We start from the raw sequence: 43,825 nt of genomic DNA on the forward strand, positions 1-43,825 counted from the left end.
CTAGTACAGGCCCCCCGCGGGTGTCAAGGCAGGCGGGCGGCGGCGTATACTGTTTGATGCAAATTTGGCGTAACGGTCCCTGTGGAAGGAGGCATGAGGAGGGCGAGACAGGGGGCAAAGAAAAAGGTATCCTCTCCGATTCAATCGACCAAGAAAGAAAAGAGAGGATACCGTGCCACGCACAAGACACAGTGTGGTGGATTTCCGCCCCTGAGAAGCAAGATATTGGCGTTATGGGCGCGGCGCGGCCCGGAGGGGACGGCCCGGTCTATGCCGCGTTTTCATGAGGCCTCCGGGGGCTATAGGACCTGTGCTATGATTCCCGGCGGGAGGCGCAATGGGTGGGACGCTCAAGAAGGCGCTGCGGACGATCGCCGCGGATCTGATCCGCGAGGCCGTTTTCTACCGGATCCTGCTCGCGCACCCGCGCACGCCGTGGACGGCGAAGGCGCTCGTGGGCGCCGCGCTGGCGTACGCCTTCTCCCCGGTCGACCTCATCCCCGACGTCATACCCGTCATCGGATACCTCGACGACCTGCTCGTCGTCCCTGTGCTGGTCTGGGCGGCTATGCGGCTCGTTCCCCGGGAGGTCGTGGAGGAGTGCCGGCGGAAGGCCGCGGCGGCGCGCGCGGGGGATCGCGCGGATCCGTGAGCGCCGTGCGGGCGCCTGGACGCCCCCCCGGTTCCCGCTTCCCTCGCCCGGGGCTGTCGGCTATAATGAGGACGGCAGGAAAGGCGGCGCGCACCGGAGGGGAGATGGAACTGCACCAGTGCATCGTTCCCGCCGACATGCTGCTCGATATGAAGGCCCGGGACCGGTGGGAGGCGCTCCGCGAACTCCTGGACAGGGTCTTCCCCGACCGCGGCCCCGTCCACGCCTCGGTGTTGAGCGCCCTCTACGATGCGGAGCGGGCGCGCTGCAGCGCGATCGGGCGGTCGGTCATCATCGCGCACGCGGTGACCGACAAGATGCGGGGCTTGCGGGTCGTCTTCGGGAGAAGCTCCCGCCCGATACCGTGGGACGCCCCCGACGGTTCCACCGTGAGCATCCTCTGGCTCTTCGCCCACTCGCCTGCGGAGCACGACGACTACCTCGAGCTGCTCTCCCAGACAGTGCGCCTCTGCAGGTGCGACTTGCACAGAACCGGCCTCCTCCGCGCCCGCAGCACGGCGGAGGTGTTCGAGGTGCTCTCGAAAGCGGATTGTGCGCGCCCAGAGGGCAAAGACGCGTGCGACCGCTGACGACCCCCCGCACCGCCGTGAAACCCGAAACAAGAGACGCGATCTCCGCGAACGGTTCCCGCCGGCGCGTTACCACAAGCCGCAAAGGGGGTCGTGTACCTGCCGCGCGCGCATCGCACCCCGGTCGGGGAAAAGGCCCCGCCGACGGCAGGAAGGGGCGGACTGCCGAAAGCGCCGTGCCGCGACGCGCGCGGGCCGCCGGAAAGGCGGGGGACGCTCACCATGCGGTCGTCCGCGAGCGGGCGCAGCTCCTCTCCATCTTCGACGGCATCGACGAGGTGGTCTACATCAGCGATCCCCGCACGCACGAGATCCTCTACCTCAACGGGGCCGCGCGGGCGGTCTTCGGAGACGCCGTCGGGAAGAAGTGCTACCGGGCCTTCCAGCGCCGCCGCACGCCCTGCCCGTTCTGCACCAACCGGATCATCTTCCACAAACGGCCCGGGGAACCGCACATCTGGGAGTTCCAGAACCTGCGGAACCGGCGCTGGTACCGCTGCATCGACAAGGCGATCCCCTGGCCGGACGGGAGGCTCGTGCGCTATGAGATGGCGCTCGACGTCACCGATATGAAACAGGCCGAGGAGGCGCTGCGGTCCTCCGAGAAGAGATACCGCGCCACCATCGATTCCCTCGCCGAGGCGATCCACATGGTCGGTCCGGACCTGCGGATCATCCTCGCCAACAGGGCGTTCACGGTTTGGGCCGCCCGGATGGGGCTGCGGGGCGGGCTGGTCGGCAGGACGGTGCGCACGGCATTCCCGTTCCTCCCCGCCACCGTGGAGGAGGAGTACCGGAATGTCTTCCGCACGGGGAGGATGCTGCGCACCGAGGAGCGGTGCCTGATCCACGGGCGGGAGACGATCACCGAGACGCGCAAGATCCCGGTGCTCGAGGAGGGGAAGACGGTTCACGTCATCACCGCCATCAGCAACATCACCGCCAGGCGGAAGGCCGAGGAGGCGATCCGGCGCTCCGAGAAGAAATACCGATCTCTGATGGAGGGGGCGAACGACGCGATCTTCCTCGCCGATGAGAATGGTATGCTGCTTGAGGTAAACCGGCGGGCGATCGAGCTCGTCGGCCGCTCGAGACGGGAGCTTCTCGGCACGCACATCACCCGGCTTCACCCGCCGGAGGAGCGTGACCGCATCGTGGCGGCGTTCCGGGAGATCGCGGAACGCGGCGCCGGCTCCGCCGGCGACGTGACGATCCTTTGCGGAAACGGCAAGACCGTCCCGGTGGAGATCTCGGTGAGCGCGATACGGCACGGCGGCGCGACGCTGATGCACGCGATCATGCGGGACGTCTCGGAGCGCAAAAGGATCGAGGCGATGAGGGACCTCCTGCTCCGGGACGTCACCCACGAGCTCAAGACCCCGATCGCCATGATGAAGATGGCGCACGCGATGGCAAACGAGGCGCTCGCCGCGCGCGACCTCGAGGGGGTGCGGAGGGCGGAGGGGATCGCCGCGCGGAATCTCGCGTTCCTCGCGCGGGACGTCGGCAACATCCTCGGGATGTGCTGGCTGCGCGGAGGGACGCTGATATTGAAGCCGGCGCCCCTCTCGCTCGGGGGGATCGCCGGGGAGATCGCGGAGGAGATGCGGGACCGGCTGCGCCTGGGGGGCGTCGGCCTGGAGGTGCGCATCAAGCGGGGGGCGGACCGGATCACGGCGGAACGGAGGATGATCAGGACGCTCCTCTACAACCTCGTGGACAACGCCCTCAAGTTCACCCGGCGCGGCAAGGTTACGATCGGCGCATCGCGAACGGGCGGATGGGTGACGCTCACCGTCAGGGACACGGGCATCGGCATCGCCTCGGCCGCGCGGGAGGAGGTCTTCACACCGTTTTACAAGAAGAACCCCGCGATGCAGGGCACCGGCCTCGGGCTCCCGATCTGCCGGGAGATCGCGAAGCTGCACGGGGGGACGGTGCGGATCTCTTCGAACGGGCGGAGGAAGGGGACCACCGTCGCGGTGCGGCTCGCCGTGCGTCCCGCCGCGTCGCGGCGGGCGGGAAAGGGAGGGGTGCGGTGAAGCGCGTGCTGATCATCGACGACGACCCCGACATGCAGGCCCTCTATCGGTATTGGCTGAAGGGGACGCGCTATCGTCTCGACTTCGCGGGGGATGCGGCCCGCGCCCTCCGGATGCTGAAGGGGGAGCCCGCGGATCTGGTCATCACCGATGTGGTCATGGGGGGGATGGACGGGGAGACGTTCGTCCAGCGGCTGCGGGAGGAGGGGGCTGAGGTGCCGGTGCTCGTGGTCTCGGTACTCCCTCCGGACGCGCTTCCCCGCGCGTGTCGCGCGAAGCAGGTCCATTTCCTGCAGAAGCCGGTCACCGGCGAGACGCTCAGGGCGACGATGGAGAGAACGATGAAGAAGGGGAGGGAGCGATGAGGACGTTCCGCATCTCGTGCGCGCTGCTCCTTGCCGCGTGCGGTATGGCGCGCGCGGGGGACGCGGAGGAGACGAAGGCCCGGGAGGCGCTGCAGGCGCAGGTCGCGGCCTACCTCGCGACCACCCGCGCCGACCTGGCTTCGAACGCGAGGTACCCGAAGCTCAAGGTCGAACTCATCTCGGCGGAGATGGAGCCCAGCGAGTCGCTCGTCACGCCGTTCACCGCGGAGGTGCGGTACGTGCTCGAGTACGACGACACCTGGCACAAGGAAACGCGCCTCGTCCACCCGTTCGTGATGACCGCCAAGTGGTTCTCGGGCCGCTGGGACATCGACCCGCACGGCCACCGGGCGCGGAAGAACCTCACCGATCTCCATCCCGAGAAGTCGAAGATCCTGTTCCCGAACATCTGACCGCGTGGCGGGGCTGGACGCGCCGCGGGGGAGGGCCGCGCCGGCGCCCATTTAGCGCTTGCCTTCGCCGTTCCCGCGGCGCTACCATACGCCGGAGGAGGACGCGATGCTCGCCAGGGTCTGCTCCGGGGCCGTCCACGGGGTCGAGGCGTACCCGATCGAGGCCGAGGTCGATGTCTCGGGCGGCCTTCCGGCGGTGGTCATCGTCGGCCTCCCCGACGCGGCGGTGAAGGAGTCCCGTGACCGGGTCAGGACCGCCGTCCAGAACTCCGGCTTCCTCTTCCCCGAGGGGCGGCTCACCGTAAATCTGGCCCCCGCCGACGTCAAGAAGGAGGGGCCCAGTTTCGACCTCCCCATCGCGGTCGGGATGCTCGCCGCCGACGGCCAGCTGCGCAGCGAGCGCCTCGCCGATCTCCTCATCCTCGGCGAACTCGCGCTCGACGGTAGCGTCCGGCCGGTGCGGGGGGTGCTGCCGATCGCCCTCGCCGCCCGGCGCGCGGGGAAGCGGGGGATCGTCGTCCCCGCCGACAATGTCGCCGAGGCGGCGGTCGTCGAGGGGCTCGATGTCTACCCGGTCGGCACGCTCCTCTCGCTCGTGAAGTTCATCTGCGGCGAGGAGGCGATCGCGCCCGTCAGGCTCGACCTCGCCGAGATCTTCCGCGGCGCGCGCGGCTACCCGGTGGACTTCTCGGACGTGAAGGGGCAGGCGCACGCCAAGCGCGCCCTCGAGGTCGCCGCCGCCGGGGGGCACAACATCATCATGATCGGCCCCCCCGGCTCCGGGAAGACGATGCTCGCCCGGCGGCTCCCGACGATCATCCCCGAGATGACGCTCGACGAGGCGCTCGAGACGACGAAGATCCACTCGATCGCCGGGCTCCTCGGCCCCGGCACCGCGCTCGTCGCGACGCGCCCCTTCAGGAATCCCCACCACTCGATCTCCGACGCGGGGCTCATCGGCGGCGGCGCGCATCCGCGCCCCGGCGAGGTGAGCCTTGCGCACAACGGCACCCTCTTCCTCGACGAGCTCCCCGAGTTCAGGAGGAACGTGCTCGAGCTCCTCCGCCAACCGATCGAGGACGGCCGCGTGAACATCTCTCGCGCCCTCGGCACCGTCACCTATCCGTCCCGCTTCGTCCTCGCCGCCGCGATGAACCCATGCCCGTGCGGGTATTTCACCGATCCGCGTCGTGCGTGCCGGTGCTCGGCCACGCAGATCCAGCAGTACATGTCGCGCGTATCGGGGCCTCTGCTGGACCGGATCGACCTGCACGTGGAGGTGCCGGCGGTGAGGTACCGGGAGCTGTCGGGGGAGGGAGGGGGGGAGGGATCGGAGGCGATGCGTGGTCGCGTGGAGGCGGCGCGGCGGCGGCAGCTGGCGCGTCTCCGGGATGACGGGATCCACTGCAACGCCGAGATGGGGCACCGGCAGATACGGCGTCACTGCGTTCCGGATGCGGAGGGACAGGAGCTCCTGAGGAAGGCGATCACGGAGCTGGGGCTCTCGGCACGGGCCTACGACCGGGCGCTCAAGGTCTCCCGCACCATCGCGGACCTGGAGGGCGCGGAGGCCATCGCCCCCGACCACGTCTCCGAAGCGATCCAGTACCGCGTGCTGGACCGCCAGCTCTGGATGTGACAGTCCGCGCGCGGGATGTGGCGCACCGCCGGCCGCGCGTGCGTGCGACACGGTTCCCTCCGCCGCGGGACCGGCGCCTGCACTGCGCCCCGTAGGATCCGCGGACCCCGGGGAGCGCGGATCGACAGTATCCTGCGCAGGAAGCGGTAACGAAGCGCGGCAGATGAGGCGGAACGTGCGGGGGGGAGGAGCGATGCCCGGCGCCGCCGCCGCGCGGTCAAGCCAAAGGACATCCCGCATTCCCACCCCCGCCCCCGTTTCCGTGACAGCGCCGCATTTTGCGTGTATACTGTCCCCGGGAGGGGTCAATGAGACCGGCGAGGATCTTGTGCGCAGCGGCGGCGGTTCTGCTCTGCACCGCCCATTCCGCCTTCTGTCTCGTCGACATCAATACCGCCACGGCGGTCGAGCTCGAGACCCTTCCGGGCATAGGACCCGTGCTGGCCCGACGGATCATCGAGAGCAGGCCCTACGAGACCATCGAGGAGCTCACCCGCGTGAAGGGCATCGGCTCGAAGTCGTTCGCGCGATTGAAGAACCAGATCACCGTGGGCGCCCTCTTCCCCGCCGGGAATCAGCCGTCTGCCACGGAGGAGAAGGGGGGCGGGGCTTCGGTCCCGACCTACCGCGTCGACACCTACATGGAGCTCACCTGCTACCGCTGCAAAAACAAGTTCAAGGTCTCGGGCGAACTGAAGACCGGCTGGTGCCCCTACTGCGGGACGCGGCTGGCGGTGCGCTAGACGGGTCGCTGGGACGGAATTCGGCCGGTTTCCACCGGCGTTTCGCGGCACTGGAGGAGAGAGGATGAGAGATCGTTCATGCGTCTTTCTCGCGTGCGCCGCGTTCTGCGCGGGTGCGGCGTTCGGTCAGACGGAAGAACACGCGTCCCCCTCCGCGGTTTCCCCCGGGACGCAGGTGACCCCCGCGCCGCCGAGGGTCGTGCCGTTCGGCACCGCCCATCTCGAGTACCGCGAGGCGCTCCGCAGGGATCTTGTCGCGGCGATGGAGGAGAAGGCGGCCGCCATCCGCGAGGGGAGGACGGCGGCACTCGGCGACATCGACGCCCGTATCCAGGAACTCCGGCGGCGGCAAGAGGAGCTGCAGGAGAAGATGGCGCTCGGCCGGGTGCCGGACACGCCGTCGACCCCTCCGCCTCATTCCCGCGCCGCTTCGTCCACCAATCCCTGAGGAGGCGCGCCCTCCCGCACCGCGGTTGACCGGCGCGGGCCCCCGCACCCGCGGGGGAACCGGGGCGCGACAACGCCGCGTCGGGGGGTTGACGCGGCGGCGGGGTTTCGATATCATCAAACCCTGGCCGCGGCTGCCGCCGACGGGCTGCGTGACATTCGATCGGAGAGTGCCATGGCGCTGACCGAGCAGCAGAGAGACATCCTCAAGCTGATGCGGAGCACCGCCGAGAGCTACCAGACGCTGAGCATCGGCAGCGCGCACGGCCTCCAGCGCCTCGCGCGGGACTATTTCAAGACCGAGATCGATATCGAGCCGACCATCAAGGCGGTCTGGAGCCGCCGCGGCGACAAGATCTACGAGGAGCTCAAGCGGCTGCAGGCCATCATCGACGAGATGGAGAAGAGGGCGGGCGCGTAATGGCCCGCCCGCGGCCGGAGGGAGACCGCCCCCCCGGGGTTCACCGCGGGCCGTTGCCGGGACCGGGCCGCGCGTAGAGCGTCAGGTCGATGCCGCGGAGCGGAAACTTCTCTTTCGCCAGAAAACGCGCGTTGAGGAACGCCGCGATCTCCTGATCGCCGTGCCCGCGCGTCCCACCCCCGATGAGCGCCCAGATCCGCCGTCTCCCCCGCGCGTACCGCTCGAGCTGCTCCGCGAGGTCGTACCGTCCGCACTCCGCCAGCCCCACCTGCCGAAGGCCCCCGCGGTAGTAGTAGTTGAGCGGGATCATGTGCCCCGGGATGTTGACGAGGATCAGGTCCCCCCGTTCCTCCCGCGCGGAGATGATCGCCGCCGCGCCGCGGAAATCCTCCTTGGCGTGGTCCGAGGCGAGCGCGCCGGGATAGAAATGGTACGGGGCCGCCGCGAGCGAGAAGAGACATATCGCGGCGGCGAGGGCGGCGCGGACCCATTTGCGCCTGAACGTGGCAATCGCCCCCGCCGCGAGGAGGAGCAGGCCCGCCGACTCCCAGAGGTGATAGCGCGGCTTCATGTACCAGAGCGTCCAGCGCGCCGCGCCGAGCGCGAAAACCGCGGCGAGGGGGACGGCGGCGAGGAGGAGGGGGAACGCCGCCGCGCGCCGCGCCCCGGCGCGCCAGAGGCGTCCCGTCCCGCACGCCAGCAGGGCGGCCATCCCGATCCACACCGCCCGCTTCACCGGCACGGTGATGAATACGCGGCTGTGCATCGGGCCGAACAGGAGGGAGTCGAGGACGTAGCGCAGCCCGCGGAGGGAGGCGCGCAGGAACTCCGGAACGCCCGCCGGGCCGGGGCGGGAGTAGCTACTCGATACCATGAGCTGCATCCTGAAGCCCACGGCGAGCCAGGGCAGGTAGAGGATCCCGACCGCCGCCATCGAACAGAGCCACGGCCAAACGCCGCGGCGCCGGGCGGCGGCGAAGATGCCGTGGGCGACGAGCGCGAGACAGGCGAAGTAGAAGGTGTAGCAGAGGAGAAGGGCGGAGAGGGCGTAGGCGGCCCACGGCCCGAAACGCCTCCCCTCGTCGAGCGCCCGGAGGAAGAGCCAGGAGGAGAGGAGGACGAGGAGGTTCGCGGCGCTGTACGCCCGTGCCTCCTGCGAGAAGAAGATCGCCGCGGGCGACACCGCCAACAACAGGGCGGCGAGGAGGGCGGTGTCTTTGCGCCTGAAGATCCGAAGCCCCGCGAGATAGACGGCGGGCACCGCGAGGACTCCCGCCGCCGCGGAGAGGGCTCTGCAGGCGAACTCCCCGCCGCCGAACAGCCGGATCCAGAGGGCCAGCGCCGCGTAGTACGCGGGCGGCGTCCCCTCGTTGCGCAGGCACGCCTCCACGACCCGGCGCAACGTCGGGCGCGGATTGACGAAGCGGCGGTGCGTCGCGTCCACGAGGGAGGCGGACATGAAACGCATGTCCACGCCGCGGGCGGCGTAGACGGAGAACGCCTCGTCCCCCCAGAAACTCTGGTGGGTGAGGCCGCACAGGCGCAGCGCCGCGGCGAGCGCCGTGACGAGGATCAGGAGCGTGGTGGTCCTTTTCATGTCTGCAGGGTATGGTACCAGCGCCGTGTCGCGGAGACAAGGATCGTGTCGGCGTGGGGCGCAGGCACAGAAAGCGTGGGGTGTGGGGAGTGGGGGGTATCTTGTCCATGCCGTCCATGTGATCCACGGAGACTGCACGAGGCCGCCGGTACGTGGTAGAATGCCCGCATCAGGAGGGAGGGGATGAGACATGCCAGGCGCAGCGCCCTCGTCACGGCGGCGCTCGCGGTCCTCGTCGTCGCGTACGCCCTCGCCTGCGCGGGCCTCTGGCGCGCGCGGGGGGAGTGGATCCTGCGCGAGGATTGCGAGATCGACTTCGCGCACGACTATGCGTTCGACGCCCTCCGGATCGGGGAAGGGGTGCCGCCGGGCGACGAGTACCGCGGCCCGCTCTACCCGGCGCTCCTCGCCTTCCTCCACTCCCGGGGGGCGGGCTTAGTCCGGGCGGGGGCATGGATTACGGTCGGCTCCTCCCTCCTCGCCCTCGTGCTGACGTTCCTCATCTGCCGCCGGGCGACCGGGAGCGGTATTTTTGCCCTTGCCGCCGCGTCGGCGCTGGCGCTCTTCCCGCCGTTCCTGAAATGCTCCCTCCTCCTCGGCACGGACATGCTCTTCGCGGCGCTCCTCCTTTCATCGGTCTGCCTCATCCTCCCCCCGGGGGGGACGGCGCGGGCGGGGGCTGCCGGATTCTGCATGGGAATCGCCCTCGCCGTGCGCTGGAACGCACTCGGCGTCGCGCCGGTGACCGCGCTCCTCGTCCTCCTCCCCCTGTCCGGGGACCCGCCCCGCGCGCGCCTCGGGCGGTGCCTCGCGTTTCTGGCGGGGTTCGCGCTGGGGAGCGCCCCGGCGTGCCTGGTCAACGTGGGGCGCGGGCGCGGCCTCGTCGAGAACTCCAATTTCCGGAACATCGGTTGGACGTTCTACGGGGCGGAGCTCGGCCTCGACTACCACGCATACTTCGACGCCCTCCCGTTCAAGATGATGGGCGATCTCCTGCGCTTCAGGGGCGTCCCGTTCTTCCTCGGGAGGTGGGCGGTCTTCTTCGCGCGGTACATCGCGCGATACCTCGCGGAACTCATGCCGCCGCTCGGCATCCTCGCGGCGTGCTCCGTGGCGGGGGCGTTTATACGGAGGTTCCCCGGCCGTTTCCTCCCGCCGTTCATCGTCTGCTGCCTCTTCATCCAGAGCCTCGGCATGTACGGCGAGCGGTACATCCTCGCGCTCTTCGCGCTCGGGTTATGTGCAGCCGCCGCGACGGCCGCCGCCCTCGTTGCGCACGCGCGGGGAGCGCGGGCTCGCGCCACGGTTTCCGTCGCGACGGCGTCCGCATTCGCGGTCGCCTGCCTCCTCTACGCCGCCGCCGACGCGCCGATGCTCCGGGGGCTCTGCGCGGACCGGCACCGGCTCGGCGCGTATTCCCCCCCCTCGGTGCGGGCTTCGCGCGGGGCATCGCCGGCGGAGCTCGGGGGTTTCGAGACGCTCGCGTCGTTCGCCCCCGCGGATATCGCGCGCGACTGGCGCCCGAACCGCATGGCGAGGATTCTGTACGCGGCCCCGGGGGCGGTGCGGATACGGTGCGCGCCGCGCGATCCGATGCTGACGGGCCCGGAGATTCGCCTCGCCGGCGGCGAGATCTGGTTCATGGCGCGGATGCGGGCGATCGGGAACGAGCCGAGGACCGTGCGCGAGAGGGTGCGGGATGCGGTCGGTTTCGGCGACTGGGTCAAGATGAAGGTCTTCTGGGCGACGGAGCGGGAGCCGCAATTCGACGAGGCGCGGAGCAGCGTCTTCTTCATCCTCCCGTCGGAGGAGGAGCAGGTCCACGTCGTCAGGATCCTCGGCGACGGCTCATTTCCCGGCGGGCTCGTCCGGGTCAGGCTCGACCCCGGGGAGGAGCGACGACAGTACGAGATCGCGGAGATCGCCCTCCTGCGCAGGCGCTCCGGCGGGCAGGCCCTCCTGCGCGAGCGCTCCGGCGGGTGAAACCTCCTGCGCGGGAGGCGCGCCGGGCAGTGTCCATGGTGTGCCGCCTCCGGAATCCCCCCGCGGTATGCTAACAGGGGGCCCCGCGGCCGACAAGGGGGAACGACGGCACGCCGCGGGGGAGGAGGCGAATCTTCTGGCCAGCCGCCGGGATCCCGGCTACACTGAAACCAGGGAGGTGCCCATGAAACTGCGCGCGGTCGTATGCGGCCTCTCTGTCGCCGCGTCGCTCGGGACGGCGGCCCCGTCCGGCGCGGGGGTTTCGCTCGGGATCTTCCTCACGACCCTCCCCAAGGAGAGCATCGAAGCGCTGTTCGGCGCCACCCGACGGCACGCGATCCTGCAGTACGTCCTGGAGTGGTACAACTCGGCGGCGGCGGCGCACACGGCGGCGATGCAGGCGCGCGCCGAGGCCGGCGCCGTGCCGATGTGCGTCTGGGGGACGGGAGGCCACGATAAGGGGTACGGTTTCGACAGCATCATCAGCGGGACGCACGATGCGTATATCCGGGACGTCGCGGGCTCCGTGAGTGCATTCAACAAGCCGGTCATCATCGCGTTCTGCCCGGAGTTCAATCACCGGTCGAGTCCCTACTACTACCTGAACGATCCGAGCCGGAGCACGGCGAAATACGCCGAGATGTGGCGCCACGTCCACGGCATCTTCAGGGAGGCCGGCGCGACGAACGCGCAGTGGGCGTTCTGCCCCAACTACCAGGGCGATCCGGTCACCGACGCAAACCTGTACTACCATTACTACCCGGGCGATGCGTACGTGGACTGGGTCGGGGCGCTCGGCTTCGACACCGACTGGGCTTCCGGCGGCTCCGCGGGCCTTTCGTTCCACGACATCTTCGGCCGCATCCTCGGGGACCAGGCGTCCCGATACCCGAACAAGCCGCAGCTCGTGATGTGGTTCGGCACGGCGGGCGACACGGCGCGGAAGGAGGCGTGGATCGGGGCGAGTTACGGGGCCATGGGCCTCTATCCCAACCTCCGGGCGGTGGTCTGGTACAACAAGACGGACACGGCGGGGTTCGACTACCGGGTGTGGGACACCTCCGGCGTTCAGGCGTCGGTGACGGCCGCCTACAGGGAGGCGATCTCCGCCCCCCTCTTCCTCGACACGCTCCCCCCGTACGACGACCTCGTTCCCGCCGACGGGGGCGGCGGGGCGCTCGACCTCACGCCGATTCCCGCGACGGTACGGCGCGGGGCGCAGATCGCCCTCCACTACGCCTTCAGCGGCATCCTGCAGCGGGTGGACGCCTATCTCGGGGTTGAGATGACGGATGGCACCCTCCTGGTCATGGACTCCCGCCAGGTGTTCCAGCCGAGGATCATCCCGGTCGCATCGAACCTTGACGCGAGCGGGAACCCGTCCGGGGCGCTCTCCTTCACCGTGCCCGAAACGATTCCGACGGGCGTCTACACGTTCAAGGCGGTCTGGGTTCCGGCGGGAGCGCCCGTGACCGAAGCCGGCGTGATCGACAGGCCCGTGACGGTTGTCGAATGAGCCGGCACGCCGCGCCGCATTTCCGGGGGCGTTGCGGAAAGGTCGAGGATTGCGTCTCGGCCGATTTTCGGTGTACACTATTCACCCCGTACCCACCCGGCGCCGCTCGGGCATGAACAAAACGATTGTCCTCATCGGGACCTACAACGAGCAAGAGAACCTCGCCGCGCTCGTCGGGGAGATCCTCGCGCTCAACGCGGGCCTCGATATCCTCGTCATCGACGACAACTCCCCCGACGGCACCGGCCGCCTCGCCGACGAGCTCGCCGCGGCGCACCCGGAGGTCACCGTGCTGCATCGCCCCGGCAAGATGGGCCTCGGGACGGCGTACGTAGCGGGATTCCGGCGCGCCCTGGAGCATGGCTACGACCGAATCGTGACGATGGACGCCGACTTTTCGCACGAGCCGGGCCGCCTGCCGGGGTTCCTGGCCGCGTTCGCGACGCACGACGTCGTCGTGGGCACGCGGTACATGAAAGGCGGCGGAGTGGTGAACTGGCCCCCGCATCGCCTCATCCTGAGCCGGGGCGGGAGCATCTACACCCGCCTCGTCACCGGGATGCCGCTCCGCGACGCCACCGGCGGCTTCAACGCCTACCGCCGGGAGGTGCTCGAAACGATCAATCTCGATTCGATCCGTTCAGAGGGGTACGCGTTCCAGATCGAGATGAAGTTCCGCGCATGGAAGAGGGGCTTCCGCATCGCCGAGATGCCGATCGTCTTCGCGGATCGCACGCGCGGGAAGTCGAAGATGAGCAGGCGGATATTCCTCGAGGCGATCTTCACCGTCTGGAAGATGCGCTTCTCCTCCCGCTGAGCGCCCTCCCGTCACGCGGAGCGGTTGGACAGCGTACCGCCCGCATGCTACATTGAAGTGGTATGCGGCGAAAGGGGGGCGGATGAAGACAATGGCGAACGCAACGGCATGGTGCGGCGCCCTGCTCATGGCGGCGTGCGGGGCTGCGCGGGCGGCCGATCCGGGGATCATGCTCGGGGTGTACCTTTCGAGCCAGCAGTACGAAGATGCCCTCCAAGGGTTCGACGAGGCGGCCGGGAAGACGCACACGCACGTGATGTACTTCGTCCCGTTCGAGGGCTACCCAAACCTCGCGCAGTTTCTCAATACGCTCGGGAAGATGAAAAAGGTGCCGGTCATCTGCTGGCAGTCGGGAGACGACGGAAAGCCGGACAGGAGCTACTCCAACCAGAGCTTCATCGACGGGGAGCATGACGAGGACATCGAGAAGATGGCCGGGGTGGTGAAAAAGTTCCTGGACGACCACCGCTCCCTCCCCGTCTACATCCGCTGGGCGCACGAGGCCAACATACGATCCGCCCCCGCCTGGCCGGGGCACCCATGGAACAACAGGAGCGCCGCGCAGTATATCGGCATGTTCCAGCACGTCCACGACACGTTCTTCAAGAAGCTCGACGCCGGATCTGCGCGGGCGCGAGTCGTCTGGGTCTGGTCGCCCAACTACGAGAACGCGGCCGAGGGGCACGACAGCTACAGCGACTGGAAGAACCTGTATCCCGGGGACCGGTACGTGGATATGACCGGCCTGAGCGGCCTGAACTACGGGGATCACCCGACGGCGGGGCCCGGCTTCCCGGTCACGGTGCAGTGGCTCTATCTGCCGATACTGCGCGACATGATGGCGGGGGAGTACGGTGCCCGCGCCGGGGCGGCCGTCTCGCCCGCGGAGCTCGCGCAGGCGACCCGCGGAAAGCCGCAGGGGATATTCGAGTTCGGGAGCGTGGAGACGCGGCGCCGGGGCGGCGCGCGGGGGGTGATGCCGACGGCGTACTCCGACATACCGAAGGAGGACTGGATACGGCACGGCTACGACGCCATCGCGAACGCGGAGGAGTTCGGGTTCGTCCGGCTCGTGATGATCTACAACGATATCGCGACGAGCGGCGGCTACCGGTGCGACTTCAGGGTGTGGAACAAGGAGTCTGCCAAGCCCAACAGCCCCGTCCCCGCGAGCGTCACGCAGGCGTACAAGGAGGCGATCGAGGATCCGCGCTTCACCGACGACATTCTCACGCTCGAGGATATGCTCCCCGGCGGCTACCATCGGGCGGAATCTCTCCCCGTCCCCGCCGCGTATCCGCAGCACGAGTTCTGGCTGAGCCCGCCGCCCGGCGGGACGGTGTACCGCAACGAGACGCTGACCGCCGCCTTTTTCCTCCATCCCGCCGCGCACGGACCCGCGATGGCGGACGCCTACGTCGCGGCCCGCATCCCCGGGGGGGGATTCTACGCGTTCGTCCCCCCCGCCGGGTGGGTCAGATTCGACCCCGCCGGGGGGCAGCGGCCGCCGGCGGTCGCGCGCGGCGTACACGTCATACGCGAGGTGCGGGCGATCGCGTTTATCCAGCCGATGGGGGCGGGCCTTCCCGCGGGCGACTACCGCATCTACTCGATCCTCGTCCCGCCCGGCGCCGATCCGCTCCGGCTCGGGCCGGACCTCAAAGAGGCCCGTTTCACGCTCGCCGGCTGAGCCGTTGCGCGCACGGACCCGCGGGGGCGGCGCGCGGAGGAGAAGGGGATGAAGAGAGGGGCGATCGCGCTCATCGCCGCCGCCTGCGTTGTCGCCGGCGCCTCGTGCGTGCGGGTGACGACGGAGCGCGGGGCGGCGCCCGTTGGTCCCGCGCCGAAACCCGGAGAGAAGGGGAAGGTGCGCGTCCGGGCCTGGAACCCGTTCGACGAGATTCTCGACGTCGTCACCTTCCCGGTCAAGGCGGCGGGGAAGGGGCTCGGGAAGATATTCTGATGCCGCGCGCGGGGGCACACCCGTTCGATCGGTAGTTTCCCGCCTGTATCCCTGTCCTTCGGCGCCCCGCTCTGGTATACTGCTCGCGGAACGCGACACACACCACGGAGGAGAGGGGCGCAGATACGTGAAGAAGCTGAAGATAACCGTCCTCTACGACCGCACCCCGGATCAGTCCGACGAGAAGGAGTACCAGATCGCCATGTCCGGGGAGGGGGACGAGGCCAGCCACCACCTCGTCGAGTACCTCGGCAAGCTCGGCCACGAGATGCGCCTCTACGGGGTCTACGACGACGTGAAGGGGCTCATCGCCGAGCTCGAGCAGCACCCGCACGACATCGTCTTCAACCTGTGCGAGTCGTTCCGCCGGGATTCCGCGATGGAGTTCAGCGTCCCCGCGCTCCTCGACATGCTGAACGTGCCCTACACCGGCTCGGGCCCTTCGGCGCTGTTGCTCGCGCAGAACAAGGGGCTCACCAAGAAGCTCCTCGCCTTCCACGGCATCTGGTCGGCCGACTTCGCCGTCTACCCGCGCGGGCAGTTCGACATTCGGCCCTCGAAGCTCCGCTTCCCGCTCATCGTCAAGCCGCTCACCGAGGACGCCTCCATCGGCATCGCCGAGAGCTCCGTGGTGAAGAACGACGAGGCGCTCGCGAGCCGGATCGCCTACGTGCACGAGAAGATCGGGTGCGGGGCGCTCGTCGAGGAGTACATCGAGGGGCGGGAGCTGTTCGTCGGCGTGCTCGGCAACGAGAAGCCGGTCGTGCTCCCGCCGGTCGAGCTCGACTTCAGCAAGTCCACGAACGACAAGCTGCGGGTCTACTCGTTCAAGGCGAAGTTCGACTCCGGCTACCGGGACAAGTGGGGGATCCAGTCGGTATTCTCGAAGGATTTGAAAAAGGAGACGCTCGCGACCATCGAGGGGATCTGCACGACCGCCTACCAAGCGCTCGGGCTGCGCGACTACGGGCGGCTGGATCTGATGCTCGCCCCCGACGGGGCGCTCTACGTGATCGAGGTGAATCCGAACCCGAACATCGCCGAGAACGAGGACCTCCCCAACGCCGCGGAGCAGATCGGCCTCGCCTACACCGACTTCGCCGAGAAGATCATCCGCCTCGCCCTCGACAGGTACAGAGCCAAGCTGTGACCGGCGCGCGCCGCGCGCCTCAAGGCGCCGCTCCCGCGCCCCTCTCCCTCAGCCAGATCGCCCTCTGCAGCTGCACCGCCGCCTCCGCGTGCCGGTTGTAGCCGCCCTGGCGCGACAGGGCGTCGGCGAGCAGGGTGCGCGCGTCGGGGTCGTTCGGCATGAGCCGCGCCGCAGCCCGCGCCTGCGCCTCCGCGGCGGCGTAGTCCCCCGCCTGGAAGAGCAGCCGGGCCAGGAGGAGGCGGGCCGGCCCGAGATCCCGCCGCGCTTCCACGAGATCCGCAAGCAGGGCGCGCGCCTGGTTCTCCCTCCCCGCCCGCGCGAGACAGTCGGCGAGGCGGTAGCGCGCCTCGGCGCTTATCGGCCGCATCGCGAGCGCGCGGCGGAGCGTCCCCTCCGCGGCGGCGAAATCCCCCCGCGCGGTCTTCAGGATCCCCGATTCGAGGAGCGCCTCGAAGAACGACGGCTGGATCCGCGCGGCCCTGTCGAACGCCGCCTCTGCGAGCGAGGGGCGGTCGAGCGACGCCCAGAGCAGCCCCTCCCGGTAGGCGGGGGAGGCGAAGGACGGGTCGAGGTTCGTCGCCTCGGTGAAGAGCTGGAGGGCCGCGTACGGCTTCCGGCGGAGCGCCGCGGCGCGGCCGAGCAGGAAGCGGACGTCCGCGTTCCGGGGATGGGCGTCGGCGGGCAGCGCGCGCGCGGCGCGTTCCGGATCCGCCGCACGGAGCAGTCTCAACCCCCGCGAGAATACGGGGAGCAGGGCCGGCGGCATCGGCGGGGGGGTGCGGGCGGGGGCGGGGGCGATCTTGCCGGCGGCCCACTCGGCGAGCGCCGGGATGCAGCCGTCCTCCGCGATGTCCGCGCCGAACGCCTCCGGGCGGGAACCGTCCGCTCCCGCGAGGTAGAAGAAGACCGTCGAGGCGCCCGGGGCGCCGGAGGGCGCGGCGCGCCCGAGCAGGATCCGGTCGGCCCCGGCCTCGACTCGAAGGCGCGCCGCTTCGTTGAACTCCGGCATCCCCTCCGTATCGTAGAGACGCGCGACGACATCCTGGGGGGGGGCGTCCGGGAGGATGGCCTGGCAGCCGGAAACGTTGTTGAGGACGCGGGCGACGAGATAGGGGAGGCCGAGGGAGAGGGTGTCGCGTTCCGCGCGGAAATCGGCGACGAGCACGGTATCCGCGCCGGCGCCGCCGTGCGCGCAGAGCGTAACGAAAATGAAGACCGCGAATCTCTTCATCGGCGGCGCGCCCCCCTCGGGTAGTATACCGCACGGGGATCCGCACGGATCCCGTTTTTCGCGGCGCGGCGGGCCGCCCTTTCCGATTGAACCGGAAAGGTCCGTTCGTGTATCATCGTGTATCCTCTCGGCGGGTGGGAACGCAGGCGGCCCGGGCGGGCGTAGCTCAATGGTAGAGCCCCAGCCTTCCAAGCTGGTCACGTGGGTTCGATTCCCATCGCCCGCTCCACCGACCACGATCCCCGCGCCTGCAAGCCGCTGCACACGGCGAAGGACCGGTGCCTCGATGCGCCTCGGGCTCGTCTTCAACCCGTTTTCCTACAAGCTGCACGAGGAGAACCTCAGGGTCGTCCAGCGGTTCTTCGGCCTCTTCCCCCCGCTGAGTCTCGCCTGGGTCGCGAGCATCGCCGAGAAGGCCGGGCACGAGGTCGTCATCGTCGACGCCCGCACGCTCCGCCTCTCGAAGGAGGAGGTCCTCGCCCGCCTGAAGGAGTTTTCCCCGGACATCATCGGCTTCATGATGACGACGTACATGTTCAGGGAGACGCTCGAGTGGATACGCTTCCTCAAGGCGGGCCTCAAGGTCCCCGTGGTCGTCGGCGGCTACAACCTCCGCGTCTACCCGCGCGAGTCGGTCGCCCCGGAGGAGATTGACTTCGGCGTGGTCGAGCACGCCTACCATACCATCCCCGCGCTCCTCTCCGAGCTTTCGGGGGGGAGGCGCTTCGGGGACGTCCCCGGCCTCGTCTACAAGGAGAACGGCCGCCTGATCGTCACCCCGCACGATCTTCCGATCGACTTCGACCTGTTCCCCGCCCCCGCGCGTCACCTCCTCCCCAACGACCGGTACGCCGAGTTCCTGACCGAGCGGAGGAACTTCACCGTGATGGTCACGTCGCTCGGCTGTCCCCGGCGGTGCCTCTTCTGCGAGGCGGGGGGGACGCGCTACGCCCCGCGGACCCCCGCCACGGTGGTCGAGGAGATGGAGGAGTGCTACCTCCGGCACGGGGTCAGGGAGATCGACATCTTCGACTACGAGTTCCCCTGCCTCCGCTCGCGGGCGCTCGAGATCTGCGGGCGGCTGAAGGAGAAGCGGTTCGACCTCGAGTGGGCGTGCCGCGCCCGCGTCGACTCGGTGGACGAGACGCTCCTGCGCGAGATGCGGGATGCCGGGTGCCGCCGAATCTACTACGGGCTCGAATCCGGCTCGCAGGAGATACTGGACCGGATCCACAAGGGGATCACGCTCGCGCAGATCGAGGATACGGTCAGGATGACGCGCGAGATGGGGATACGGCCGCTCGGCTTCTTCCTGATCGGGGCGCCGGGTGAGACGCGGGAGACGATCCGGCAGACGCTCCGCTTCGCGAAGCGCCTCAACCTCGACTACGTGCAGTTCTCCAAGATGCTCGCCAAGCCGCTCACGCCGCTCTGGAAACGGCTCGTGGAGGAGACCGGGTACGATTACTGGCGCGAGTACATCCTCGGCCTCGCCGAGGAACGGGTCCTGCCGCGCCCGTGGACCTCCCTCACGAACGAGGAGATCGACCGGCTCGCCCGGAAGGCGTACCTGCGCTACCACGCGCGTCCCGGCTTCCTGCTGCGCTCGACGCTGAAGGTCAGGTCATGGAGCGAGTTCAAGCGGAAGGCGCGGGCGCTGCTCGAGATGCGGTTCAGCCAGGAAAAGATCTCCGCGCCGGCGCCCGCCTTCGCGGTCTACGACGACGACGCGGCGGCGCTGCCGCACTGACGGCCACGCGCCCGTCTCCGGGCGGGGTGTTGTTGAACGGATGAAGACCGACAGACTGCTCAAGGCCATCTCGGACTCCGCGGCCCCCCTGTTCCGCGACAGGAACCTCGACCGCGCCTGCCACGGCCTCATCCGCCGCCTCGGCGAGGCGGCGGGCGTGAGCCGGGTCTACTACTTCGAAAACGGCCGCGGTCCGCGCGGGGGGCTTTTTACCAGCCAGCGCCTTGAATGGGTCGCGCCCGGGATCTCCAGGCAGATCGACAACCCCCGGATGCTGCACCTTCCGCTCTCCCGCATCAGGTTCCTCGCGGACCGGATGCGCCGGGGGCCGTACCACGGCCTCGTGTGCCGTATGCCCCCCTCCATCCGGGCGATTTTGGGCGCGCAGAAGATCCTCTCCCTCGCCCTCGTGCCGGTCCGGGTCGAGTCGGAGTGGCACGGCTTCCTCGGCTTCGACGACTGCATGGCGCCGCGCCGCTGGTCGAAGAGCGAGCTGGGGATCCTCCAGGCCGCCGCCGGGATCCTCGGCGGGGCGATCGAGCGAAGGAGGATCGAGGAGCGGCTGCGCAGCGTCCTCGAGTGCGGGATCGACTCGCTCGACGCAGGGATCTTCATCCTGAATCCGGAATGCCGCGTGATCTGGATGAATCGCGCCATGGAGCGGTTCTTCGGCGTGGGCCGCGAGCGGGTGCTCGGCGGCGACTATCGGCGATTCGTGCGCCGCGGCCTCCGCGGCGTCGTGGCGAACCCGGCGCAGTTCAGGCGCTGCGTGGCGCAGGGCCGCGGCGGGGGCGGGCGCGTTCAAACGTTCCGCTGCGAGGTGCTCCCCGGCGCCGGCCGGCAGCCGCGGGTGCTCCAGTACCGCTGCATCCCGATCAGGCGCGGGGCGCTCGCCGGCGGCAGGATCGAGCAGTACACGGACGTCACCGCCGTCGAGCGCGCGCACGCGGCCCTGAAGGGCTCGGAGGAGAAGTACCGGGATCTCGTGGAGCGGATGAACGAGGGGGTGTGCCACTCCGACGAGCGCAGGGTCATCCGGTACGCCAACCGGTGCTTTTACCGGATGTTCGGCTACGCTTCGGGCGAACTGATCGGACGGACCGAGGAGAGTTTCCTGGACGCCGGGGGGATGCGGATCTACCGGCGCGAGCAGCGGCGGCGAAGGCGGGGAGAGGCGACACGCTACGAGGTGCGGATCCGCGCCCGGAGCGGGGAGATGGTGCCGGTCCTCGTCTCCGCGGTCCCCGCGGTGGACAAGGGCGGGCGCTTCCGGGGCTCGTACGCGGTCTTCACCGACCTGCGCGCACAGAAGCGGCTCGAGGTGCTGAAGGAGGAAATACTCCGCGACGCCTCGCACGAACTCAAGGCCCCCGCCGCCAAGATCAGGATGGGGCTGGACCTCGTGAAGCGGTGCCGCCCGGAGCCGCTGAACGACGAGGAGCGGCTGGGGATCTCGATGATCGAGAGCGGGGTGGCGCGCATACGGAAGAACGTCGACTCGCTCATCGATTTCTCGGCCTTCGATTCGGGCGTCGTCGTTCTTTCCCGCGCCGCGGTGGACCTCGGGTCCCTCCTCGCAAACCTCGCGGCCGAGTTCAGCGCCGTGGCGGCCCGGAAGGGCCTCGCCCTCGTCGTCGAGCCCTACGCGCCGGGGCTGCGGCTCTCGGGGGACCGCGACCGCCTCTACCACCTGTTCCGGAACCTGCTGGAGAACGCGGTCAACTGCTCGCAGGCGGGTTCCATACGGATCCTCGCGCGGCATTCGGGCCGGGAGGTCGTGGTCTCCGTCGCGGACGAGGGGCGCGGGATCGAGTCGGGATACCTCGAGAGGATCTTCGACCGGCACTTCCAGCGCTACCCGAGCGAGGCGGGGACCGGCATCGGGCTCACCCTCTGCCGGAAGATCGCGCAGCTCCACGGCGGGAGGATCTGGGCCGAGTCGGGCGGGCGAGGGAAGGGGATGACGGTGCACGTCGCCCTGCCTGTCCGGGCCTCGCGGCGCTGAGGGGGGGGGCGGGCCGGGGAGACGGCGCGCCCGAGCGGGCGGGCGCCGCCCGGTAGTAGCGCCTCCCGTCGAACGATGTCTCCTCGACCGCTCCGGCCGCGGCGAGCCGCGCGAGGGGCCCGGGCAGCTCCTCGACCCGCACCCCGAGCCCCTTCGCTAGATCGCGCATCGTGGCCGGCCGCCGCGCCAGATACGCGAGGATCGCCCGCCTGATCCCCCCCCGACGCCGCGCCCCGCCGGCCCCGCGGAAACCGGCGACGATCTCCACGGGGATATCCCCGAGCGCCTTGGCAAGGACGAGGCGCGCGGCGCGCAACCCCCCGGCGTCGAGCGGCTTCGCGTTCACGCGGGCGGGCGGGCGGACGGCGGTGTTGAGCTGGACTCGCTCGGGCCGTATCCGCGCGGCCAGGGCGGCGATCCTCGCCAGTTCCCGCGGCGAATCGTTCACCCCCTTCAGGAGGACCACCTCGAGCCAGAGACGGCCCGGGAAACGCCGCCTGAAACGGGCGATCCCCTCCGCCACGCGGGAGAGGCGAAGAGAGGGGTGGGGCCGGTTGATTTGTCTGAAGACGCGGGCGGAGCCGGCGTCGAGGCTGGGGACGACCAGGTCGGCGTCGCGCAGGGCGCGCCGGACGCGCGGGTCGGAGAGGAGGGTGCCGCTGGTGAGCACCGCCACGGGGATGCGGGTCATCCGCTTCACCGCGCGGATCATCCCGCCGAGCCCCGAATGCAGCGTCGGTTCCCCGCAGCCGGAGAAGGTGATCCAGTCCACCCTGCCGCCCTTCCGCAACGCCGCGCCGACCTGCCTGACGACCTCGGCGGCGGGGACGTAGGCGCGCCGCCTTTTCGTCAGTCGCCGCGTCCGCCCGGCCTCGCAGTAGATGCAGTCGAGCGTGCAGGTCTTGGGGGGGATGACGTCCACGCCGAGCGAGATGCCGAGCCGGCGGGAGGGGACCGGACCGAAGACGAAGTTCCGGCGCACCTCGTTCTCCTTGTCGCGGGCGGGCGCCGCGGGGACGCCGGAGGGGATCCGGCCGCGCCGGGGCTTTCGCGCGGCGTTCAAGGGTTGCAGATCCGGCAGGGCTTCTTGCGGGCGGCGATCGCCTCTTCACGCGTCTTGTAGGTTACCAGGGAGGCCGGATCGATCCCCTTGGCCCAGGGGCAGTCGGAGCGGTGGAAGGTCTTGCCCCTATCGCCCGCGCAGTAGTTTCCATCCGTCCGCTTTTGCGGCGCCGGCGCGGCGGCCGGGGGCGCCGATGCGGTCACCGGGGCGGTCATACGCTCGCCCGGCGCCTGGACTGCCCCGGAAGTCTCGTTTGGCCTGCAGAGTTTGCAGGGGGCGTACCCGAGGGTCCCGGCCTCGGCGTAGGTCTGGAAATAGACCTTGTTCTTCTCCGCGGTGTCCTTCGTCCAGCGGCAGTCCGCGCGATGCGCCTTCATGCTCGCGGGGATGCCGAAGAACGGACCGGTGGAACGTTTTTCCCCTCCGGTTCGCGAGACCGTCGCCGCGCGAAGCGCGGCCAGCTCGTCTGCATCGGGCTTGCACGTCTTGCAGCCGACAAAACCGCCGGCCTCCGCCTCCTCGACGGAGGCGAGCGGGACCCTGGACTCCTCGGAGAGCTTCACCGCATAGCGACAGTCCAGCCGGTGGTACTTCTTCGTCTTCTTGTGGCCGACGTACTGTGCGGCCGCCTTGGGTTTCTCCTCCGCCGCCTTGGCGGTCTGGCGGTCACGCGCGGGGGAGCCGGTGAGCGCGGAGAGGGCCTTCTCGCACTCCTTGGCGGCCTCGGAGACATCGGCGGGATTCCAGTCGGGGTGGAGGAGCTTGATGCCCTTCAGGGTGGTGCGCGCCTGCTCGTACTTCTGGCGGGCCTCGAGCGTTGATCTCTCGGCTGCGATCCTGGCCTGGAGGGCGCCGACCATCAGGGCCTTGGCGTCCTCGAAGGCGGCCGAGGGGTCCTCCTGGGCGCGGACGCACGCGGCGTACGCCAGGAACACCGCCGCACGCAGGGCAACGGACCGCCTCATCGCCGAATCCCCCTCCCGAACCCGAAGCGCCTGTACGCCGCCACGCTGTAATCTAGCACGAAAAAGAGGCGCATCCAAGTCAAAATCGGGCGCGGCGGGGATCGGTGTGACGCACCCTGCGCCGCGGCATCGGGGCGCGACGGCGGCGGGGCCGAGGCAGAAAGGGACCCGTTCCCCGACGCCTCCCGCGGCGGCCGTCGCCCGCCGCTTACGCGAACTCGCTGTCCAGTTCGCCTCCCCCCTCGTCCCGCATCGCCTGCTGCGCGAGCGCCTCCGACTCCTTCTCGCCCGGTTGCCTGCGCCCGAAGAGCAGGCCGAGCAGAAGGTAGGCGGCGACCGGGATGACGAGCGTGAGGGTGAAGTATTTCAGCGGCGAGGCCTCGATGAAATGGCCGACCCTTCGCACAGGGTCCGCCCAGGTGAAACGGTTGAGGTTGAAGATCGTCACGACGAGGCAGGCGTAGTTGAAGATGAGGTTGCTGTCGGGGTTGTTGGCCTTCCACCAGCGGAGGCCCGCGGTCCGCTTTTTCCAGAACGGCCAGAAGAAGGAGGCGCCCATATACCCGGTGAGATCGCAGACGAGGTGGGCCCAGTAGGCGGCGAGGGCGACGAGGCCGTAGTACCAGCCGATATGCCAGCCCGCCGCCAGCGAGGCGAGCAGGGCCGCGGCGCACGCCGCGACGAAGCCGATGAAGAAGCTGTGCGTCCAGGTCCGGTGGAACGGGATGAACTCCACGAGCACCGAGTCGCCGGTCTTCCGGAAGCCGAGCTGGGGGCCGCTCATGATGTCCACGACCGTCGGACGGCCGTGCGTCTCGGTGAGCGGGACGCGCAGGCGGTAGCGCCCGACCCGGTGTTCCGCCGGCTCCGTGCCGAGGAACGGGATCTGGGAGGTGGTGACGATCGGGTTGATCACGACGACCACCTCGCTTTTCGCCGCGTCGAAACCGAGCACGTACTGGCGCCAGAGGTCGGCCCCGAGGCGGACGGTGTGGCACTTGACCTTCACCATCCGGTTCTCGTCCCACGCCTGCTCGATCGCCCGGCCGATGTCGGCGGCGATCGCGGCGGCGTCGGGCTCGAGCGGATCGGGATCGATCTGGTGGTCGTCGCGGGAGAAGAAGCTGTAGAACTTGAAGTCGAGGGTGTCGGCCATGATCCCGAAGATCCCGCCCAGGAGCATGATCCACGACTTCTGGTACCCGGCCATCTGCACCGCCCCCCCGAAGAAGGACGATGCGGCGACGCCGGTCATGAAATGCGTGATCCCCTTCATCCGCTCACGACCCCATTGCCGCCGTGAACCGGAAACGCCGAGGCTCCGTCCGCGAGGATCCGCGGCGAAATCGATCCGGCGCTCCGGGCGCATCCGCGGAGCGACCGCCGTCGCGCGGCATCCCCCGCGGCGGAACCGGATGTCACACCAGTCCCATCAGCCGCGCCACCGCCGGTCCCAGCCCGCCCATGTTCAGCGTGAGGGGGAGGAGGAGCACCCCCATGCAGTTCATCCTCCGGGAGTGGAAGTAGACCGGGATGAGGCCGATGGCGGTCGCCACCGTCATCAGTGCCAGACCCATCGGCCCCGTGAGCGCCCAGGTGACCGCGATGAGGAGGAAGAACATCGTCACCGAGAGGGCGCGATAGTTGACCTTGTTGATGAGGGCGATCATGAGCCTCGAATAGGCCAGGAGCAGGAAGAAGGAGATGCCGCCCGAGAGCATGATGGTGCCCAGGATCCGCCAATACTCCTCGTACGTGTGCGGGGTGTAGAACGGCCGGAGCATCCAGGCCATCCCGCCCCGCGTGCGGTGCAGGCTCGGGATGAACGCCATCAGGAAGCCGCCGATGTAGTAGACCGACTTCGAGGCGCCCTGCGAGATGATGAACAGCCGGTCGTCCCGCTGGGCCGTGACGTGCCCCGCGATGAAGCCGCCGATCCCGCCGGTGACGACGGGGAGGAAGGCGGCGATCAGGCCGCCCAGGAAGCCCCCGAATCCGCCGCGCGCCCAGAGGTTCGGGGCGATGTCGGCGCTTTGGCAGATGTGCTGCGGGGGGATCTCGGTCTTGGAGAAGATGTTGCCGATCACCCATGGGACGGCGAAGAGGCCGACGAAGACCGGCATGATGTTCTGGAACGCATACCGGATCGGCACGAGCGGCTTGTTCAGGATGATGACGCCGAGGATGCCGGAGAGGAGGAAGGTCAGAAGCCCCGCCCCGAGGTTCTTCCAGCCGTCGATGAAACGCCCCCAGCCGGTTTTCTGCCTGCCGCTCCCCTTGGGCCACTCGCTCATCAGCATGTAGGCGATGATGAGCCCCATGATCCAGAAGGTGTGCGGACGGGTGATCCGGTTGAGCGTGGGGAGCGCGCGGAAGAAGAGGGGGGTGGCGAGGAGCATCCCGACGATCCCCGCGAGCGCGCCCAAGCCGGTGAGGGCCGCCGCCTCGTAGCCGCGGCCCTGCATCATGTACTTCTGTCCCGGGAGCACGACGAAGATGGCGCTCTCGTCGGGGGCGCCGAGGAAGAGGGCGGGGATGGTGTTCAGGATCGCCCAGCCGACGACCATCGACATCATGAAGATCGGGACGTACGGCATCGGGATGAGGGTGCTCGTCCCCGCGCCCATCGTCAGGATGATGATGACCCCGGCGACGTTGTAGATGTGGAGGGCGGGCAGCAGGGAGAGGAGTGAGGAGGCGACCGTCCCCAGGACCGTGTACAGGATCACGAGCCAGGTATTCATCGGCTTACCGGTTGGGGGTGACCGCGGTCTCCTCGATGCGCCCGGTCGATTTCGGGACCACCTGGAGCGCGCCGCGGTATTCCCCCACGTGCCCCCGCACCTTGAGGAATCTCCCCTCCTCGATCTGAAGGCCAAGGGCGGTGACGCGGTCGCGAGTCGATTCCCAGAGGACCACGTCGATGGAGCCGGTCGGGTCGGTGAGCTGGAACTTCAGTCCGTTGGGGATCCTCGAGCGCGTGGTGACCTTGCCGACGATCGTGATCTCCCGCCCCTTGGCGGCATGGGTAACGTCGCCGATTTCCATCGCCGCCGCCGGCGTGGCGGCGGCCGCGGCCGCGAGACGGGCGACCCGCACCTTCTCGGGAACATTGACGAGCAGCCGCGCCCGGTCCTCGGTTATCTGGACCGTCCCCTCGACCGAGACTCGGTCGCCCGGCCCGGGGACGCGCCCCAGCTCGGTGAGGGCCTTCCCGGTGTCGGCGTACGCCGTGACCCGGATCGTCCCCGTGCCGTCGTCCAGCACGAAACCGATGCCGCCGTCGTCGTAGGCGCTCGTCCGCACGTTCTCCCCCTCGATCCTGACGTAGGCGAACGAGTTCATCGGCCCGAGGTCCCCCACCTTGACGAGCGGGGCCTTGATGCCGCGCGCGGCGAGCCAGATGAGGAAGAGTCCCCCGATCGAGACGGCGAGGGCGAAGAAGCGGAAGAACCGGATGCTCATCCGGAGCTTGTGCTCGCAGCCGCAGTAGGGGCAGCGGGTGTACGCCCCGACGAACTTCCCGCAGCTCGGGCAGAGGGTTTCCGGGGGGAAGTCGCGAACCGGCGTGCTGGGCGTGCGGCCTCCCGAAGCGTGCGCGTCGGGCCCTGTCATGGCGTCTGTCCCGGTGGTTGGACGCGGGAGGATACGTGTCCTAATTGATTTTCCGTTATCCGGAACCGAAATGCAATAGGAATTATCCCTTGACGTTCCCTGGTTTGTAGATGCGGGGTGAAACGTTTATATGGATCTGAGAAACCGGGGCTACACTATCCCCAGTCTTGAGAATCGCCTGGCACGCAATGAACGTTCCACCCAACCTGCGTCTCGAAGACTCTTGAAACGCAGCGTTGTTTCGGTCTTGTGTAACCGCACGCGCTTTGATGCAGAAATGACGGATTCCACTTCTTGAAATTGTGAACCAGCGTCTACCCGACACGGTATGACTTCCTACGTCTACAAACTGGGGAATGTCCCGGAATTATCCGGGGAATTATCCGGGGCGGAACCGCGGGGACGTCGGATCCGCGGGAGCGCCCTCCGGGCCCGTCCGTCCGTCTCTCGTGCGCCTCCGGCGTCTTTCGTCTCCCCTCGCGGGGGAGGGGAGGGATCGGATCCTGTGGTACAATGTCCCCCGGCGCGCGGGTGCGCGTCCGCGCGGTGCGGCGGGGGCCTGGGGCGATCGGGAGGAAGACGCGATGAAGAGGGGAGTGGCGTTCCTGGCGGCGGCGGTATGCGCGCAGGCGGCGTGCGCGGCGGGACAGCAGGAGGCGCGTGGTGCGGGGCCGCGGCAGGAGCGGCAGGCGATGGTCGCCCTGGTGCCGAAAGGATACCAGATACAGATTCAGCTCGACGACACCCTCGATTCGCGGACGACGCGGGTGGGGGAGCGCGTCCACGCCCGCCTCCTCGCGCCGATTGATGCGGGCGGGCGCACAATCGTCCCCGCAGGGACCCGCCTCCTCGGCACGGTGACCGAGGTCAAGAGCCCCACGGCGGGGCTGCTCAAGGCCGGCATCAAGTTCAAGATCGAGGCGATACTCCTCCGCGAAGGGGCGGTCCCGATCGAGGCCTCCGCGCACCTCGACGTCAACGACCTCGCGATGAAGGGCGGCAAGATGGCGGGCACGATGGCCGCGAAGGAGGTGGCCAAGAGCTTTATCCCCGTCCTCGGCACGGTCTACCTGATCCAGAACATCGCGAGCGGGGTGCAGTTCATCACGGAGGAGAAGGAGATCACCATCCCCGCGGGCACGCAGATGAAGCTCTGGTTCGACGCGGAGACGAGGATACCTGCGGGGCGGTGACGCCGCGCCGCGCCCGGCCCGTCAAACGCCGTGGGCCCGCCGGGTCCGGGCGAAGCCCGGCAGGAGCCCTGCGCGGCTACCGCTCCCCCTTCAACACCACGAGTTCCGGCGCGACCTTGAGGAGCAGGCGCTTGCAGCGCGCGCGGGTCTCCTCGATGCTCGTGTAGGTGAGCACCTCCTCGGCGAGCGTCCGCGCGTCCGCGAGCTGCACCGAGCGGATGATCTTCTTGATCTCCGGGATGGAGACCGCGCTCACGCTGAACTCGTCGAGCCCCATCCCGAGCAGGATCAGGGCGAGCGACGGCTCCCCCGCCATCTCCCCGCACATCCCCACCCAGATGTTCTCCCGGTGCCCGGCCGTGATCACCTGGTGGATGAGCCGGAGGATCGCCGGGTGGCGCGGCTCGTAGAGGTAGGCGATCTTCTCGTTGACCCGGTCGACGGCGAGTGAGTACTGGATCAGATCGTTCGTCCCTATGCTGAAGAAGTCCACGTGCGTGGCGAGGATGTCGGCGGTGAGGGCGGCGGCGGGGGTCTCGATCATCGCACCGACCTCGATCTTCTTGTCGAATTCCTTCCCGCCCTTCCGGAGCTCGCCCGCGCACTCGTCCAGGATCCCCCGCGCGCGCACCAGCTCGTCGACCCCCGAGATCATCGGGAACATCACCTTCACGTTGCCCCGCGCCGAGGCGCGCAGGATGGCGCGGAGCTGCATCTTGAACAGGTCGGTCCGCTCGAGGCAGAAGCGGATCGCGCGCCAGCCGAGGAACGGGTTCATCTCCCGAGGCACCTGGAGGTCGGAGAGGAACTTGTCGCCGCCGAGATCGAGGGTCCTGATGATGACCGAGTGCGGATACGCCTGCTCCGCGACCGACCGGTACGCCTCGAACTGCTCCTCCTCGCCGGGGATGTCGCGGCGGTTCATGTAGAAGAACTCGGTGCGGTAGAGCCCGATGCCGTCCGCGCCCTGCGCGAACGCCGCGGGGACGTCCTCCGGCAGCTCGATGTTGGCGGCGAGGGAGACCCGGTAGCCGTCGAGCGTCTCGGCGGGGAGGTCCTTCAGACTGACGAGGCGCTCCTCGATGACCCGCAGCCTCGTCCTGACGTGGGTGTACTCCCGCAGCGTGGCGCGGGAGGGGGAGGCGATGACCACGCCCCCGGTCCCGTCCACGATGAGGGTTTCGCCGGCCTTGACCTTGCGGCTGATGTCGCGGAGCCCGACCACCGCCGGCGCCTTCAGCGATCGGGCGAGGATGGCGGTGTGCGAGGTCAGGGCGCCGATGTCGGTGGCGAAGCTGATCACCTTCTCCTGGTGCATCAGGGCGGTGTCGGAGGGGGAGAGGTCGTAGGCGACGATGATGACCTCCTCCGTGAGCCGGCCCACGTCCTCGCGCTTGCGGCCCATGAGGTTGTGGAGCACCCGCCGGGTCACGTCGCGGATGTCGCTCGCGCGCTCCTTGAGGTAGTCGTCCTCGATCTGGGAGAAGATCTCCTCGTACTTCCGGGAGACCTGCTGGAAGACGTACTCGATGTTGAACCGATCGCGCTCGATCGTCTTGATCACGTCCTCGATGAAGGAGCGGTCCTCGATGACGAGGATGTGGGCGTTGAAGATCTTGGCGTGCGCGGCGCCGAGGCGCTCGGAGACCTTGTCCTGGATCTGGAGGATCTCCTGGCGGGTGCGGATGAGGGCGTCCTCGAAGCGGGCGATCTCGAGGGGGACCTGCGCGGCGTCGATGCGCCGCTTGATGGCGACGACCTCCTCGGAGTCGAAGATGAACGCCTTGCCGATGGCGACGCCGGGGGAGGCGCCGATCCCGCGAAAGACCCGCTCCTGCATCCGCGCCGCGTGGGGGGGCATCTCAGTCCTCGCCGAACCTGTTGTTCACCAGCTCCTCGAGGGCGTTCACCGCGTTCTCGGCGTCATGTCCCTCCGCCGTGACGGTGATCTTGAGACCCTTCCCGGCCGCGAGCATCATGATGCCCATGATGCTCTTGCCGTTGACCCGCTCGCCCCCCCGCTCCACGCTGATCTCCGAGGCGAACTTGCTGGCCAGCTGCACGAACATCGCCGCCGGTCTCGCGTGGAGGCCGAGCGCGTTGGTGATGGTGAGCTCCCTGCGCACGATCGGTTCCGCCATGGCAGTCTCTCCGCTACTCCTTCTTCATGACCTCGATGAGCCCCCGGTCAAGCGCGCGGGCGGCGTGCCTGCCCATTTTCTTCAGGCGCTGGTTGAGCGCCGCCGCCTCGAGCAGCAGCACAATATCCCTGCCGGGCCGCACCGGGATGATCAGGTGCGGAAGCCGCTGCCCGAGTATCTCGATCTCCTTGTCCTCCAGCCCGAGGCGCTCGTACTCCTTTCCGCTCTCCCACTCCTCCAGGGTCACCACCAGCTCGACCTCCTGCGCGTCCTTGATGCAGGTCGCCCCGTACAGGTCCTGTACGTTGATGATCCCGAGCCCTCGGATCTCCATATGGTGCTTCACGATCTCGGCGCCGGCCCCGAACAGCCGCGTGCCGTCGCGGAGCTGGATCTTCACGACGTCGTCGGCGATCAGACGGTGGCCTCGCTTGATGAGGCCGAGGGCGCACTCGCTCTTCCCCACGCCGCTCCTGCCGCAGATGAGGATCCCCACCCCGTAGACCTCGAGCAGGTCGCCCACGATGGTCGTGGAGGGTGAGAACTGGTCCTCGAGGAAGATGGTCGCCTGGTTGATGAGCGCCATCGTGACCATCGGGCTCCGGAAGAGCGGGACCCGCTCGCGGCACGCCTCCTCGGGGAGCTCGATCGGCGGGAGATAGTTGCGTCCGATGATGACGCAGGGGACGCGCCGGCGGAGCAGCTCGCGTATCCTCTTGCGGCGCAGGCCGGGTTCCATGCTGTTGAGGTAGTTGATCTCGACCATCCCGAGGACCTGCGGGCGGCGGTTGGCGAAGTAGTCGAAGTAGCCGGCGAGCGCGAGGCCGGGGCGGTTCAGCTCGGGGACCATGATGCGGCGCTTGAGCCCCTTCTCCCCGGCGACGAGGCGGAGCTTCAGGGTGTCGCGGGTGCTGTGGTAGAACTCCTCGACCTTGATGCCGCGCATCGCGCTCCTCCCCCTAGCGCGCCTCGATCAGGCCGTAGTCGCCGCCCTTCTGCTCGTAGACCACGCACGGGGCTTTCGTTTCGACGTCCATGAAAAGGCGGTAGGTCTCCTCCTCGCCCGCCATCGCCTCCACCGCCTCCTCGGGCGAACACCAGTTGACCAGGCGGTCCTCCTTCCGGACGATGCGCGGCCGCCGGCCCTCCCCGAGCGCCTCCTCGCGGTAGACCCGCATCCGGAAGACGGCGGGCCGTCCGGGACCCTGGAGCTTCTGGGGGGTCAGGAGCCCGATCTCCCCCGCGCCGGGGCGGACGAGCAGGTTCACGCGGCCGGTGTCGGCGTTGAGGAAGGCGAAGAAGAGGTGCCCCTGCACCTTCATCTGGAGGATCGCCTCGTTCGCGGCCACCCGGTTCATCGGGAAGCGGATCGTGATGCCGCCACGCTCCGCCTCCTGGCGGGGGGCGGCACGGCGGGGAAGACGCCGCGCAGACCTCCCCCTGCGCGTGTAACGCTCCTTGAAGCGGCGGAGCTGGCGCTCGAGTTTCGCGGCGGCGGCGTCGATCGAGGCGTACATGTCCGACGTCTCGCCGCGGCAGAAGAGCTCCAGGTTCTTGCCGCGCACGGTGATCTCCGCCAGATGCCGGTACTTCTGCACGTCCAGGATCAGGTGCGCCTCGTTCAGGTGGGGGCGCTCCGTCACGATCCGCTCCAGCTTTTCGCGGGCGTACTGTTTCATCGCCCCGGTGACGCTCACGTGGCGTCCCGTCACGATCAGTTGCATGGCACCTCCTCCGAAACGCGGCCTACATCTCGAACCGTTCGCCGAGATAGAACTGGCGGGCCTCCTGGTCGTTGATGAGGAAATCGGAGGTCCCGTGGGTCAGCACCTTCCCCTCGTAGATAAGGTACGACCGGTCGGTGATGGTCAGGGTCTCGCGCACGCTGTGGTCGGTCAACAGTATGCCGAGCCCTTTCTTCTTAAGGTTCGCGATGATCTGCTGGACGTCGAAGACGGCGATCGGGTCCACGCCGGAGAACGGTTCGTCCAGGAGCATGAAGGAGGGCGAGGTCACGAGGGCCCTGCTGATCTCGAGGCGCCTGCGTTCGCCGCCGGAGAGGGTGAACGCCTTCTGCGTGGCGAGGTGGGCGATGCCCAGCTCCTCGAGGAGCTCCTCGAGGCGCGCCTTCCGCTGCGCCCGCGAGAGCGGGAGGGTCTCGAGGATGGCCATGATGTTCTGCTCCACCGTCAGTTTCCTGAAGATCGACGGCTCCTGGGAGAGGTAGCTCATCCCAAGGCGCGCGCGGTGCGCCATCGGCATCGAGGTGATCTCCTGCCCGTTGAACAGGACCGTGCCGGCGTGGGGGCGGATCAGGCCCACGATCATGTAGAAGGAGGTCGTCTTCCCCGCCCCGTTGGGGCCGAGGAGCCCCACGATCTCGCCGCGGTTGACCGTGATGTTCACGCCGTTGACGACCGCGCGGCCGCCGTAGACCTTCACGAGGTCGACGGTCCGCATCAGGGCCGCCTCCTGCGCGCCGTGGGCGGCGAGGGCCTTCTCCTGCGCCGCCCGCGAGACCGGGAGGGCCCCCGCGGGCTCGGCGGCGGCCCGCCCCTCTTTGGGCGCCGCCTTCTCCCGGGAAGCCGGGTGGTTGCCGTGTCCGCTGTCCATGCTGTCGCCTTTCCGGCCCAGGATCAGTCGCCCGCCCCGCGCGCCCCGGGGAGGCCGCCCAGGGCGTCCGAAACCCCCGAGCCCTGGTCCGAGTAGAAGATCATCCGGGCCCTCGGCTCGAATATGGTCCGGTCCTGGTCCTTGAAGATCGTGATCTTGTCCGCCGTGTAGGCGTTGGGGCCGTGCAGTATCTTGGGTTCGCCGGTGAGGAGGATCCTGCCGTCGGCGGCGGTGTAGGAGGCCCTGCGGCTCACCGATTTCCTCCCGTGCGCGTCGATCACAACCTGCCTTCCGGTCGCGACGATCTCCCTGACCTCGCGGGTGACGTTGTCGAAGGTGACGGTCATCTCGTCGGCCCACATCTCCCCGCTCTTGTCCTTGAGGTGGACGCTGCCCGCGAAGACGGCGATATTGTTCGCGTAGTCAACATCGAGGCGGTCGGAGGTGACCACCGTGGGCGGGTTCGGCGCCGCGGGCCGGGCGGTCGGGGCCGCCTCGGCGGCCGGGGCCGCCTGGCCGGGCGCGGCGGCGAGGAGGAGCATCGCGGCGAGGGCGGCGGCGGTCACCTGATCGCCCCCTTGCCCCCGGTGCCGGTGAAGATCACCTTCACGTCCTTCCTGAGCGCGCCCCTCTTGCGCTCGTGGTCCCAGTCCATCCCGGTGCCGGTGGTGACCGAGTTCTCGGTGGCGATGGTCACGAACTCGTCGGTCTTGAGCCGGCGGGTCTCCTTGTCGAGCACCGCCTTGTCCGTGGTCGCCACGGTGTTCGTGCCGTCGTCGGAGAAGAAGATGGCCCGGACGTTCTTCAGCTCGATCGTCTCCGGCGAGAGGAACGTCGCGGAGCTCCCCGCCACCTTCCACTCGATCTTGCCGTCCTTGCGGGTCGAATTGAAGGTGAACCCGTCCCTGAGTTCGGACCCCGGCTCCTGCGGCGCCGCAGGGGGATCCTCGGCCGCAGCGAGGGTGCAGGGGAGCGCGAGGAAAAGCAGGCTACGGCCTATATGCACGAAGCGCATCCTCCCACCTGCCCTGGGCCTTCAGGATCAGCTCCACCACCTCTCTGAAGGCCCCCTCCCCCCCGTGCGCCGCGGTGACGAGGCAGGCTGCCTTGCGGAGTTCTCCTGGGGCGCCGGCGACGGCCACGCCGAGCCCCGCCCCCGCGACGAGCGCGAGGTCGGGGAGGTCGTCCCCGATGCAGCAGAGCTCCTCCGGCGCGAGACCGTACGCCGTGCATAGTATAGCACGTATGCGGCCCTTGTCACCCGCGCGCTGCCAGAGGCGGTCCACCCCGAGCTCCCGGCTCCGGCGGGCGAGGGCGGCGGAGGAGCGGCCCGAAACCAGGAAGACCTTGAGCCCCGCCCGGCGCGCGAGGATGATCCCGAGGCCGTCGCGGGCATGGAACCGCTTCAGTTCCGTCCCCCGCGTTCCGTAGATGATGCCGCCGTCGGTCAGGACCCCGTCCACGTCCGAGACGACGGCGCGGATGCGGCGGGCGCGTGCCAGGATTTCGGATTGTCTCATCGTACACTACGCCACGGGCGCCGCGGGGAAACGCTCCTGCGCCGATTAGTCACCCGATGCCGATCAGGTCCACCACGTCGAGCATCCCGACCGGCCGCCGCGTGGCGTCCGTCACGGGAAGCTCGTCGAGTTTGCGCCCCTTCGGGTTGTCCCCGCGCATCACGCGGAGCGCCTCGACCGCGAGGCGCCCGGGGCCGATGGTGATCGGATTCCGGATCATGAAGTCGCGGATGGGGCGCGAGGCGATGTCGCCGCGCGCCTCGAAGGCCCGGCGGAGGTCGCCGTCGGTGAAGATGCCGGCGAGTTTCCCCGACGAATCCACGACCGTCGCGGCGCCCGCCCGGGCCCTGGTGATGGCGAGGAGCACCTCCTTGACCCGCGTCCCCGTCCCGACGATCGGATTGGCCTTTCCCGTCCGCATCACGTCGGCGACCTTCAGCAGCCGGCGCCCCAGCGCGCCCGCGGGGTGGTAGAGGGCGAACTCCTCGGGCTTCAGGCGCTTCCTGCCGATCAAGGCCACGGCGAGCGCGTCGCCCATGGCGAGCATCGCGGTGGTGCTGGCCGTCGGGGCGAGGCCGAGGGGGCAGGCCTCGCGCGCCACGCCGACGTCGAGGACGATGTCGCTATGCACGGCGAGCGACGAGCGGGGGGCCCCGGTGAGGGCGATGAGCAGCGCGCCGATCTTCTTCACCACCGGCACGAAGCGCAGCATCTCCTCCGTCTCCCCGCTCGACGAGAGGGCGAGGACGACGTCCTCCGCGGTCACCATCCCGAGGTCGCCGTGCACCGCCTCCGCCGGGTGCATCGACAGGGAGGGGATGCCGATGCTCGCGAAGGTGGCCTGGATCTTGCGGCCGATGATCCCCGGCTTCCCCATCCCGCAGACGATCACCCGGCCGCGGCAGGCGTAGATCGCCTCGACCGCCCGGTTGAACGAGGCGGAGAGCCGTGTGCCGAGATCGAGGATCGCCGCCGCCTCGATCCTGAAGACGTTTCGTGCGACCCTCAGGTGGCTCTTGTTCCCGCGCATGTGCGCCTCACCCCCCCGCCGCGATGCGGTGGATCGCGACGCAGTCGTCGAGCAGCGCCCCCGCCTCGGCGAGCGGGAGCTGGTTCGGCCCGTCGCAGCGCGCGCGGTCCGGGTCCGGGTGTATCTCGAGGAAGAGCGCGTCGCAGCCGGCGGCGACCGCCGCGCGGGCGAGGACGGGGACGAACTCGCGCTGCCCGCCGGTGCTGCCGCCGAGGCCGCCGGGGAGCTGGACGCTGTGCGTCGCGTCGAAGACCACCGGCCATCCGAAGCCGCGCATCAAGGGAAGCGCGCGCATGTCGCTCACGAGGTTGTTGTAGCCGAACGAGCTCCCGCGCTCCGTGAGGAGGATCTGTCGAGCCCCGAACGCCTCGCACTTCTCGACGATGTTCTTCGCGTCCCACGGGGCGAGGAACTGCCCCTTCTTGACGTTGACCGCCCGCCCCGTGGCGCAGACGGCCCGGAGCAGGTCCGTCTGGCGGCAGAGGAACGCCGGCACCTGGAGGATCTCCGCGACCTCCGCCGCCGCGGCCGCGTGCCCCGGCTCGTGCACGTCCACGAGCGTCGGGAGTCCCGTCTCCGCCTTGACCGCCGCCACGACCGCGAGGCCCTTCGCGAGGCCCGGGCCGCGGAATGCGTTCACGGCGGTGCGGTTGGCCTTGTCGTAGGAGGTCTTGAAGACGAGCGGGACGCCGCGGGCGCTGCAGAGCTCCTTCAGGCGGCGCGCCGTCTCGAGGACGGTCGCCTCGTCCTCGATGACGCAGGGGCCGGCGATCAACACGAGGGGAAGCCCCCCGCCGATCCGCACCCCGCGCGCCTCGACGATCCGCGTCTTCATCTCAGACGACATTGTACGCCCCCCGCCGCCGCCGGCGCCACAAAGAACATCAAGGAATACACGTTGCCACAGAGAGCACAGAGGGCACAGAGAGCAAAGAAACACACATGTTTTTCACAAAGAGCAAAAGAGAGAAAGAGGCTGTGTTTTTCTTATTGAAAAGGGATCAGCCTCTCTCTTTGACTCCTTTACTCTTTGTGAAAACGCCGAAGCAGTATCTCTCTGTGCTCCGTGTACGCCGCCGTGTGCGATTCCTCTGTGATCTCTGTGGCGACGTTACTGTTTCTCGGCGAAGATCTTCCGCACACGCTCGAGGTCCTCCGGCGTGTCCACGCTCACCGGATCCCACGGCGTCTCCAGGACGCGCAACCGCTCCCCATGCTCCAGTATGCGCAGCTGCTCGAGCCGCTCGAGCTTCTCGAGCGGCGTCGGCGGCCAGCTCGTGAAGGAGAGGAGGAACTCCCGGCGGTAGGCGTAGAGGCCGACGTGCTTGAGGGCGGGGCCGCGGCCGCCCGCCGCCTCCCGAACGTAGGGGATCCGGGAGCGCGAGAAGTAGAGGGCGTCGCCGCGCAGGTCGCGCACCACCTTGACGACGTTCGGGTCGTCGGCGTCCGCGGAGGAGGCGAGCGAAACCGCCAGGGTGGCCGCGTTCAGCGACGGATCGTCGAGAAGCGCCCCGACCGCCGCGTCGATCGCCTCCCCGCGGATCAGCGGCTCGTCGCCCTGGATGTTGACGACAATCCCGCAGTCCATCCCCGCCGCCGCCTCGGCGACACGGTCGCTCCCGGACCGGTGCGCCGGGGAGGTCATCAGCGCCGTTCCGCCGTGCGCCTCGACCGCCTCGAAAACCCGCCGGTCGTCGGTCGCCACCGCGACGTCGTCGAGGCGCCGCGCCCGGCGCGCGGCGTCGAGCACCGCACAGACGAGGGGGACGCCGCCGATCTCGGCGAGCATCTTGCCGGGGAGCCGGGTGGAGCCGTACCGCGCCGGGATGATGCCGATGGCCTTCGTCATAGCATTGCCCTTCAGAGGATATGTGGTGCCACAGAGGTCACAGAGAGCACAGAGAATACGGTTTCAGCCGCGGATTGCCGCAGATATGGAAACAACTTTTCGTGCCACGGATCGACACGGCTGATCGCGGAGTATCTTTGAATTTCACAGTACACCTATCCGTGATGATCCGTGGCAACGCAGCCAGTTTACTCTGTGATCTCTGTGTCCTCTGTGGCGGCAGAATATCACCGCGCGGGATCCCGCGACAGGATCCAGTCCGCGGCCGCGGCGAGGTCGGCGGCGACGTGGTCGGAGAGCCGCTTTGCCCCGAGCTCCGCCTGCGTCTCCTCCCCCGCGCCGGTCAGGACGAGGATCGTGCCGCACCCCGCGTGTATCCCCGTCTCGATGTCCGAACGCCGATCCCCGACGAAGTACGAGCGCGCGAGGTCGATATCGTACCGCGCCGCGGCGTCGAGCACCATCCGGGGCGAGGGCTTGCGGCACCGGCACCGGGCCTCGGGGAGGTGCGGACAGTAGAAGATGCCGTCGAGCGCGACCCCCGCCTCCCGCAGGCCCGCCGCCATCCGGTCGTGCACCCGGCGGAGGTCCTCCTCGTCGAAGAAGCCGCGCGCGATCCCCGACTGGTTGCTGACGACGAAGACGCGGTAGCCGGCTTCCTTCAGGCGTCTGACCGCGTCGACGGCGCCCGGGAGGAATCGGAACCTCGCGGCGTCGCCGAGGTAGCCGGGGTCGTGATTGAGCGTGCCGTCCCGGTCGAGGAAGACCGCCGCCTGTTTCACGGGTACATCGCCTCGAGCAGCTCCCTCCGGGTGGCGACCGCCGTCCCCACCTTGCCCACCACGACGCCCGCGGCGTAGTTGGCGACCGTCGCCGCCTCCTCCATCGAGGCGCCGCAGGCGAGGGCGAGGGTGAAGGTGCTGATGACGGTGTCGCCGGCGCCGGAGACGTCGTAGACCTCGCGGGCCACGGTCGGGATGCGCGTCGGCGCGCAGCCGCCCTGAAAGAGGCACATCCCCTGCTCGCCGAGCGTGACGAGCACCCCGCGGCAGCCGAGGCGGTCGAGCAGAACCCCGCCGACCTCCTCGAGGCCCGCCCGGTCCTCCGCCCCGGCGAGCCAGTACGCCTCGGGGCGGTTGGGGGTCATGACGGTGATCCCGCGGTAGTCGATGCGCCGCCCCATCTTGGGGTCGACCGCGAGGATCGTGTCGTGCCGCCGGGCGAGGCGGATCAGCTCCTTGACGAGCCGCTGGGTCACCAGCCCCTTGCCGTAGTCCTCGATGATGACTGCGTCGAGCCCGTCCATGACCGACCGGACGTAGGAGAGGAGACGCGCGATATCCTTCTCCGTGACCTCCGTCTTGCTCTCGCGGTCGACCCTGACCACCTGCTGGCTGTGCGCGACGATGCGCGTCTTCAGGGTGGTGGCGCGGCGGGGGTCGCTGATGATGCCGCCGGGATCGATCTTCCCGCGGGTGAGCCGCTCCATCAGCGCCATCCCGATCCGGTCCGCGCCGATGATGCCGCAGACGTGCGCCTTGGCGCCGAGGGCGGAGATGTTGTTGACGACGTTGGCGGATCCGCCGGGAACGTCGGACTCCGAGGTGACCTCGACCACGGGGACCGGCGCCTCGGGGGAGATGCGCCCCACCGTGCCCCAGACGAACCGGTCGAGCATCAGGTCGCCCACCACCAGGATCCGGGCGTCCTCGAATCTCCCCAGGAGCCGCTCCAGTTTACGTCTCGAGATCTTCTTCACGCGCGCCCCCGTCAGAGTTTTTCGATGATTGCCTGCGCGAGGAGCGGGATCATGATCTCGTGGTGGCCGAGCAGGTACTGTCCGGTTCCCCCGGCGGCGACCGGCCGGCGGACCACGTTCTGGAGGGGGCGGTACTGGAGCAGCATGTCGAAGACCGCGGCGGTGAAGTTCCGCACCGGCCTGCCGGCGCTGCGGGCGACCGTGAGCGCCTTGAGGAACACCTCCGGCAGCACCACCGCCGAGCCGAGATGGAGCACGACGCCCCCGTTTCCGAGCCGCGCCACCACCTCCGCGAGGAGGCGGAAGTCGTCCATCGTCGTCTTGCCGATGATCCTCCCGTCCGCCTGGGGGTGCTGGTGGATGATGTCGGTCCCGATGGCGATATGCACCGTCGCGGGGATGCGGAGGCGCACCGCCTCCGCGAGGAGGCTCGCCTCGCGGTGCGGGAGGCGGCGCTCGAGGATGTAGCGGCCGAGCGCCCATCCGGCCCCGAGCTCCTCCGCCTCGCCGAGGAGGAGCGCCTCGTTCATCATCCGCCCCGTCTCGCGGGCCATCCCGAAGGTGCCGCGCTCGAGACCCGCCTGGACGTTCTCGGAGGTCTTGCCGATGAGGGCGACCTCGAAGTCGTGGATGCTCGTGGCGCCGTTCATCGCGATGGCGGTGACGGCGCCGCGGCGCATCAGGTCGATCAGGACGGGGCTCAGGCCGCACTTGACCACGTGCCCCCCCATCATGGCGATCACCGGCTTGCCGCGCCGGCGGGCGGAGACGACCGCGTCCACGACCGCGCGCAGCCCGGTGGCCGCCAGGATCCGCGGGAGGGAGTCGTAGAAGTCGCGGAACGAGGCCCCCTTCCGGCCGGGCCGCCCGAACATCGCGCGGGTGACCTTGTGCTTCCTCCGGGAGAGGGGGACCGTCTTCACGCGACGATGCAGGGGAAACCGCGTTTTTTCAGCCATGGGGGCCTTTGTATGCCGCCGCGAAGGCAACGCCGGGACCGAGGAAAAAACGCCTGAAACCGGTCGCGGGAAATCGGCGGTTGCGCCCGCGTCGGTGCGCCTCGGCGGCGACCAGTGACGGGAGAAATGCTATCAGCAAAAGTGCCGGAAGTCAATTGCGCCGGGCGCCGGGTGAGGTACCCATTTCAGAAGAAGATAACTTCCAAAGTGGCGTTCATACTTGGTGCAGCCCCTTTGCGCCCGCGCGAAGTGGAGGAACTCCTTCACCTACCGGATCAGGTACGGCCGGTGCTTGGGAAGCACCAACTCCTACGCGCGCAAGAAATTGGAGCAGCCGTCCAGCACTGACTTCGACTGTTCATCGGTATCAGTCATAACGGAATACCCGTGTTATACACAAATCTCTATAACTACGGCATATCCGTTGTTATGGTAATCGCCGAATTGCGTGACGCCAAGATCTTCTCTGGATGGAAGGAGGAAAAGATTGACAGAACATCTGGTCGGCAATATTCTGGACGAGAGAAGCGCGGGGTTCTCTATAAACGGAGATTGTGTAGATAAACAAGTTCGAGCAAAACAGATGAAATGGTTCAGGCAACGCAGTGAACAGCCATCGAGATTCGATCCACCAGGACCAAGCCCATGGTATCTACGCGGAAGGAAGATCGAGACAAGCGCAGGGATTCTCACTTGGGCTGACTTCGGCAATCATCCGGTCTTGGCGGGCGTGTCCCGTCTTCAGACTCGCGAATCCGCCGATGTCATGTTGCTGGACTTCGGCTGTTACTTCAGCCCGTTGGAGAGCGGTCTGATCCTACTGTGGTACGAACACGCCAGAAATGACGACGATCCAACCACGAATCCGTTCATCCACTTTGACATCATCGACCCTTCCGGCTTGACGCCCATAGAAGACGCCTCATCAGAAGCCGATCGAATGCGAAAGGGGAAGCAGCACCGAGTGTTTGCCCCGCCGGCGATAGCGGACTTCACTTGTTTCACCGCCCTTCCCTCTGGTCGACACAATCTCGCAGACTTACCTCCGGCGTTTGCGACGATTGAGGAAACACTCGTCCTGGCCGACTACTGCCCGAACGGGAAACCGAGCAACTACTTCGACCAGATGTGTCGGGCAATCTTCGCCTTCGATTTCAGGGGGGGCCGGGTAGAAGTCATTCCTCAGGACTGGTTCAACGACGGGAAGTATGACTTCGGCTACCAATGGATCACACGTGTGGCGCGAGATCCAGACACGGGGCGCATCTTGGGGGACGGGATTCGACTCGGATTCTTCCGGCTAGACGAGACCGCGAGACACGTCGATGAGTGGCTCACAAGCGATCCCTTCTATGGACCAAGAGGATAAGAAGCTCGAACCAGCGCTTTCAGCCTATCGGCGGCCCGGGGCCGCCTCAGGCTGAAGCGTAACGTTCGCTGAATGAAAGGAAACAAAACACAGATGACACTCGCTTTACGTATTAGCTTGATGGCTCTCCTAATCACAGGCTTGGAAGCAGTAGCTTTTGGAGAAGAGAAAACGGGAATGGATGCCTTCAGGCTTATGCAAGAAGGAAAAGCGAAGGAGGCGATACAGATATTTGAGAATTTGTCGGCAAAAGGTGATACCAAAGCCATGGTACAGCTCGGACTCTATTATTATGAAGGAACTGGGGTAAAACAAAACTATCCCAAAGCCATGGACTGGTGGTTGAAGGCGTTCACTAATCAGAACGCTGATGCATTTGTAAATCTCGGTGTCATGCACAGGGATGGTCAAGGCGTTCCAAAGAACAAGAAGATTGCGTATTGCGTTTTCCTGACAACGCACATGTGTGGCTTGGGTTCAGAATCCACCCAGTATCGTTCTAACAGTTCCCTCCGGCGAATCATGGAGGAACTCTCAAAAGAAGACATTAAAGATTGCCTCTCGAACTATACGCTCGGATACATTACGGCATACATCGAGGCCAGAGGGCAGATGAAAGGCATTCCGGACGAATACAAGCCCTCTGATGAGAATCCAGCACTCAAAGATACGGGCTGGTGGTTGGACAGTGAGCTTGACGCCATTTATGGACCGCCCACAGAAGCAGAAAAGAAGAGGCGAGAAGATAGAGACAGGCAGAGGCAGTTAGAAACAGCTTCCCTAAGACATACGTTGGTGTTTCAGATCAAGTTTCCAGAGAAGTCAGCGAAGCAGTTTCGATCCTATGACTTCATTACTGATCAAGGCATGGGTTCTGGACCCATTCCAGAGAAGAAGCTTGAGGGGCAAGGTGACTATCTTGTTTATGAAGATGATGCTCTGATTTACGCAAATCAGCATCGGTACGTGACAATTGAGAACGATAAGGATGAGACCATCGTCTTCAAGATTGATCATCCAGTCAAACCGGCCCCCTCTGATTGGAGCAAGTGGCAGAAAGCGGATTACATCTTAACAGATGGCATGGAGAAATTCACGCTTCTCCACGGGGGAGAACCAAAGAGCAGGAAAGTCGATGTGCCAGTCAACATGCCGACACTGAGATTCAAAATTATTAAGAAATGACAGCGAACAACCCACTGAACGGTACGGCGTACCGCCGCCCGTTAGTGGAAGCGTTGAGCCGACGCGTGCGCGTCGGCTCAACGGGCGGCGGCTGTTCCCAGCCGCTGGCCGGTCCGCGCTGCGCGCGGCCCAACCAGCGGCTGGAGCCTACGGCCCTGCAGCGAGCAAGCTCGCCTCCGGTCCGAGGCTCAGCCGCCGCCCGTTCGGCAGGAGGAAGAATGACAGAACGGAAGATCATTGCGGGGACGACGATGTTCTTCGGCGTGCCCGCCAAGCCGATGCCGGAGATCATGGCGGATGCGATTGGTCAGATTGTCGCCCAAGTCCCCGGCATCGTCGAAGCGTATCTTCCTCAATGCTATGTCCAAGGCGACGAAGCAGCGAGGCAGGTACTTGTAGTCGGAGTCACTGCCAAAGACCAGATTCCGGCGATCATGCAACACCTCATGGGCAAGATGGAACTCGTCATGCCGCCCAAGCAGTTCATTGACATCCTTCCGTTTCAGGTCGCCGACATGCCATCGGAAGCAAGAGTCGCGGAGTGCAGGGTATTCGGGGGATCGAAGCCGCCAGAGCGCAAACAACCATGGTGGAAACTCTGGTGAAATCAGAGCCGAACCAGCAAATGCTCGGTACGGCTTCGCCGCCCGAGAGTTGCAACGTTGAGGCGACGCGCTAAGCGCGTCGCCTCAACGGGGCTGCGGCTGGCGCCGCTGGCCGGGGCGCGAGAAGCGCGCGCCCCAACCAGCGGCTCGACCGCACGGCCTGCGGCGGGCAGGCCCGTCTCCGGCCTCCGGTCAGCCGCAGCCCCGTTAGATTGCTATCGGATATAAATGAACAGAACAAGCCAATACAAGCTTCTCTATCTCCTCGCAATGATTCTGATCGGTGCACCTGTTGTCTTCTGCATCTTTTACTTTCGGCTTTCTTTGCAGGCAGTAATGCTTGTTGCTGTCTTGTTGCTCATTCCTGGAAGACTTCCTGGCTTTTTCTGGCGCGATTTTTCCCGTGGGCGCAAGCTCTTGAGTACAGGAGATTGGGAAAGCTCCCTGAAGTACTTCGAACGCTTTCTCTCTGAGGTGAAAAGGCGTCCCTGGCTCAAGCATTTTATTTGGGGCTCATGACGGAATTTTGTGAGCCCAGGCCCATGGTTGGAAGCGTCCCATCCATGGGGTACAGGTTTGTATGATCTTGAGTTTCATGTACTCCTCGTCCCGATAGCCATAGGCACGACGGATCA

The 43,825-nt window shown here is 67.8% G+C and carries 43 protein-coding genes and 1 tRNA gene; 23 read left to right on the forward strand and 21 right to left on the reverse strand.

Translation table 11 applies throughout. The annotated features are described in order from the left end of the window. Positions 1 to 337 precede the first annotated feature (337 nt). The 9 genes from GXY35_00980 (at position 338) to GXY35_01020 (ending at position 7,312) form a co-directional block, all read left to right on the forward strand. Entirely contained in the window at positions 338 to 652 is a 315-nt protein-coding gene (locus GXY35_00980; protein ID NLW93173.1) for a DUF1232 domain-containing protein, read from the forward strand. A 65-nt stretch (positions 653 to 717) separates the two neighbouring features. Further along, positions 718 to 1,242 (forward strand): PTS sugar transporter subunit IIA, encoded by a 525-nt coding sequence (locus tag GXY35_00985; GenBank protein ID NLW93174.1) that lies wholly within the window; start codon positions 718 to 720, stop codon positions 1,240 to 1,242. 176 nt (positions 1,243 to 1,418) lie between these two features. Then, positions 1,419 to 3,284 (forward strand): PAS domain S-box protein, encoded by a 1,866-nt coding sequence (locus tag GXY35_00990; protein NLW93175.1) that lies wholly within the window; start codon positions 1,419 to 1,421, stop codon positions 3,282 to 3,284. Then, positions 3,281 to 3,649 (forward strand): response regulator, encoded by a 369-nt coding sequence (locus GXY35_00995; protein ID NLW93176.1) that lies wholly within the window; start codon positions 3,281 to 3,283, stop codon positions 3,647 to 3,649. The genes GXY35_00990 and GXY35_00995 overlap by 4 nt, the downstream gene beginning before the upstream one ends. Further along, positions 3,646 to 4,062: a hypothetical protein gene (locus GXY35_01000; GenBank protein NLW93177.1), complete on the forward strand. Its 417-nt coding sequence runs from the start codon at positions 3,646 to 3,648 to the stop codon at positions 4,060 to 4,062. Before GXY35_00995 ends, GXY35_01000 begins: the two co-directional genes overlap by 4 nt. Before the next feature lie 106 nt (positions 4,063 to 4,168). Then, on the forward strand, positions 4,169 to 5,701 hold the full coding sequence (locus tag GXY35_01005) for a YifB family Mg chelatase-like AAA ATPase (protein NLW93178.1): 1,533 nt from the start codon (positions 4,169 to 4,171) through the stop codon (positions 5,699 to 5,701). Positions 5,702 to 6,009: 308 nt separating this feature from the next. Further along, positions 6,010 to 6,444 carry a helix-hairpin-helix domain-containing protein gene (locus tag GXY35_01010; GenBank protein ID NLW93179.1) on the forward strand — a complete coding sequence of 145 codons (435 nt, stop codon included), beginning with the start codon at positions 6,010 to 6,012 and terminating at the stop codon, positions 6,442 to 6,444. Positions 6,445 to 6,508: 64 nt separating this feature from the next. Further along, the gene (locus GXY35_01015; protein NLW93180.1) at positions 6,509 to 6,892 is read left to right on the forward strand and encodes a hypothetical protein; all 384 of its coding nucleotides are present in this window, start codon (positions 6,509 to 6,511) and stop codon (positions 6,890 to 6,892) included. Between the two features lie 174 nt (positions 6,893 to 7,066). After that, a complete protein-coding gene (locus GXY35_01020; protein ID NLW93181.1) occupies positions 7,067 to 7,312 on the forward strand; it encodes a hypothetical protein in 246 nt (81 codons plus the stop codon). Positions 7,313 to 7,352: 40 nt separating this feature from the next. On the opposite strand, the gene GXY35_01025 is transcribed toward GXY35_01020, so the two are convergent. Next, positions 7,353 to 8,909: a hypothetical protein gene (locus tag GXY35_01025; protein NLW93182.1), complete on the reverse strand. Its 1,557-nt coding sequence runs from the start codon at positions 8,907 to 8,909 to the stop codon at positions 7,353 to 7,355. Positions 8,910 to 9,092: 183 nt separating this feature from the next. Here GXY35_01025 and GXY35_01030 point away from each other — a divergent pair, with 183 nt between their 5' ends. From GXY35_01030 to GXY35_01055, 6 genes are all read left to right on the forward strand, one after another. Continuing rightward, positions 9,093 to 10,892: a hypothetical protein gene (locus GXY35_01030; protein NLW93183.1), complete on the forward strand. Its 1,800-nt coding sequence runs from the start codon at positions 9,093 to 9,095 to the stop codon at positions 10,890 to 10,892. A 184-nt stretch (positions 10,893 to 11,076) separates the two neighbouring features. Continuing rightward, positions 11,077 to 12,408 carry a hypothetical protein gene (locus GXY35_01035; GenBank protein NLW93184.1) on the forward strand — a complete coding sequence of 444 codons (1,332 nt, stop codon included), beginning with the start codon at positions 11,077 to 11,079 and terminating at the stop codon, positions 12,406 to 12,408. A 112-nt stretch (positions 12,409 to 12,520) separates the two neighbouring features. Next, positions 12,521 to 13,225 carry a polyprenol monophosphomannose synthase gene (locus GXY35_01040; GenBank protein NLW93185.1) on the forward strand — a complete coding sequence of 235 codons (705 nt, stop codon included), beginning with the start codon at positions 12,521 to 12,523 and terminating at the stop codon, positions 13,223 to 13,225. Between the two features lie 82 nt (positions 13,226 to 13,307). Beyond that, entirely contained in the window at positions 13,308 to 14,915 is a 1,608-nt protein-coding gene (locus GXY35_01045) for a hypothetical protein (GenBank protein NLW93186.1), read from the forward strand. 48 nt (positions 14,916 to 14,963) lie between these two features. Continuing rightward, positions 14,964 to 15,188 (forward strand): hypothetical protein, encoded by a 225-nt coding sequence (locus GXY35_01050; protein NLW93187.1) that lies wholly within the window; start codon positions 14,964 to 14,966, stop codon positions 15,186 to 15,188. 127 nt (positions 15,189 to 15,315) lie between these two features. After that, entirely contained in the window at positions 15,316 to 16,338 is a 1,023-nt protein-coding gene (locus GXY35_01055) for an ATP-grasp domain-containing protein (protein NLW93188.1), read from the forward strand. A 19-nt stretch (positions 16,339 to 16,357) separates the two neighbouring features. Here the strand turns inward: GXY35_01055 and GXY35_01060 are convergent, their stop codons facing one another. Continuing rightward, on the reverse strand, positions 16,358 to 17,569 hold the full coding sequence (locus GXY35_01060) for a tetratricopeptide repeat protein (protein ID NLW93189.1): 1,212 nt from the start codon (positions 17,567 to 17,569) through the stop codon (positions 16,358 to 16,360). A gap of 155 nt (positions 17,570 to 17,724) precedes the next feature. Here GXY35_01060 and GXY35_01065 point away from each other — a divergent pair. From GXY35_01065 to GXY35_01075, 3 genes are all read left to right on the forward strand, one after another. Continuing rightward, positions 17,725 to 17,798 (forward strand) — tRNA-Gly (locus GXY35_01065). Between the two features lie 57 nt (positions 17,799 to 17,855). Beyond that, positions 17,856 to 19,319 (forward strand): radical SAM protein, encoded by a 1,464-nt coding sequence (locus tag GXY35_01070; GenBank protein ID NLW93190.1) that lies wholly within the window; start codon positions 17,856 to 17,858, stop codon positions 19,317 to 19,319. Between the two features lie 40 nt (positions 19,320 to 19,359). Then, a complete protein-coding gene (locus GXY35_01075; protein ID NLW93191.1) occupies positions 19,360 to 21,324 on the forward strand; it encodes a PAS domain S-box protein in 1,965 nt (654 codons plus the stop codon). Here GXY35_01075 and GXY35_01080 read toward each other — a convergent pair. The 5 genes from GXY35_01080 to GXY35_01100 all read right to left on the reverse strand — a co-directional run bounded on the left by GXY35_01080 (position 21,206) and on the right by GXY35_01100 (position 26,967). After that, positions 21,206 to 22,387 carry a radical SAM protein gene (locus tag GXY35_01080; protein NLW93192.1) on the reverse strand — a complete coding sequence of 394 codons (1,182 nt, stop codon included), beginning with the start codon at positions 22,385 to 22,387 and terminating at the stop codon, positions 21,206 to 21,208. The genes GXY35_01075 and GXY35_01080 overlap by 119 nt on opposite strands. After that, a complete protein-coding gene (locus tag GXY35_01085) occupies positions 22,384 to 23,352 on the reverse strand; it encodes a hypothetical protein (GenBank protein NLW93193.1) in 969 nt (322 codons plus the stop codon). Before GXY35_01085 ends, GXY35_01080 begins: the two co-directional genes overlap by 4 nt. A 208-nt stretch (positions 23,353 to 23,560) precedes the next feature. Beyond that, positions 23,561 to 24,628, reverse strand: coding sequence for a metal-dependent hydrolase (locus GXY35_01090; protein ID NLW93194.1), 1,068 nt, complete (start codon positions 24,626 to 24,628; stop codon positions 23,561 to 23,563). 142 nt (positions 24,629 to 24,770) lie between these two features. After that, on the reverse strand, positions 24,771 to 26,096 hold the full coding sequence (locus GXY35_01095) for a hypothetical protein (GenBank protein ID NLW93195.1): 1,326 nt from the start codon (positions 26,094 to 26,096) through the stop codon (positions 24,771 to 24,773). 4 nt (positions 26,097 to 26,100) lie between these two features. Continuing rightward, positions 26,101 to 26,967, reverse strand: a complete 867-nt coding sequence (locus GXY35_01100; GenBank protein NLW93196.1) for a hypothetical protein — start codon at positions 26,965 to 26,967, stop codon at positions 26,101 to 26,103. A gap of 584 nt (positions 26,968 to 27,551) precedes the next feature. Here GXY35_01100 and GXY35_01105 point away from each other — a divergent pair. After that, positions 27,552 to 28,160 carry a hypothetical protein gene (locus GXY35_01105; GenBank protein ID NLW93197.1) on the forward strand — a complete coding sequence of 203 codons (609 nt, stop codon included), beginning with the start codon at positions 27,552 to 27,554 and terminating at the stop codon, positions 28,158 to 28,160. Between the two features lie 76 nt (positions 28,161 to 28,236). Here GXY35_01105 and ptsP read toward each other — a convergent pair whose 3' ends face one another. From ptsP to GXY35_01175, 14 genes are all read right to left on the reverse strand, one after another. Further along, on the reverse strand, positions 28,237 to 30,000 hold the full coding sequence (ptsP, locus tag GXY35_01110; protein ID NLW93198.1) for a phosphoenolpyruvate--protein phosphotransferase: 1,764 nt from the start codon (positions 29,998 to 30,000) through the stop codon (positions 28,237 to 28,239). 22 nt (positions 30,001 to 30,022) lie between these two features. After that, entirely contained in the window at positions 30,023 to 30,289 is a 267-nt protein-coding gene (locus GXY35_01115) for an HPr family phosphocarrier protein (GenBank protein ID NLW93199.1), read from the reverse strand. 25 nt (positions 30,290 to 30,314) lie between these two features. Continuing rightward, positions 30,315 to 31,247, reverse strand: a complete 933-nt coding sequence (gene hprK, locus GXY35_01120) for an HPr(Ser) kinase/phosphatase (protein NLW93200.1) — start codon at positions 31,245 to 31,247, stop codon at positions 30,315 to 30,317. A 13-nt stretch (positions 31,248 to 31,260) separates the two neighbouring features. Beyond that, positions 31,261 to 32,025: a ribosome-associated translation inhibitor RaiA gene (gene raiA, locus GXY35_01125; protein NLW93201.1), complete on the reverse strand. Its 765-nt coding sequence runs from the start codon at positions 32,023 to 32,025 to the stop codon at positions 31,261 to 31,263. Positions 32,026 to 32,047: 22 nt separating this feature from the next. Next, positions 32,048 to 32,914, reverse strand: a complete 867-nt coding sequence (gene lptB / locus GXY35_01130; GenBank protein ID NLW93202.1) for an LPS export ABC transporter ATP-binding protein — start codon at positions 32,912 to 32,914, stop codon at positions 32,048 to 32,050. 23 nt (positions 32,915 to 32,937) lie between these two features. Further along, positions 32,938 to 33,480, reverse strand: a complete 543-nt coding sequence (locus GXY35_01135) for a hypothetical protein (protein ID NLW93203.1) — start codon at positions 33,478 to 33,480, stop codon at positions 32,938 to 32,940. Then, a complete protein-coding gene (gene lptC / locus GXY35_01140; GenBank protein ID NLW93204.1) occupies positions 33,477 to 33,920 on the reverse strand; it encodes an LPS export ABC transporter periplasmic protein LptC in 444 nt (147 codons plus the stop codon). The genes GXY35_01135 and lptC overlap by 4 nt, the downstream gene beginning before the upstream one ends. Continuing rightward, the gene (locus tag GXY35_01145) at positions 33,904 to 34,434 is read right to left on the reverse strand and encodes an HAD hydrolase family protein (GenBank protein ID NLW93205.1); all 531 of its coding nucleotides are present in this window, start codon (positions 34,432 to 34,434) and stop codon (positions 33,904 to 33,906) included. The genes lptC and GXY35_01145 overlap by 17 nt, the downstream gene beginning before the upstream one ends. Positions 34,435 to 34,483: 49 nt before the next feature. Continuing rightward, positions 34,484 to 35,464 (reverse strand): KpsF/GutQ family sugar-phosphate isomerase, encoded by a 981-nt coding sequence (locus GXY35_01150; GenBank protein NLW93206.1) that lies wholly within the window; start codon positions 35,462 to 35,464, stop codon positions 34,484 to 34,486. A gap of 7 nt (positions 35,465 to 35,471) precedes the next feature. Further along, positions 35,472 to 36,299 (reverse strand): 3-deoxy-8-phosphooctulonate synthase, encoded by an 828-nt coding sequence (kdsA, locus tag GXY35_01155; protein NLW93207.1) that lies wholly within the window; start codon positions 36,297 to 36,299, stop codon positions 35,472 to 35,474. A 276-nt stretch (positions 36,300 to 36,575) separates the two neighbouring features. Further along, on the reverse strand, positions 36,576 to 37,313 hold the full coding sequence (gene kdsB / locus GXY35_01160; protein NLW93208.1) for a 3-deoxy-manno-octulosonate cytidylyltransferase: 738 nt from the start codon (positions 37,311 to 37,313) through the stop codon (positions 36,576 to 36,578). A 227-nt stretch (positions 37,314 to 37,540) separates the two neighbouring features. Continuing rightward, the gene (gene gmhB / locus GXY35_01165; protein ID NLW93209.1) at positions 37,541 to 38,095 is read right to left on the reverse strand and encodes a D-glycero-beta-D-manno-heptose 1,7-bisphosphate 7-phosphatase; all 555 of its coding nucleotides are present in this window, start codon (positions 38,093 to 38,095) and stop codon (positions 37,541 to 37,543) included. Beyond that, positions 38,092 to 39,072, reverse strand: a complete 981-nt coding sequence (gene rfaE1 / locus GXY35_01170) for a D-glycero-beta-D-manno-heptose-7-phosphate kinase (GenBank protein ID NLW93210.1) — start codon at positions 39,070 to 39,072, stop codon at positions 38,092 to 38,094. Before rfaE1 ends, gmhB begins: the two co-directional genes overlap by 4 nt. Positions 39,073 to 39,083: 11 nt before the next feature. Further along, positions 39,084 to 40,031 carry a hypothetical protein gene (locus GXY35_01175; protein ID NLW93211.1) on the reverse strand — a complete coding sequence of 316 codons (948 nt, stop codon included), beginning with the start codon at positions 40,029 to 40,031 and terminating at the stop codon, positions 39,084 to 39,086. Between the two features lie 487 nt (positions 40,032 to 40,518). Here GXY35_01175 and GXY35_01180 point away from each other — a divergent pair, with 487 nt between their 5' ends. The 4 genes from GXY35_01180 to GXY35_01195 all read left to right on the forward strand — a co-directional run bounded on the left by GXY35_01180 (position 40,519) and on the right by GXY35_01195 (position 43,709). Continuing rightward, positions 40,519 to 41,400, forward strand: coding sequence for a hypothetical protein (locus GXY35_01180; protein ID NLW93212.1), 882 nt, complete (start codon positions 40,519 to 40,521; stop codon positions 41,398 to 41,400). A 93-nt stretch (positions 41,401 to 41,493) separates the two neighbouring features. Beyond that, positions 41,494 to 42,585: a sel1 repeat family protein gene (locus tag GXY35_01185; protein ID NLW93213.1), complete on the forward strand. Its 1,092-nt coding sequence runs from the start codon at positions 41,494 to 41,496 to the stop codon at positions 42,583 to 42,585. 218 nt (positions 42,586 to 42,803) lie between these two features. After that, entirely contained in the window at positions 42,804 to 43,190 is a 387-nt protein-coding gene (locus tag GXY35_01190; protein ID NLW93214.1) for a hypothetical protein, read from the forward strand. Positions 43,191 to 43,418: 228 nt separating this feature from the next. Beyond that, positions 43,419 to 43,709, forward strand: a complete 291-nt coding sequence (locus GXY35_01195; GenBank protein NLW93215.1) for a hypothetical protein — start codon at positions 43,419 to 43,421, stop codon at positions 43,707 to 43,709. The last annotated feature ends 116 nt before the right edge of the window (positions 43,710 to 43,825 follow it).

It is taken from the genome of Chlamydiota bacterium (genome assembly GCA_012729785.1).
Taxonomy (GTDB): Bacteria; Auribacterota; Tritonobacteria; order UBA1439; family UBA1439; genus UBA1439.

Bases quoted from the DNA above. Each gene is read 5' to 3' on its own strand.
- GXY35_00980 (NLW93173.1), top strand. From the start codon at position 338: ATGGGTGGGACGCTCAAGAAGGCGCTGCGGACGATCGCCGCGGATCTG.
- GXY35_00985 (NLW93174.1), top strand. From the start codon at position 718: ATGAGGACGGCAGGAAAGGCGGCGCGCACCGGAGGGGAGATGGAACTG.
- GXY35_01000 (NLW93177.1), top strand. From the start codon at position 3,646: ATGAGGACGTTCCGCATCTCGTGCGCGCTGCTCCTTGCCGCGTGCGGT.
- GXY35_01005 (NLW93178.1), top strand. From the start codon at position 4,169: ATGCTCGCCAGGGTCTGCTCCGGGGCCGTCCACGGGGTCGAGGCGTAC.
- GXY35_01010 (NLW93179.1), top strand. From the start codon at position 6,010: ATGAGACCGGCGAGGATCTTGTGCGCAGCGGCGGCGGTTCTGCTCTGC.
- GXY35_01015 (NLW93180.1), top strand. From the start codon at position 6,509: ATGAGAGATCGTTCATGCGTCTTTCTCGCGTGCGCCGCGTTCTGCGCG.
- GXY35_01020 (NLW93181.1), top strand. From the start codon at position 7,067: ATGGCGCTGACCGAGCAGCAGAGAGACATCCTCAAGCTGATGCGGAGC.
- GXY35_01025 (NLW93182.1), bottom strand. From the start codon at position 8,909: ATGAAAAGGACCACCACGCTCCTGATCCTCGTCACGGCGCTCGCCGCG.
- GXY35_01030 (NLW93183.1), top strand. From the start codon at position 9,093: ATGAGACATGCCAGGCGCAGCGCCCTCGTCACGGCGGCGCTCGCGGTC.
- GXY35_01035 (NLW93184.1), top strand. From the start codon at position 11,077: ATGAAACTGCGCGCGGTCGTATGCGGCCTCTCTGTCGCCGCGTCGCTC.
- GXY35_01040 (NLW93185.1), top strand. From the start codon at position 12,521: ATGAACAAAACGATTGTCCTCATCGGGACCTACAACGAGCAAGAGAAC.
- GXY35_01045 (NLW93186.1), top strand. From the start codon at position 13,308: ATGAAGACAATGGCGAACGCAACGGCATGGTGCGGCGCCCTGCTCATG.
- GXY35_01050 (NLW93187.1), top strand. From the start codon at position 14,964: ATGAAGAGAGGGGCGATCGCGCTCATCGCCGCCGCCTGCGTTGTCGCC.
- GXY35_01060 (NLW93189.1), bottom strand. From the start codon at position 17,569: ATGAAGAGATTCGCGGTCTTCATTTTCGTTACGCTCTGCGCGCACGGC.
- GXY35_01070 (NLW93190.1), top strand. From the start codon at position 17,856: ATGCGCCTCGGGCTCGTCTTCAACCCGTTTTCCTACAAGCTGCACGAG.
- GXY35_01075 (NLW93191.1), top strand. From the start codon at position 19,360: ATGAAGACCGACAGACTGCTCAAGGCCATCTCGGACTCCGCGGCCCCC.
- GXY35_01085 (NLW93193.1), bottom strand. From the start codon at position 23,352: ATGAGGCGGTCCGTTGCCCTGCGTGCGGCGGTGTTCCTGGCGTACGCC.
- GXY35_01090 (NLW93194.1), bottom strand. From the start codon at position 24,628: ATGAAGGGGATCACGCATTTCATGACCGGCGTCGCCGCATCGTCCTTC.
- GXY35_01095 (NLW93195.1), bottom strand. From the start codon at position 26,096: ATGAATACCTGGCTCGTGATCCTGTACACGGTCCTGGGGACGGTCGCC.
- GXY35_01100 (NLW93196.1), bottom strand. From the start codon at position 26,967: ATGACAGGGCCCGACGCGCACGCTTCGGGAGGCCGCACGCCCAGCACG.
- GXY35_01105 (NLW93197.1), top strand. From the start codon at position 27,552: ATGAAGAGGGGAGTGGCGTTCCTGGCGGCGGCGGTATGCGCGCAGGCG.
- ptsP (NLW93198.1), bottom strand. From the start codon at position 30,000: ATGCAGGAGCGGGTCTTTCGCGGGATCGGCGCCTCCCCCGGCGTCGCC.
- hprK (NLW93200.1), bottom strand. From the start codon at position 31,247: ATGCGCGGCATCAAGGTCGAGGAGTTCTACCACAGCACCCGCGACACC.
- raiA (NLW93201.1), bottom strand. From the start codon at position 32,025: ATGCAACTGATCGTGACGGGACGCCACGTGAGCGTCACCGGGGCGATG.
- lptB (NLW93202.1), bottom strand. From the start codon at position 32,914: ATGGACAGCGGACACGGCAACCACCCGGCTTCCCGGGAGAAGGCGGCG.
- GXY35_01145 (NLW93205.1), bottom strand. From the start codon at position 34,434: ATGAGACAATCCGAAATCCTGGCACGCGCCCGCCGCATCCGCGCCGTC.
- GXY35_01150 (NLW93206.1), bottom strand. From the start codon at position 35,464: ATGCGCGGGAACAAGAGCCACCTGAGGGTCGCACGAAACGTCTTCAGG.
- kdsA (NLW93207.1), bottom strand. From the start codon at position 36,299: ATGAAGACGCGGATCGTCGAGGCGCGCGGGGTGCGGATCGGCGGGGGG.
- kdsB (NLW93208.1), bottom strand. From the start codon at position 37,313: ATGACGAAGGCCATCGGCATCATCCCGGCGCGGTACGGCTCCACCCGG.
- GXY35_01175 (NLW93211.1), bottom strand. From the start codon at position 40,031: ATGGCTGAAAAAACGCGGTTTCCCCTGCATCGTCGCGTGAAGACGGTC.
- GXY35_01185 (NLW93213.1), top strand. From the start codon at position 41,494: ATGACACTCGCTTTACGTATTAGCTTGATGGCTCTCCTAATCACAGGC.
- GXY35_01190 (NLW93214.1), top strand. From the start codon at position 42,804: ATGACAGAACGGAAGATCATTGCGGGGACGACGATGTTCTTCGGCGTG.
- GXY35_01195 (NLW93215.1), top strand. From the start codon at position 43,419: ATGAACAGAACAAGCCAATACAAGCTTCTCTATCTCCTCGCAATGATT.